The sequence below is a fragment of the Paenibacillus sp. HJGM_3 genome (assembly GCF_045062745.1).
Taxonomy (GTDB): Bacteria; Bacillota; Bacilli; order Paenibacillales; family NBRC-103111; genus Paenibacillus_AA.
Map to the genome: position 1 here is coordinate 1 of NZ_JBJGED010000024.1, position 57671 is coordinate 57671.

60 protein-coding genes (1 of these 60 running past the window's edge) are annotated in these 57671 nt (G+C 57.1%); all 60 read right to left on the minus strand.

Going from position 1 to position 57671, the window contains the following annotated elements; genetic code table 11:
* On the minus strand, positions 1-797 hold a 797-nt coding region (locus tag ACI5FR_RS23445; RefSeq protein WP_405458882.1), incomplete at its 3' end, for a translation initiation factor IF-2 N-terminal domain-containing protein.
* Complete coding sequence (locus tag ACI5FR_RS23450) at positions 790-1116, minus strand: L7Ae/L30e/S12e/Gadd45 family ribosomal protein (protein ID WP_405458883.1); 327 nt, start codon at positions 1114-1116, stop codon at positions 790-792. The genes ACI5FR_RS23445 and ACI5FR_RS23450, both read right to left, overlap by 8 nt.
* On the minus strand, positions 1106-1417 hold the full coding sequence (gene rnpM / locus ACI5FR_RS23455; protein ID WP_405458884.1) for an RNase P modulator RnpM: 312 nt from the start codon (positions 1415-1417) through the stop codon (positions 1106-1108). The genes ACI5FR_RS23450 and rnpM overlap by 11 nt, the downstream gene beginning before the upstream one ends.
* 45 nt (positions 1418-1462) lie before the next feature.
* Positions 1463-2560, minus strand: coding sequence for a transcription termination factor NusA (nusA, locus tag ACI5FR_RS23460; protein WP_405458886.1), 1098 nt, complete (start codon positions 2558-2560; stop codon positions 1463-1465).
* A 33-nt stretch (positions 2561-2593) separates the two neighbouring features.
* The gene (rimP, locus tag ACI5FR_RS23465) at positions 2594-3052 is read right to left on the minus strand and encodes a ribosome maturation factor RimP (RefSeq protein ID WP_405458888.1); all 459 of its coding nucleotides are present in this window, start codon (positions 3050-3052) and stop codon (positions 2594-2596) included.
* 510 nt (positions 3053-3562) lie between these two features.
* Positions 3563-7876: a PolC-type DNA polymerase III gene (locus ACI5FR_RS23470; protein ID WP_405458890.1), complete on the minus strand. Its 4314-nt coding sequence runs from the start codon at positions 7874-7876 to the stop codon at positions 3563-3565.
* 178 nt (positions 7877-8054) lie between these two features.
* Positions 8055-9506, minus strand: a complete 1452-nt coding sequence (proS, locus tag ACI5FR_RS23475) for a proline--tRNA ligase (protein ID WP_405458891.1) — start codon at positions 9504-9506, stop codon at positions 8055-8057.
* Positions 9507-9546: 40 nt separating this feature from the next.
* Entirely contained in the window at positions 9547-10809 is a 1263-nt protein-coding gene (gene rseP / locus ACI5FR_RS23480; protein ID WP_405458892.1) for an RIP metalloprotease RseP, read from the minus strand.
* Positions 10810-10942: 133 nt separating this feature from the next.
* Positions 10943-12088 (minus strand): 1-deoxy-D-xylulose-5-phosphate reductoisomerase, encoded by a 1146-nt coding sequence (locus tag ACI5FR_RS23485; RefSeq protein WP_405458894.1) that lies wholly within the window; start codon positions 12086-12088, stop codon positions 10943-10945.
* A gap of 32 nt (positions 12089-12120) precedes the next feature.
* Entirely contained in the window at positions 12121-12909 is a 789-nt protein-coding gene (locus tag ACI5FR_RS23490; RefSeq protein ID WP_405458895.1) for a phosphatidate cytidylyltransferase, read from the minus strand.
* Positions 12910-12934: 25 nt separating this feature from the next.
* A complete protein-coding gene (locus ACI5FR_RS23495; protein WP_405458897.1) occupies positions 12935-13702 on the minus strand; it encodes an undecaprenyl pyrophosphate synthase in 768 nt (255 codons plus the stop codon).
* A gap of 175 nt (positions 13703-13877) precedes the next feature.
* Positions 13878-14432, minus strand: coding sequence for a ribosome recycling factor (gene frr / locus ACI5FR_RS23500; RefSeq protein ID WP_405458900.1), 555 nt, complete (start codon positions 14430-14432; stop codon positions 13878-13880).
* Complete coding sequence (gene pyrH / locus ACI5FR_RS23505) at positions 14432-15160, minus strand: UMP kinase (RefSeq protein WP_405458902.1); 729 nt, start codon at positions 15158-15160, stop codon at positions 14432-14434. The genes frr and pyrH overlap by 1 nt, the downstream gene beginning before the upstream one ends.
* A gap of 152 nt (positions 15161-15312) precedes the next feature.
* Positions 15313-15963 (minus strand): translation elongation factor Ts, encoded by a 651-nt coding sequence (gene tsf / locus ACI5FR_RS23510; protein WP_405458904.1) that lies wholly within the window; start codon positions 15961-15963, stop codon positions 15313-15315.
* Between the two features lie 108 nt (positions 15964-16071).
* Entirely contained in the window at positions 16072-16770 is a 699-nt protein-coding gene (rpsB, locus tag ACI5FR_RS23515) for a 30S ribosomal protein S2 (RefSeq protein ID WP_405458906.1), read from the minus strand.
* A gap of 207 nt (positions 16771-16977) precedes the next feature.
* On the minus strand, positions 16978-17580 hold the full coding sequence (locus ACI5FR_RS23520; RefSeq protein ID WP_405458908.1) for a hypothetical protein: 603 nt from the start codon (positions 17578-17580) through the stop codon (positions 16978-16980).
* The gene (locus ACI5FR_RS23525) at positions 17573-18175 is read right to left on the minus strand and encodes a hypothetical protein (protein WP_405458910.1); all 603 of its coding nucleotides are present in this window, start codon (positions 18173-18175) and stop codon (positions 17573-17575) included. The genes ACI5FR_RS23520 and ACI5FR_RS23525 overlap by 8 nt, the downstream gene beginning before the upstream one ends.
* A gap of 43 nt (positions 18176-18218) precedes the next feature.
* Positions 18219-18545 carry a hypothetical protein gene (locus tag ACI5FR_RS23530; protein WP_405458912.1) on the minus strand — a complete coding sequence of 109 codons (327 nt, stop codon included), beginning with the start codon at positions 18543-18545 and terminating at the stop codon, positions 18219-18221.
* 63 nt (positions 18546-18608) lie between these two features.
* Positions 18609-20015: a flagellar assembly protein A gene (locus ACI5FR_RS23535; RefSeq protein ID WP_405458915.1), complete on the minus strand. Its 1407-nt coding sequence runs from the start codon at positions 20013-20015 to the stop codon at positions 18609-18611.
* A gap of 21 nt (positions 20016-20036) precedes the next feature.
* Entirely contained in the window at positions 20037-20822 is a 786-nt protein-coding gene (locus tag ACI5FR_RS23540) for a FliA/WhiG family RNA polymerase sigma factor (protein ID WP_405458917.1), read from the minus strand.
* Between the two features lie 15 nt (positions 20823-20837).
* Positions 20838-21254 (minus strand): hypothetical protein, encoded by a 417-nt coding sequence (locus tag ACI5FR_RS23545; RefSeq protein ID WP_405458920.1) that lies wholly within the window; start codon positions 21252-21254, stop codon positions 20838-20840.
* Positions 21254-21748: a chemotaxis protein CheD gene (locus ACI5FR_RS23550; protein WP_405458922.1), complete on the minus strand. Its 495-nt coding sequence runs from the start codon at positions 21746-21748 to the stop codon at positions 21254-21256. The genes ACI5FR_RS23545 and ACI5FR_RS23550 overlap by 1 nt, the downstream gene beginning before the upstream one ends.
* Positions 21745-22365 carry a chemotaxis protein CheC gene (locus tag ACI5FR_RS23555; RefSeq protein WP_405458924.1) on the minus strand — a complete coding sequence of 207 codons (621 nt, stop codon included), beginning with the start codon at positions 22363-22365 and terminating at the stop codon, positions 21745-21747. Before ACI5FR_RS23555 ends, ACI5FR_RS23550 begins: the two co-directional genes overlap by 4 nt.
* A complete protein-coding gene (locus tag ACI5FR_RS23560; protein ID WP_405458926.1) occupies positions 22366-22827 on the minus strand; it encodes a chemotaxis protein CheW in 462 nt (153 codons plus the stop codon). It lies immediately after the preceding gene.
* Between the two features lie 13 nt (positions 22828-22840).
* Positions 22841-24937, minus strand: coding sequence for a chemotaxis protein CheA (locus tag ACI5FR_RS23565; protein ID WP_405458927.1), 2097 nt, complete (start codon positions 24935-24937; stop codon positions 22841-22843).
* Between the two features lie 66 nt (positions 24938-25003).
* Positions 25004-26203 (minus strand): protein-glutamate methylesterase/protein-glutamine glutaminase, encoded by a 1200-nt coding sequence (locus tag ACI5FR_RS23570; protein ID WP_405458929.1) that lies wholly within the window; start codon positions 26201-26203, stop codon positions 25004-25006.
* Positions 26204-26248: 45 nt separating this feature from the next.
* On the minus strand, positions 26249-27124 hold the full coding sequence (locus ACI5FR_RS23575; RefSeq protein WP_405458931.1) for a MinD/ParA family protein: 876 nt from the start codon (positions 27122-27124) through the stop codon (positions 26249-26251).
* Positions 27121-28536 (minus strand): flagellar biosynthesis GTPase FlhF, encoded by a 1416-nt coding sequence (gene flhF, locus ACI5FR_RS23580; protein WP_405458932.1) that lies wholly within the window; start codon positions 28534-28536, stop codon positions 27121-27123. The genes ACI5FR_RS23575 and flhF overlap by 4 nt, the downstream gene beginning before the upstream one ends.
* Positions 28533-30566 (minus strand): flagellar biosynthesis protein FlhA, encoded by a 2034-nt coding sequence (gene flhA, locus ACI5FR_RS23585; RefSeq protein ID WP_405458935.1) that lies wholly within the window; start codon positions 30564-30566, stop codon positions 28533-28535. The genes flhF and flhA overlap by 4 nt, the downstream gene beginning before the upstream one ends.
* Before the next feature lie 53 nt (positions 30567-30619).
* The gene (flhB, locus tag ACI5FR_RS23590; RefSeq protein ID WP_405458938.1) at positions 30620-31711 is read right to left on the minus strand and encodes a flagellar biosynthesis protein FlhB; all 1092 of its coding nucleotides are present in this window, start codon (positions 31709-31711) and stop codon (positions 30620-30622) included.
* 25 nt (positions 31712-31736) lie between these two features.
* Complete coding sequence (gene fliR / locus ACI5FR_RS23595; RefSeq protein WP_405458940.1) at positions 31737-32537, minus strand: flagellar biosynthetic protein FliR; 801 nt, start codon at positions 32535-32537, stop codon at positions 31737-31739.
* Between the two features lie 10 nt (positions 32538-32547).
* Positions 32548-32817 carry a flagellar biosynthesis protein FliQ gene (gene fliQ, locus ACI5FR_RS23600; protein ID WP_405458942.1) on the minus strand — a complete coding sequence of 90 codons (270 nt, stop codon included), beginning with the start codon at positions 32815-32817 and terminating at the stop codon, positions 32548-32550.
* 49 nt (positions 32818-32866) lie between these two features.
* Positions 32867-33634: a flagellar type III secretion system pore protein FliP gene (fliP, locus tag ACI5FR_RS23605; RefSeq protein ID WP_405459135.1), complete on the minus strand. Its 768-nt coding sequence runs from the start codon at positions 33632-33634 to the stop codon at positions 32867-32869.
* A 2-nt stretch (positions 33635-33636) separates the two neighbouring features.
* Positions 33637-34275: a flagellar biosynthetic protein FliO gene (locus ACI5FR_RS23610; protein ID WP_405458944.1), complete on the minus strand. Its 639-nt coding sequence runs from the start codon at positions 34273-34275 to the stop codon at positions 33637-33639.
* Positions 34276-34345: 70 nt separating this feature from the next.
* On the minus strand, positions 34346-34708 hold the full coding sequence (locus tag ACI5FR_RS23615) for a response regulator (protein ID WP_405458946.1): 363 nt from the start codon (positions 34706-34708) through the stop codon (positions 34346-34348).
* A 20-nt stretch (positions 34709-34728) separates the two neighbouring features.
* Positions 34729-36042 carry a flagellar motor switch phosphatase FliY gene (gene fliY, locus ACI5FR_RS23620; RefSeq protein ID WP_405458949.1) on the minus strand — a complete coding sequence of 438 codons (1314 nt, stop codon included), beginning with the start codon at positions 36040-36042 and terminating at the stop codon, positions 34729-34731.
* A complete protein-coding gene (gene fliM, locus ACI5FR_RS23625) occupies positions 36032-37030 on the minus strand; it encodes a flagellar motor switch protein FliM (RefSeq protein WP_405458951.1) in 999 nt (332 codons plus the stop codon). The genes fliY and fliM overlap by 11 nt, the downstream gene beginning before the upstream one ends.
* Before the next feature lie 33 nt (positions 37031-37063).
* Positions 37064-37546 carry a flagellar basal body-associated FliL family protein gene (locus ACI5FR_RS23630; RefSeq protein ID WP_405458953.1) on the minus strand — a complete coding sequence of 161 codons (483 nt, stop codon included), beginning with the start codon at positions 37544-37546 and terminating at the stop codon, positions 37064-37066.
* A 2-nt stretch (positions 37547-37548) separates the two neighbouring features.
* Positions 37549-37773, minus strand: coding sequence for a flagellar FlbD family protein (locus ACI5FR_RS23635; RefSeq protein ID WP_405458955.1), 225 nt, complete (start codon positions 37771-37773; stop codon positions 37549-37551).
* A 119-nt stretch (positions 37774-37892) separates the two neighbouring features.
* Positions 37893-38711, minus strand: coding sequence for a flagellar hook-basal body complex protein (locus ACI5FR_RS23640; protein WP_405458957.1), 819 nt, complete (start codon positions 38709-38711; stop codon positions 37893-37895).
* Positions 38712-38804: 93 nt separating this feature from the next.
* A complete protein-coding gene (locus tag ACI5FR_RS23645; protein ID WP_405458959.1) occupies positions 38805-39191 on the minus strand; it encodes a TIGR02530 family flagellar biosynthesis protein in 387 nt (128 codons plus the stop codon).
* Between the two features lie 9 nt (positions 39192-39200).
* The gene (locus ACI5FR_RS23650) at positions 39201-39623 is read right to left on the minus strand and encodes a flagellar hook capping FlgD N-terminal domain-containing protein (protein WP_405458962.1); all 423 of its coding nucleotides are present in this window, start codon (positions 39621-39623) and stop codon (positions 39201-39203) included.
* A 32-nt stretch (positions 39624-39655) separates the two neighbouring features.
* On the minus strand, positions 39656-41134 hold the full coding sequence (locus ACI5FR_RS23655) for a flagellar hook-length control protein FliK (RefSeq protein WP_405458964.1): 1479 nt from the start codon (positions 41132-41134) through the stop codon (positions 39656-39658).
* A gap of 56 nt (positions 41135-41190) precedes the next feature.
* Positions 41191-42090: a MotE family protein gene (locus tag ACI5FR_RS23660; RefSeq protein ID WP_405458966.1), complete on the minus strand. Its 900-nt coding sequence runs from the start codon at positions 42088-42090 to the stop codon at positions 41191-41193.
* 24 nt (positions 42091-42114) lie between these two features.
* Positions 42115-42555 (minus strand): flagellar export protein FliJ, encoded by a 441-nt coding sequence (fliJ, locus tag ACI5FR_RS23665; protein WP_405458967.1) that lies wholly within the window; start codon positions 42553-42555, stop codon positions 42115-42117.
* A 4-nt stretch (positions 42556-42559) separates the two neighbouring features.
* Positions 42560-43882: a flagellar protein export ATPase FliI gene (fliI, locus tag ACI5FR_RS23670; protein WP_405458968.1), complete on the minus strand. Its 1323-nt coding sequence runs from the start codon at positions 43880-43882 to the stop codon at positions 42560-42562.
* A complete protein-coding gene (locus ACI5FR_RS23675) occupies positions 43875-44705 on the minus strand; it encodes a FliH/SctL family protein (protein WP_405458970.1) in 831 nt (276 codons plus the stop codon). The genes fliI and ACI5FR_RS23675 overlap by 8 nt, the downstream gene beginning before the upstream one ends.
* Entirely contained in the window at positions 44698-45720 is a 1023-nt protein-coding gene (gene fliG / locus ACI5FR_RS23680; protein WP_405458972.1) for a flagellar motor switch protein FliG, read from the minus strand. The genes ACI5FR_RS23675 and fliG overlap by 8 nt, the downstream gene beginning before the upstream one ends.
* Positions 45721-45731: 11 nt before the next feature.
* The gene (gene fliF / locus ACI5FR_RS23685) at positions 45732-47318 is read right to left on the minus strand and encodes a flagellar basal-body MS-ring/collar protein FliF (protein WP_405458975.1); all 1587 of its coding nucleotides are present in this window, start codon (positions 47316-47318) and stop codon (positions 45732-45734) included.
* A 46-nt stretch (positions 47319-47364) separates the two neighbouring features.
* Positions 47365-47676 (minus strand): flagellar hook-basal body complex protein FliE, encoded by a 312-nt coding sequence (gene fliE, locus ACI5FR_RS23690; protein WP_405458978.1) that lies wholly within the window; start codon positions 47674-47676, stop codon positions 47365-47367.
* Between the two features lie 15 nt (positions 47677-47691).
* On the minus strand, positions 47692-48141 hold the full coding sequence (flgC, locus tag ACI5FR_RS23695; RefSeq protein ID WP_405458979.1) for a flagellar basal body rod protein FlgC: 450 nt from the start codon (positions 48139-48141) through the stop codon (positions 47692-47694).
* A gap of 2 nt (positions 48142-48143) precedes the next feature.
* The gene (flgB, locus tag ACI5FR_RS23700) at positions 48144-48548 is read right to left on the minus strand and encodes a flagellar basal body rod protein FlgB (RefSeq protein ID WP_405458981.1); all 405 of its coding nucleotides are present in this window, start codon (positions 48546-48548) and stop codon (positions 48144-48146) included.
* A gap of 256 nt (positions 48549-48804) precedes the next feature.
* On the minus strand, positions 48805-49584 hold the full coding sequence (codY, locus tag ACI5FR_RS23705) for a GTP-sensing pleiotropic transcriptional regulator CodY (RefSeq protein WP_405458984.1): 780 nt from the start codon (positions 49582-49584) through the stop codon (positions 48805-48807).
* A 96-nt stretch (positions 49585-49680) separates the two neighbouring features.
* A complete protein-coding gene (hslU, locus tag ACI5FR_RS23710) occupies positions 49681-51090 on the minus strand; it encodes an ATP-dependent protease ATPase subunit HslU (protein WP_405458985.1) in 1410 nt (469 codons plus the stop codon).
* 18 nt (positions 51091-51108) lie between these two features.
* On the minus strand, positions 51109-51651 hold the full coding sequence (gene hslV / locus ACI5FR_RS23715) for an ATP-dependent protease subunit HslV (RefSeq protein WP_405458987.1): 543 nt from the start codon (positions 51649-51651) through the stop codon (positions 51109-51111).
* A 203-nt stretch (positions 51652-51854) separates the two neighbouring features.
* The gene (gene trmFO / locus ACI5FR_RS23720; RefSeq protein ID WP_405458988.1) at positions 51855-53168 is read right to left on the minus strand and encodes an FADH(2)-oxidizing methylenetetrahydrofolate--tRNA-(uracil(54)-C(5))-methyltransferase TrmFO; all 1314 of its coding nucleotides are present in this window, start codon (positions 53166-53168) and stop codon (positions 51855-51857) included.
* A gap of 119 nt (positions 53169-53287) precedes the next feature.
* The gene (gene topA, locus ACI5FR_RS23725) at positions 53288-55396 is read right to left on the minus strand and encodes a type I DNA topoisomerase (RefSeq protein ID WP_405458990.1); all 2109 of its coding nucleotides are present in this window, start codon (positions 55394-55396) and stop codon (positions 53288-53290) included.
* Positions 55397-55451: 55 nt separating this feature from the next.
* Positions 55452-56555 (minus strand): DNA-processing protein DprA, encoded by a 1104-nt coding sequence (dprA, locus tag ACI5FR_RS23730; protein WP_405458992.1) that lies wholly within the window; start codon positions 56553-56555, stop codon positions 55452-55454.
* Between the two features lie 128 nt (positions 56556-56683).
* The gene (gene sucD, locus ACI5FR_RS23735) at positions 56684-57616 is read right to left on the minus strand and encodes a succinate--CoA ligase subunit alpha (protein WP_405458994.1); all 933 of its coding nucleotides are present in this window, start codon (positions 57614-57616) and stop codon (positions 56684-56686) included.
* 22 nt (positions 57617-57638) lie between these two features.
* On the minus strand, positions 57639-57671 hold the final stretch of the coding sequence (gene sucC, locus ACI5FR_RS23740) for an ADP-forming succinate--CoA ligase subunit beta (RefSeq protein ID WP_405458996.1). The gene runs 1128 nt beyond the window's last position; only the last 33 of its 1161 coding nucleotides appear in the window; its start codon lies beyond the right edge, outside the window — the gene reads right to left on this strand; the stop codon is at positions 57639-57641.

Below are 57671 nucleotides of genomic sequence, written 5' to 3' on the forward strand. Positions count from 1 at the left end.
CCGCCTTGGCCTTGCGGACGCGAACCTTGGTAGCCGCCGCCTCCGCCTTGGCCTTGCGGACGCGAACCTTGGTAGCCGCCGCCTCCGCCTTGGCCTTGCGGACGCGAACCTTGGTAGCCACCGCCTCCGCCTTGGCCTTGCGGACGCGAACCTTGGTAGCCGCCTCCGCCTTGACCGCCCTGACCGTCGCGGCGCTGGCCTTGGTAACCGCCGCCTCCGCCTTGACCACCCTGGCCGTCGCGGCGCTGGCCTTGGTAACCGCCGCCTCCGCCTTGGCCGCCTTGACCGTCGCGGCGCTGGCCTTGGTAACCGCCGCCTCCGCCTTGACCACCCTGGCCGTCGCGGCGCTGGCCCTGGTAACCGCCGCCTCCGCCTTGACCGCCTTGGCCTTCACGGCGCCCGCCTTGGTAGCCGCCGCCTCCGCCTTGACCGCCCTGGCCGTCGCGGCGCTGGCCTTGGTAACCGCCTCCGCCTTGACCACCTTGGTTCCCTTGACCGCCCGCTTGGGCCGGCCGCTGGCCGCCGGAAGGCTTCGAGCCTTGATCCACGGCTACGCTTGAGCCGGCACTGGAGCCGCCGCCTTCGTTGCTTGCACGTCTCGCGGCCGCGTTCGCCTTCACATCGCGGAAAAACTGCTCCACTTTGTGCACGGAGTCGTTTTCCATGACGCTCATATGATTGTTAACCGGTACGTTCAACCGTTTCAGGATCGTTATGATTTCTTTACTGCTCATGTTGAGCGATTTTGCATATTCATAAACGCGCAGCTTGTCTTTGTCCTTGTCTTGATTACTCAATATGTTCCACCTCCACATGTACTCCGAGGCACGCGACCATCTGCCGCGCGAACCCGGGTTCCAGCACGGCGATCAACACCCGTTCCTCCTTGCCGATCGCCGCTCCTAACTCCACCCGACTCCCATGCTCGACGAGCCGGGTTTGATACGACTTGCATTTATCCCTGAACTTCTTCCGGGTATTCGGAGAAGCGTCTTCCGCCATCACTACAAGACGCGCTTCGCCGGAGCGTATCGCCTTCAGCACCAATTCGTCGCCAGTCGCGAGCTTCCCCGCCCGCATGGCAAGCCCCAAATATGAGCCGAATTTAGGATTCATGGCTACGTCCGCACGGATATGCCGCATATTTCGGTTGGATCGCGATGAATTGCTGCTCCAGCCGATCGTAATCCTCCGGACTCAAGGCAACCTTGAGCGCCCGTTCGATCGCTTTCGTTTTCTTCGCCTTGTTGAAGCCCTCGATCTGACCGCAGATGTAGGCGCCACGCCCGTTCTTTTTGCCCGTCAGGTCAATTTCGACAACGCCCTCGGGTGTTCGCACGAGCCGGACCATCTCTTTTTTGGTCAGCATGTTTTGGCAGACGATGCATTTGCGCTGCGGTATTTTTCTAGCCTTCACGACCCTCACCCGCCTTTATGATATGATCCGTCCGAATGGGGGGTACTAATCGATGCTGACCGAATCCTGGTGCATCTCCGCGGCGGACGCCTTCGGACGGCCCAATTCCTGCTCCGCCTGCGTCTCGCTCTTGATGTCGATTTTCCAGCCGGTCAGCTTCGCCGCGAGCCGCGCGTTCTGCCCTTTGATCCCGATTGCGAGCGAAAGCTGGTAGTCAGGCACAATCACCCGCGCCATCTTTTCGTTCTCGAAAACATTCACCTCGAGCACCTTGGACGGGCTGAGCGCATTTGCGACGTACTCTTCGACGTTTTCCGACCATCGGACGATGTCGATCTTCTCGCCCTTCAGCTCCGTTACAATCATCTGCACCCGTGTACCTTTCGGTCCTACGCAAGATCCGACCGGATCCACTTCCGGATTGCGCGAATGGACGGCAATTTTGGAGCGGAAGCCGGCCTCGCGCGCCACGGAGCGAATCTCGACGACACCGTCGTAGATTTCGGGCACTTCGAGCTCGAACAGCCGTCTCAGCAAGCCGGGATGGGACCGGGACAGCATGATTTGCGGCCCTTTGGTCGTGTTCTCCACCTTCGTGATGAACGCCTTCACGCGATCGCCATGCTTGAACTTGTCGTTCGGCATCAGCTCGTTCAGCGGCAATACGGCTTCCACCTTGCCGAGATCGAGGAAGATGCTGCGCAAATCTTGACGCTGCACGGTCCCGGTGACAATGTCCTCCTCGCGATCGATGAACGCATCATAGATCAGACCGCGCTCCGCTTCGCGAATGCGCTGGGTGACGACTTGCTTCGCCGTCTGGGCGGCGATGCGGCCGAAATCCCGCGGCGTCACTTCAATCTCGACGATGTCGTCGAGCTGGAAGTTCGCATTGATCTCGCGCGCAGCGTGCAGCGAAATTTCCAGCCGCGGGTCGAGCACTTCGTCGACGACGGTTTTACGGGCATATACTTTAATCAAGCCGGTCTGCCGATTGATGTCCACCCTCACGTTTTGCGCGGTATTGAAATTGCGTTTGTAGCTGGAGATCAAGGCCGCTTCGATCGCATCTACCAGTACGTCTTTGGCGATCCCTTTCTCTCTCTCGATTTCCGACAGGGCTTCAATAAAATCCATGTTCATTTGAAATGAGTTCCTCCTTTCAAGATTCCCTTGCTAGAATTCAATAGCCAATCGGGCGCTGGCTACTTTGGCATACGGGATCGTCGTTTTCTTGCGCGGGGTCTGCACGACGAGCGTCTCTCCGTCGAACGCGAGCAGCTTGCCTTCGAATTCCTTCTCGCCTTCTACCGGCTCGTATGTCGTGACGAACACTTGCTTCTGCACGGCACGCTCGTAGTCGCTCAGTTTCTTGAGCGGGCGTTCGGCTCCCGGGGAGGACACCTCCAAGAAGTAAGCTTCGGGAATCGGGTCCGTCTCGTCCAGCTTCTCGCTCAGCACTTCGCTGATGCGTCCGCAATCGTCGATGTCGATGCCGCCTTCCTTGTCCACGTAGACGCGCAAAAACTTGTTGCTGCCCTCTTTGACGAACTCGACATCGACCAATTCGAACCCTTCCGCATCCAGAAAAGGCTGAATCATCGCCGTCACCACATCTTTGATCGGTTGTGCCATCTATGGTTACCTCCTTAGCGCCGCAAAAATGAATCGTTGTCGTATGCTTGAATGTGTATACAAAACGTAGAGAGTGGGTTTCCCCACTCTCGCATCAACAACGATCTATGATCATCATTATTACCGAAATTGATTATACCATAACATGGATGACGCGACAAGAGTAGAAAAAAGTTGATGGGGATGGCGAAACAGTTGCGTCGGAACCGATCGGGGAAGCGGATTCGGTGGAGACTGGGCGTTGGAGCCGAGGAAACGAGCCGAGGCTCCGGCCGCTGTTGAAATCCGATTCCTTCTTTTACCTAATCTATAGTAGGGGGAATCGGATTTCAAAGGCGGACGCTATCGCTCCTCCACTCTCGGCTCGTTCCCTCTTTGTCCGTCATGCCTGCCATTAACGCAACTGCTTATTGGGGGAGGAACAAGTGCCTACAGCTCCTAAAAGTCGCTGCGGCAGCTTGGTTACTTTATTTACTCCGACACTTCTCCCTCTCTATGCCAACAACTATATTAGAACAACGACAACTGATTCGATTCCGGCAGACCTCGGAAGCAGCCCATCGAGGTGAGCAGCTCGACGATCGTTTTGGTCGCCTTCGACTTCGTCTGGAAGTCTTCGATCGAGAGGAAGTCACCTTCTTCGCGGGCGGCGGCGATGTTGCGGGCGGCGTTCTCGCCCACGCCCTGGATGGCGGCGAACGGCGGGATGAGTGCGTTGCCGTCGACCTTAAACCGGGTCGCGTCGGACCGGTACAGGTCAATGCCTTTGAAGCTGAAGCCCCGGGACGCCATCTCGAGCCCCATCTCGAGAATCGGGATCATCGCCTTCTCTTTGGGCGAAGCTTGGAACGACTTCGCTTCGATCTCGTCCATCTTCTTGGCCATGACGTCGTATCCTTGCGAGCACAGGTCCACATCGAAATCCTCCGCCCGCATCGAGAAGTAAGTCGCATAAAATTCAATCGGATAGTAGAGCTTGTAATAGGCCGTACGGACGCCGGCGATCACATAAGCGGCCGCGTGCGCTTTCGGGAACATGTACTCGATGCGCAGGCACGAGTCGATGTACCATTGCGGCACCTTGTGCTTTTTCATTTCCTCGATCCACTCGTCCGTGAGCCCTTTGCCCTTCCGGACGCTCTCGGTGATTTTGAACGACAGCGCAGCGTCCATGCCGGCTTTGTAGATCAAGTACAGCATAATCTCGTCGCGGCAGCCGATTACGGTCTTAATCGTACACGTGCCGTTTTTGATCAGCTCTTGGGCGTTGCCGAGCCATACGCCGGTCCCGTGAGACAGCCCGGAAATTTGCAGCAAGTCAGCGAACGTCGAAGGCTGCGTCTCCTGCAGCATCTGACGCACGAACTTCGTGCCCATTTCGGGGATGCCGTAGGTCGCCACCGGCGAACGGATTTGCTCTGGCGTAACGCCCAGCGCGTGAGTGGAGTTGAACAGGCTCATGACCTTCGGATCGTTCATCGGGATCGTCGTAGGATCGACCCCGGTGAGGTCCTGCAGCATCCGCATCATCGTCGGATTTTCATGTCCCAGAATATCGAGTTTGAGCAAGTTCTCCTCGAACGCATGATAGTCGAAGTGCGTCGTCTTCCACTCCGCCTTCGTATCGTCGGCCGGATATTGGACCGGCGTCACTTCCTCGACGTCGATGTCGTCCGGCACGACGACGATCCCGCCCGGATGCTGGCCGGTGCTGCGCTTCACGCCGGTGCAGCCGCTCGCAAGCCGGGTGATCTCCGCATTCCGCCATTTCTTGCCGTTCTCCTCCTCGTATTTCTTCACGTACCCGTACGCCGTCTTCTCGGCAACCGTGCCGATCGTTCCGGCCCGGAACACGCACTTCTCGCCGAACAGCTCTTTCGTATAATTATGGGCAATCGGCTGATACTCCCCGGAGAAGTTCAAGTCGATATCGGGCACCTTGTCCCCCTTGAACCCTAGGAACGTCTCGAACGGGATGTCATGGCCTTCCCCGATCATCTTATGCCCGCAATTCGGGCAATTTTTGTCCGGCAGGTCGAACCCGCTCGGCACGCTCCCGTCGAGGAACCACTCGCTATGCTTGCACGATTTGCACAAGTAGTGCGGCGGCATCGGATTCACTTCCGAGATCCCGAGGATATTCGCCACGATCGAGGAGCCGACCGAGCCCCGTGAGCCGACCAGATAGCCGTCCGCGTTCGATTTTTTCACCAGCTTTTCGGACATCAAGTAGTTGGCGGAGAATTTGTAACCGATAATCGGCTTGAGCTCCTTCTCCAGCCGGGCCACGATCACCTCGGGCAGCTCTTCGCCATAGACCGACCGGGCATACGCATAGCACTTCGTCCGGATCTCTTCCTCTGCGCCTTCGATGTTCGGACTGAACAGCTGCTTCGGGAACAGATCGAACGGCTCGAACCGCTCGACAAGCGCGTTCGTATTCGTCACGACGACCTCGAACGCCTTCTCTTCGCCCAAATGCTTGAACTCCTCGAGCATTTCGCGGGTCGTGCGGAAGTGGACGTCCGGCTTCTTCATGTCTTTCAGCGGACTGAACCCGGTGATGCCCAGGATCGTGATGTCCCGGCTAACTTTATCCCGGGGATGCAAGTAATGCACGTTGCCGGTCGCGATAACCGGCTTGCCCAGCTTCTCCCCGATCGCGCAGACGCGGCGGTTCGCTTCTTCGAGCTCGAGCCGGCTGCCGACGAGCCCTTTGTCCACGAGGTGCATGTTCACGCCGATCGGCTGAATTTCGAGCACATCGTAGAACTCCGCCACCTGTTCGGCTTCCTCGACCGTTTTGTTCAGCACCGCCTCGAAAAACTCGCCCTTCTCGCACCCCGACGCTATAAGCAGTCCTTCCCGATACTCGATGAGCTTGCTGCGCGGAATGCAGGCGACCCGGTTGAAATATTGCGTGTGGGAAATCGAAATCAATTTATATAAGTTCTTTTTGCCTACCGCGTTCAACGCATAGATGCAACAATGGAACGGACGTGCGTTCGAAATGCTCTTGCCTACATCGTCATTCAGACTGAGCAAGCTCGTCTTGCCCCGCTCCTCGGCGTCCTTGATCATATGGAACAGCACTTCGCCAAGCGCCGCGGCATCGTCTACCGCACGGTGGTGATTCTCGAGGCTGACCTTGAATTTATCCGACAGCGTGTTCAGCCGGTGGTTCTTCATCGTAGGGTAGAACAATCGCGCCATCTCGAGCGTATCGAGCACCGGATTCCGCAGCGTGGGGTGTCCCAGCCGCTTCAGGTTGGCCTGGATGAACCCCATATCGAATTGCGCGTTGTGGGCGACGAGTACGGCATCGCCCACGAATTCCACGAACTTCGGCAGCACATCCTCCAGCTCCGGCGCGCCCTTGACCATATCGTCCGTGATGTGCGTCAGTTGGGTAATGTGATACGGAATTTTCTCGTGGGGATCCACGAACGTCTCGAACTTATCGATCACCTTGCCGTCCTTCATCTTGACTCCGGCCAGCTCGATGATGCGATTGTTCAGAATCGACAAGCCGGTCGTCTCGATATCGAACACGATGTAAGTCGCCTCGCGCAGGGGATCATGTGTCCCGTTAAGCACCACGGGCACCGAATCGTTTACAACGTTGCCCTCGACCCCGTACAGGATTTGGATGCCATGCTTTTTGGCCGCTTTGTTCGCCTCCGGGAACGACTGTACTCCGCCGTGGTCGGTGATCGCGATCGCCTTGTGCCCCCACTTGGCCGCCGTCTTGATATACTCGTCAACCGACGTGATGCCGTCCATCGTGCTCATCGTTGTATGTAAGTGGAATTCGACGCGTTTGACTTCCGCATTATCGGTCCGCTCCGCCGGCGGCATCACCTCGACGAGATCGGACGGAATCATGACGAGCTCGGGCACCATCATGAACCGGTCGTACTCTACCTTGCCGCGGGCCCGAATCCATTTGCCGTTCGCGAGCAGGCTAAGAATCTTCAAGTCTTCTTTATTTTTGGCAAATGCTTTGAGCGTAAGCGAGTCGGAGAAATCCGTCAAATTAAACTCGAACAACGTGTTGCCATTGCGGAGCTCTTTCTTGTCGAGGTTGAAAATCATGCCTTGAATCGTAATCTTCTTCTCTTCGTCCTGGATGTTCTGGATTGGCACGGGGCCGTCCTTGATCTCATAGCCGATCATGAGCTTCGTCTCCGCGTCGGGCACTACGGCCTCGAGCGTAATGGTCTCCGGCGGCGGAGCCGAGATCAGCTCTTGGATGACCGACCGCTCCTCTTCGACGATCTGCTGGGCGAACTGCTCGTACACTTCCACACCCGCCTCATTGATGGCGAGCTTTACTTGATAGGTTCGGGCGAAAAAGTCGCGGAAAAAGCGCTGCACATATGTATCGACCGCTTTTTTCTTGGCCATCTCCAGGCCGAATGTATCCAGCAAATAGACGGTTACGAGCTTGCCTTCCGCCTCCACCTTGGCCTTCCCCAGCCAACCGTTGATCGAAGGGGCCTCTTTGTGGATCCAATCCATGAACAACGGCCAATAGGTGTCTACCAACAAGGAGTCTTCGACGTGGTCATCATAAGAAATAACTACTCGTACGGCGGCGATATGTCTGAACTTCTCGCTGACCAATTGATAGAAGCTGCGATAGACGTCATGCGGCATTACAGTGGCGAACGACAAATAAAACGTCCAATCCCGGTTGCTGCGGCTGCACTCTACCCGGTCGATGTAGGCGTCCGCCATGTAAGTCTCGGCAATGGAGGCCGGAACTCCCGAATGCTGCAGCAGCAGCTCGAAGCGGTTGCGCTGGTCTGCCCGAATGTTCATATCCTGTCTCCTTTCTTACCCCACAAAGTGATGTTGACCTTCGCAGCTTATTCCTGGTACTTTGCGTGGGCCCCGGATTTCCTTTTCCCTTAGAAATAGAAAGGGCAAAACGATGGACTTGGCGGTCCGTATTTTGCCCTTAGTCTCTCAATCTGCAAGTCTCCCAATCGGGAATCGGTTAATGCGCGCGGCCGAATACAATGGTATGCGCCGCTTCCGAGCCGCACACGAGGCAGGTCGACTTCCGCTCGCGGGGCTCGAACGGAATGTTCCGGCTCGTAGCGCCGGTCTCTTCCTTCACCTGATGCTCGCACGCCTCGGAGCCGCACCAGCCGGCGAGCACGAACCCGCGCTGCTGCTCCAGGAACGCCTTCATCTCGTCGAGCGTATCTACCGTGCGGAAGTTGCTCTCCAAAAACGCCTTGGCATTGGCGTACATCTGGTTGTGGATTTCGTCCAATAGAGCTTGGACTTCCTCGACCAGCCGGTCTTGCGCCACGACGCGCTTCTCGCCGGAGACGCGGGACACGAGCACAGCTTGTCCATTCTCGATATCGCGAGGGCCGAGCTCGATGCGAATCGGCACGCCGCGCATCTCATGCTCGTTGAACTTCCAGCCTGGCGACTGGTCGCGGTCGTCTACCTTAACCCGCAAACCCGCCCGTTTCAGCTGGCCGAACAGCTCGTCCGTCTTGGGTATAACCACGTCACGAGTCTTAGGAGGTCCGATCGGAACGAGGACGACCTGCACCGGCGCTACCTTAGGCGGCAGCACCAAGCCGCGGTCGTCGCCATGCACCATAATAAGGGCGCCGATCAAACGGGTGCTGACCCCCCAGGAGGTCGTATGCACGTACTGCTGCTGATTTTCCCGGTCCAGGTACTGAATCTCGAACGCCTTCGCGAAGTTTTGGCCCAAGTAATGCGACGTACCGGCTTGTACCGCCTTCCCGTCCTTCATCATCGCCTCGATCGAGTAGGTGTCGACCGCGCCGGCGAACTTCTCGGAAGGGGTTTTCTGGCCGGTGATGACCGGAATCGCCAGGAAATTCTCGACGAAATCGCGGTAAATCTCCAGCATCTGCATCGTTTCCTTGCGTGCGTCCGCTTCGTCTTCGTGAGCCGTATGGCCTTCCTGCCAAAGGAATTCGCTCGTTCTCAGGAACGGCAGCGTCCGCTTCTCCCAACGGACGACATTCGCCCATTGGTTGATGAGCAGCGGCAAGTCGCGGTACGACTGAATCCAGTTCGCATACATATGCCCGATCATCGTCTCGGATGTGGGACGGATCGCGAGCCGCTCCTCCAGCTTCTCCCCGGCCGCTTCCGTTACCCAAGGCAGCTCCGGATTAAAGCCCTCGACGTGCTCCTTCTCCTTCTGAAAGAAGCTCTCGGGAATGAACAGCGGAAAATAGGCGTTGCGGTGCCCGGTTTCCTTGAATCGCGCATCCAGCTCCCGCTGAATGTTCTCCCATAGTTCGTAGCCGTCCGGACGGAACACGATGCAACCGCGTACCGGCGAATAGCTCATCAGCTCCGCCTTGCTGATCGTATCGATGTACCAGCGGGAGAAGTCCTCGCTCTGCGGCGTAATCTCCCGGACGAACTGCTTGTCTTTCTCTTTGGACATGGAATGGTCACCTCAAAATGATAAGAATCCCTTAACGCTATTAACTTTCGCCGCGCACAAGACGAATAATGTCGTTGTACGTTACCGCAATCATGAGCAGCATAAGCGCCGCGAAGCCGATGAAATGGACGAGGCTCTCCCGGTTCGGATCGACCGGACGGCCGCGAACGGCTTCGAAGCCGAGGAACACGAGCCGGCTGCCGTCAAGCGCCGGGATCGGCAGCAGGTTGAAGATGCCGAGGTACAAGCTCAGCACGGCGGCCCAGAATGTGTATTGGGGCAGCCCTGCACTCGCATGCTCGCTAGTCACTTCCACCATACGCACCGGTCCGCCCAGATCGTCCATGGAGAATTGCCCCATGACGAGCATTTTGAACCCGAGCAAAATCTGAGTCGTCGCGAGCTTCATGTTCTCCCAGCCGCCGCTAAGCGCTTCGCCCACGCCGGTGCCGCGCTTGTCGGACGTAAGCCCGATACCGACCATAATGCGTCCTTCGGCGTTCTTGGCCGGCGTAACCTGGATTGGCGTTTCCTTCCCGCCGCGAATAACGGTCCAGTCCATCTTCTTATCCTGCGACCCGCCGATCAAGTCCGTCAGCTTCGAAGTCGAAGTCTGGATCTCTGTCCCATTGACCGTCTTAATGATATCGCCCGCTTGTATGCCCGCCTGGCTCGCCGGGGAATTCGGTTCGACCTTCTCAATCTTCACATTCGTCGGGACACCGGCCAGGAACATAACCGTCACGAACAGAACGAACGCCAAGATGAAGTTCATGAACGGCCCGGCGAAGATGGACAGCGCCCGCTGCCCGACGGTCTTGCTGCCGAACTGCCGATTCCACGGGGCGATCTGCGTCTCCTTGCCCTTGGTTACCATCATGGCTTGAGGATGAATGGAGAACGTCTCGGCTTCGCCGCCCGCCTCCAAGCGTACCTTCAACTCGTGTTCCAAGTCGATCTTCTCGACCGTGCCGATGACTACATCGGAACGTTGGTCGAGCTGATCGAGATAAATGTGAGTGACCTGATCGTCGCTCAGCCTGAGCGCAATCGTCTGCCCGGGCTGGATGTGGACGATCTCCGGGTCTTCGCCGGCCATGCGGACGAAGCCGCCAACGGGCAGCAGCCGCAGCGTATATCGAGTTTCGCCGCGCTTGAACGAGAACAGCTTCGGCCCGAAGCCGATCGCGAACTCCCGGACGAGAATGCCGGCGCGCTTGGCAAAATAATAATGGCCCCATTCATGAATCGTGACGAGCACGAAGAACAGCAGCACGATCTGAAATATGACTTGTAGTGACATACACACGATCCTTTCGGGCGGCGTTAACCGACTGCTTCCATGTTAACAACCCTGAGTCTGGCAAGCCTGTGTTCTAAGATTAACATTATTCCTTATATGAATACAAGCTTGCCCCGATCCGTAGAACCGCGACTTACAAAGTCATGCGCCGAGCCGCTTCGCGCGCCAGTCTATCGTGTTCGGCGATTTCCTCGAGCGACGGATCCCTGAGCGGCGTATGCCCGTCGAGCAGCCGTTCGACGATCGTCTCGATGTGCAGGAAGTCGATATCCCCTTGCAGGAACCGGGCTACCGCCACTTCGTTGGCCGCATTGTACACGGTCGGCGCCGTGCCTCCGAGCCGGCCGCATTCGAAGGCGATGCGCAGCATCGGGAACCGGTCGTAGTCCATCGCCCGGAAGTTCAAGCGGGAGATCGCCGTTAGATCGAGCGAGGCGGCCGGGCTGTCGAGCCGCTCCGGATAAGTAAGGGCGTATTGGATCGGCACGCGCATGTCCGGCATGCCCATCTGGGCGAGGATGCTCTTGTCCTTGAACTCCACGAAAGAGTGAATGATGCTCTCCGGATGAATGAGCACTTCAATCCGGTCGTAGTCCAGCCCGAAGAGCCAATGGGCCTCGATCACCTCGAGTCCTTTGTTCGCCATCGTCGCCGAGTCGATCGTAATCTTCGCCCCCATCGACCAATTCGGATGAGCCAGCGCTTCCTTCACGGTGACGCCCTCTAGCTGATCCCGCGTCTTGTCGCGGAATGAGCCGCCGGACGCGGTGAGGACGATCTTCCTGACATGCGAGGACGGCTCCCGGTGCAGGCACTGGAAGATCGCCGAATGCTCGCTGTCCACCGGCAGCAGCATGACGCCCGTACGCCGGGCAGCCGCAGTCACGAGATGGCCGGCGCTGACAAGCGTCTCCTTGTTGGCCAGCCCGATATGCTTGCCGGCTTCGATCGCCGCCAGAGTCGGCCCGAGTCCCTGACTGCCGACCATCGCCGTCACGACGAGCTCCGCATCGGTAGCGGCGGCAGCCTCGATGAGCCCCTCTTCGCCGTACACGACTCGCACGCCGGTACCGGCCGCCTGCTTGACCCGCTCCGCCCCGTCGCGGTCGGCCATGGAGACGAGCTTCGGCCGGAACCGACGGATTTGCTCCACCACTAGATCGACATTCGACCCGGCTGCCAACGCTTCCAATCGGAACTGCTCCGGATGATGTGCGATGACGTCCAGCGTTTGCGTCCCGATCGAGCCGGTCGAGCCTAGAACCGCAATTCGTTTCAAGTTGGATTCCACCTTTGAATTCGGCTGTATCCCTAAGGAAGCAGCCCTAGCAAATGAATAAACGGAAACACGATAAGCCAGCTGTCGAACCGATCCAATACGCCGCCGTGTCCGGGCAGGAGCGAGCCGGTATCCTTAATGCCGCGCACCCGCTTATAGGCGGATTGGATGAGGTCGCCCATCTGCCCGACAACCGCGATGACGAGACCTAACCGAACGGCTTGTCCCACCGACAACAGCTCAGGGGCATACAAGGTAAAGCAGCAGGCCGCGACAATCGAGACGACGATCCCGCCGATCGAGCCTTCGACCGTCTTGTTCGGACTGATGGACGGCCACAGCTTCGTACGTCCCATCAGCCTCCCGGTGAAGTAGGCGCCCGAATCCGTCAACGCGATGCAGACACAGATGAGCAAAGTCCAGAACAAGCCGTGCTCGGATAGACGGGTCAGCAGCATATACTGAAACCCGGCCCCTATGTATACCATCCCTGCGAACAGCAGGGCGACTTGGTCGAGTTGGACTTTGTTCTTGGAGAGTACCGTAATCGCGAACAGAGCGAACAGGGTCACCCAAGCGATCGCTTCCCAGTTCGGCGACCAGTTCGTCCACACGCTCCAAGGAAAGACAAGCAGAATCGTCCCGATCAGGGCGACGCCTGCGGACAGTCCGTTCGGATTCATCCGGTTCATCCGGTTGTACTCATACATGCCAATGACGGCGAGCAGCAGCAGCAGGCCCGCGAACGCGTAGCCGCCCCACACGAGAAGAGCCAGAAACCCGGCCCCGCCCAATACACCGGTGACCACTCTTTGTTTCACATGCGTTCCTCCGTTCCGCCGTCTATTAGATTCCGCCGTAGCGTCTAGCTCTGCGTTGGTACTCGCTAACAGCTTGCCGGAACATCGTCTCGTCGAAATCCGGCCAGTACACATCCGTGAACCAAAGCTCGGCGTAAGCCATCTGCCACAGCATGAAGTTGCTGATGCGGATTTCGCCGCTCGTCCGGATGATCATATCGGGATCCGGCAAATCCGCGCTCAGTAAACAAGCGGAGATATGCTCTTCCTGAATGTCTTGCGGCATCAGCTCTCCCCGGCGAACCGCTTCCGCGATCGTCTGAATGGCAGTCACGAGCTCCAGCCGGCTGCCATAATTGAAGGCGAAATTAAGAATAAGTCCGGTATTGTGCTTCGTCCTCTCGATCGCTTCTTCCACAGCGGCGAGCGTATGCGCCGGGACATTGTCTCTCCAGCCCATCATGCGAACCTGGACATTTTTGCGGATGAGCTCGTCGATCTCGAGCGCGAGGAATTCCTGAGGCAGCTTCATCAGGAATTCGACTTCGTCCACCGGCCGTTTCCAGTTCTCGGTCGAAAACGAGTACAGCGTCAACACCTTGACGCCCAGCTCGTCGGCGGCGATCGTGATCCGCTTGATCGCCTTCATACCGGCATGATGGCCGGCCACCCGCGGCAAGCCTCTGCGCTTGGCCCATCGGCCGTTGCCGTCCATAATAATCGCGATGTGCTCGGGAATGTTCTCGCGTCCTATTGCGATCGGAGCGTCAGCTTGCCCCGAACCGGACAACCATCGTTTGAGTTTGTTCCACATGCCTCTATCCCCCACATCCATCAGCGTTCGCGCGATTGGCGGCTGAGCCGTACCGGTCCGAATTCCTATACAAACAAAAATCCCCTTTCTGTTCCCCGCAAAGTACTCGCAATGATCCTCGGAGCTTCACGTCACTTTGTGGGGCTGAGCCAGCAGGGGACTCCGTCGCGCGAATCTACACTTCCATGATTTCTTTCTCTTTGGCCGCCAACACTTTGTCGACTTCCGCAATATACTTGTCGGTTTGCTTTTGGACATCGTCCTGATGTCTTCTGGACTCGTCTTCGGAAATCCCGTTTTTTTCCATTTTCTTAATCTCGTCATTGGCGTCGCGGCGAATGTTCCGGATCGCTACCTTCGCTTCCTCGCCGAACTTCTTCGTCATCTTCACCAGATCGCTGCGGCGCTCTTCCGTAAGCGGCGGCACCATCAACCGGATAGCCAGCCCGTCATTCGAAGGGGTCAGGCCGAGATCCGACTTCTGAATCGCCTTCTCGATCGCGGAGAGCGAAGACTTGTCCCATGGCTGAATGAGCAGTGTTCGGGAATCCGGGGTATTGATGTTGGCCAATTGGTTCACCGGCGTCATCGAGCCGTAATATTCCACCTGGACGCGATCCAACATTGCCGGCGTAGCGCGCCCCGCTCTCAAGGAAGCGAGCTCTTTTCTCAGCGACCCGATCGCTTTCTCCATGCGGTCTTCTGCGTTTTTCTTAATCGTTTGCGGCATTAGTCGATACTCCCTTTCACAATCGTTCCGATTTTCTCGCCAAGCACGACGCGCTTGATGTTGCCTTCCTCCGAGATGGAGAAGACGACCAGCGGAATGTTGTTGTCCATGCACAAAGAAGAAGCCGTGGAATCCATAACGCCCAAGTTTTTGCTCAGTACTTCCATATAAGTCAAGGTTTCGAATTTCTCCGCCGTTGCGTCTTTGAACGGATCGGCACTGTACACCCCGTCGACCTTGTTCTTGGCCATCAGGATGACCTCGGCTTCGATCTCCGCCGCACGCAGCGCGGCCGTCGTATCGGTCGAGAAGTACGGATTGCCGGTACCGGCGGCGAAAATCACCACACGGCCCTTCTCCAAATGCCGAATCGCGCGACGCCGGATGTAAGGCTCCGCTACTTGCTGCATCGTGATCGACGTCTGCACGCGGGTCGGTACCCCGATCTGCTCCAGCGCATCCTGCAGCGCCAGCGAATTCATCACCGTCGCGAGCATCCCCATGTAGTCAGCCGTTGCCCGGTCGATTCCCTTCGCACTGCCTGCGATACCGCGCCATATGTTGCCTCCGCCGACGACAATCGCCACTTCGACTTGCAGCTCGTGCACATCCTTCACTTGCTGGGCGATCGAAGCGATCATCTCGCTGTCAATGCCGTATCCTTGCTGCCCAGCCAGCGCTTCTCCGCTTAACTTAAGCACTACTCGTTTGTACTCGGGTCGCTCCACCTTGATATCCTCCTAACTGATCCCGCACAGGCGACGGCGCCTTACTTAGAATGCCCCATCGCCCGGCAGGGTTACCAAAGAACGCTTTCTTTTAAAAAAGAAGGAACACAATGTGTTCCTTGGGGTAATCTCCATTTGGAAAGGGCATTTTATTACAGACGAGCTTGAGACATTACTTCTTCTACGAAGTTGTCGACTTTCTTCTCCAGCCCTTCGCCCAATTCATAGCGCACGAAACGACGAATCGTGATGTTCTCGCCGATGGTGGCTACTTTTTCTTGCAGCAAGGTGGCTACCGTTTTGTCCGGATCCTTGATGAAGGCTTGTTCCATCAAGCAAAACTCTTCATAGTATTTGCCCAGACGGCCTTCGACCATCTTCTCGACGATTTTCTCCGGCTTGCCTTCGTTGAGCGCTTGAGCTTTCAGGATTTCGCGCTCCTTGTCCAGCTCTTCTTGGGAAACTTCTTCCCGGCGCACGAACTTAGGGTTCGTAGCGGCGATCTGCATTGCGATATCGCGCACGAATTGACGGAATGCATCCGTCTTCGCTACGAAGTCGGTCTCGCAGTTCACTTCCACGAGCACGCCTACACGGCCGCCCGCATGGATGTAGGATTCCACGAGGCCTTCGGTCGCGACGCGGCCCGCTTTGTTCGCCGCAGCGGCCAAGCCCTTCTCGCGAAGAATTTCACTCGCCCGGGACATGTCGCCGTCCGCTTGCTCCAACGCTTTTTTGCAATCGAGCATTCCGGCTCCGGTTTTTTCACGCAATTCTTTTACTTGAGCTGCTGTTACTGCCATAATGGAAGTTCCTCCTTAGGGGATCGGTCAGATCTATTCGTTCAAAAAAAGGGCGGCGAGAGGTTAAGTAACCTTCCAACCACCCTGATCTTTCGTGTTCGGATGCAATTAAGCGGTCGTAGTCTCGCCTTGGTGCGCTTCGACGATCGCATCGGCCATCTTCGCGGTCAACAGCTTGACAGCGCGGATCGCGTCGTCGTTGCCCGGGATGACGTAGTCGATTTCGTCCGGATCGCAGTTCGTATCGACGATGCCGACGATCGGGATGCCCAGCTTGCGGGCTTCGGCAACCGCGATGCGCTCTTTGCGAGGATCGATGATGAACAAGGCGCTAGGCAGCTTCTTCATGTTCTTGATCCCGCCAAGGAACTTCTCGAGGCGCTCTTTCTCCTTGCGGAGAATGATGACTTCTTTTTTCGGCAGCACTTCGAACGTGCCGTCCTCTTCCCACTTCGCCAGCTCATGCAGACGGCTCACGCGCTTCTGAATGGTGGAGAAGTTGGTCAACGTACCGCCCAACCAACGTTGGTTGATGTAGTACATGCCGCAGCGTTCCGCTTCTTCGGCGACCGAATCTTGCGCTTGCTTCTTCGTGCCGACGAACAGCATGGTGCCGCCCTCTTCTGCAAGCTGCTTGACGAAGTTATAAGCTTCTTCGACTTTTTTCACAGTCTTTTGCAGGTCGATAATGTAAATTCCGTTTCTTTCGGTGAAGATGTAACGATCCATTTTCGGGTTCCAACGACGGGTTTGATGTCCGAAGTGTACCCCAGCTTCCAACAGCTGTTTCATGGAGATTACTGCCATCCTCACGCACCTCCTCTGGTTGGTTTTGAGTTTTCCTCCGCCATCCGCATCTTCCGACAAGACTATGTCCGCCTATAAAGGCTTCTCTAGCACCCTCGCAGGAATTAAATGGCGTGTGGTTTTTAACACCGTCAATAACTATACCATAACTGCCGCACGCCTTGCAACAGCATTCGAACCTTTGCACGCGAGGTGAAAGGTTCGGGGTTAGGGCAGCGTAATAATCCTGACAACGTCGGCGACATCCGCATTGTTCGCGAATTCATGATAGCCAAAGCGGATTCGGCCGCTCAGCTTTTGCTCCTCCAGTAGTGCGATGAATTTCGTCGGTTCGGTGAGGATCTGGCTTTGGACCAGCAGGTTGGCGACCGACGTGGCGTCCGTCTTATCAGGGATAAACACGGAGCGGATCGTCGGCGTCGGACTAGGGGCAGGCGTCGCGGCCGCGGTGTTCGCAGCGGGCGGAGTCGGCGTATTCGCAGGCGCCGGAGTGGCTGGCGCTGACGGTGTAGCGGCTGCTCCGGCCGCTCCAGTGGCTCCAGCAGCTGTTCCGGTTGGTGTTCCGGCTGTCTTTGCCAACCGCGCTTTCTCGTCCTCCGCCGCTTTCGCCTTCAGCTCTTCCACCTGCTGCTGCGTGTACACCTTCAAATTCAGCCGCTCCGCCTCGCTCCTGACTTGCTCCGCCGTCAGGGAGCCTAGGTTCACGGACTTATTCTCCAATTGATCGACTTTCCACATGAGCTGCAGCAGCACCGCGCCGAGGATCAATCCGCTGCCGAGCCCGACGAGATACGTTTTGTTCTTAAGCACGGGCCCCATCCTCCTGCTTCGCCAGCTGCAAGATGAGCATCACTTCGCCCTTGTTCATGCCCAGCTTCTTCGCGATGTGGTCAATCGACTTGCCTTGCTTCTCCAGCCGGAACAGATCGGCATAGCGACTGCGGATGTTCATCCCGCCCGCGGGCTCGGCGTCCGTATCCGGCTGCGCCGGTACGGGCTGCCCGGCCGGTATGCCGGAACCCCCGGTCGCGGCGGCGGACAGCTTGTCCGCAATCGGCGCTGCAGACGTCGCCGTCTGTTGAACGGCGGCCTCTTGCACCCTAGCCTGCGTTTCTGCCTGCAGCAGCCGGTCGAGCTGCTTCGTGATGTCGAGATTTTGCCGTTCGAGCGCCTCGAGCCGGCCCTGAAGCTTCGCGGTATGCTTCTCATGGTCATGCTTCATCTCGCTTACCAGTTCCAGCAGCTGGCGGTTCTCCTCTTCCAGCTCGGCCGTGAACTGATCCATCGTCGCTTCGATTTCTTTCATTGTCGTGCCAGGTACCGCTTCCGTGCGCTTACCGGGTTTGAGCGTGGCGAAGACGAGCACCACGGCGCCCAACAGCACGATATAAAGCCAAGGTTCCACCGTTTTCACCTTTTCGCTTTTAAATAGTAGGTATCAGCAGCTGCTACAACGACAAATCAATATGACGCCCTTTGAAAGGGTGGCCATTCGGCTCATCGGCCGGCCTGGAGCCTGATTTCTTGACGCCTGCTCCCGCCTTTGCCGATGATGGAGGCTTCTCGCGACGCTCGCCCGAACCGTCCTTGATCCGCTTCGGCACGGACTCTTCCACCTTGCTCGCTTTGCGGCGCTGTTGCTCCGTTTGCTGCATCGCACCTGCCGCGAGTGCAGCTTGATCAACCATCGGTTTGTGGTACAGCTGATTTTGAACAACCCCGGCTTCCTTCGTTCGAGGAATCGCCAATTGCATTTCAACCGATTTCAAGCTCATACGATCACCTCATTCGGTTCGGTATGGCGGACGGCTTAGCTTATGGGTAAGGGACAGTTCGATTTATGAGTTCGGCAGCATGGCGATATCGCCGTCCAAATATTTGAAATAAACCCGAGGCGCAGATTCCTTGACGAACCGGGTATACCGCCCGATGACGATCTTCGTGCCGCCGTAGACGATCGAGATGATCTCGACGCGGGCTCGGTCCGTATCCTCGAGCGTTTTCTCTATCTCCAATATACGCTCTCTCGATGCGGCTTGTTCCTCCAACGCTTGCTTCTTCGTATGCGTCAGCTTGATGCGCATCGCGATTTTATCTTGACTGAGCTGTCCGGCCGCGGCCATCTGATCGAGCAGCACGAGCGCCTTCTCCGTCTTGTCCAGGCTGTCCGCCAGCTGCCGCAGCTGAGTGCGCAGCGTACTGAGCTCGTTCCGCAGCTCGGGGAGGACGCCCACTTCGATCGCAGTTGGCGTAGACATCGTGTTGCCTACGACGCGCGCGACGACTTTCTCCCCTGCCTGCACGGTGCCTCCGATGATCAATCCTTTGGCGCCTTTGCAGATCACGTTGCGGCCGGCCCGAATCTGCGAATGCATGATGCTTTGCGTCACTAGAATGTCTTGGCCGGCTTCCACCTGCGCATCCTGGATGAAGGCGCTTTTCACATTCACCCCCGCGCGGATCATGCCCTTGTTATGCCCGAGAATGCCGGCGCTGATCTCGATCGAACCGACCGCTTCGAGTTCGGCGCTCTCGACGCCGCCCGTTACGCGGATATCCCCGGCCGCCTTCACCTTGAACCCGGGCAGCACGTTGCCGCGAATGACGACCGAGCCGAAAAAATCGATATTGCCGATCCGGTAGTCGACATCCCCGTTCACCTCGTAGATCGGAAACACATTGATCTTGCCCCGGTCGGTTAACGTCATCATCCCGTCCATGGCGGAGTAGAGCGCGAGCTGGTCGCCGTCGGAGACGACATTTTTACCGATCTTGAACTTGGCTTCCTTGCCTCTCCGACCTTCCAGCACTTCCCCGGACACCGATTTGCCCGGCGTGCCTTCTTCCGCCACGATCCGTTCCGCGATCAGCTGCCCTTTGCGCACGTTCCAGATCCGGGAGATTTCTTTGAAATCCACCGTGCCGTCGTCGTTCTCCTGCGGTCTCTTGTTCGCCTGTTCCGTATCGTACAACATGCGAATCTCGCCGTCCCTCCCAGCCTTCGGAGGTTCTCCTTCCGCGATCAGCGTCATCTTGCCGGCGAATCTCCTCGGGTTCTCCGCGATCTGCTGCAGGATGCCCTGTTTCACACCATATCGGACCCGGTAGCGGCTGAGCAAATCCTCCAAGTCTTTGAGTGTGCAAGTGATCGGCTCGGCCATCGGTTGGATGGCGAGATAAGCGTACACTCGATCATCCGACAGCTCCACGGTCATCCATTGTTCAACAGCATATTCACTGGACAATCCAATTTCCTCCTTCCCGCTTCAGTCTTGAAGCAGTTGGTTTTTCCACCTGGCAAGCGAGCCTCTGAGCCGCAAAATAGCCTTCGAATGCAACTGCGAGATCCGGGAGGGCGATAACGACATCACTTCGGCGATTTCACTAAGCGACAGCTCCTCATAGTAGAACAGTGACACGACCGTTCGTTCCTTCTCGGTCAGCTTTTCGATCGCCTTGGCGAGCGACTCCTTCAAGTAATACTCGTTAACCTTATATTCCGGGTTTTTCGCCTTTTCGTCAATGAGCAGCGACAACCGCGTTTCCGCGTCCTCATCCTTGATCGGATCGTCGAACGAACTGACCGTCGTGATGGAGATTTCCTGAAGCATTTGTTGAAACTCTTTTTCCGTGATCTGCAAATAGGCGCTGATCTCCCGATCCGTCACGGACCGGAGGTATTCCTGCTCGAGCTTTTGATACGCATCCTCCAGCCGCTTGGCTTTCTCGCGGACGGACCGCGGCACCCAATCGCCCTGCCGCAGCCCGTCGATCGTCGCCCCCCGGATGCGCCAGGAAGCGTACGTCTCGAATTGGAGCCCCCGTTCATAATCGAATTTTTCCACCGCGTCGATCAAGCCGAGCATCCCGTAGCTGCACAGATCGTCCCGGGATACATTGCGGGGCAGACCGATGAGCAGGCGATTCACGACGTAGTCGACCAAGGGCAAATATTGCTCGATCAACATTTGTTTCGCCGAGAGCAAGCCGTCCACTTTCCACTGCTTCCATAGGTCCATCTTGGATATAGGGGATTGCTTTTGTTGCATCATGTTTCACCGCACTCCTTACTCTTCCGTGAGGCGCCGCAACGCTTGGGCCAGCTCATCCGGCTCGGCGGGCAATGTCGTGAGCCTCTTCGGCTTGAGCAACTGAAACTCCTCCTTCGCCGGATCGGTGTCGGACCGCTCTTCCCGGAGCAGCCGGTCCAGTTCATCCTGATCGACCGGAGTAACCGCATCGACCGACTGGCCCTTGCCATCCTCCGGACTCGCCGCTTGCGCCGCCGTCTCTTGAAACTCTTTCAGCCCCGCCAAGGTGCCGAGCCCGAAGCGTATTGCGAAGCCTACCCCAAACATGATGAGAAATCCGTAAACGCTCTGCCAAAGAGTAGTAATGAAAAAGTTATCGCCAACCGAGAGCAGGAACGTAAATCCGAACCCGACGGCCCCCAACACCAAATTCCAACGAAAGGTCCCTATCATCAAATTTCCTTGACTCCTTGTTGAACGGTTCGCAGTACCAGAGTACCTGTAGCGTTATGAAACTCGATCGTCCGCCCGAAGGTGCCGCCGGTATCCTCCGCCCGGATCGGGATCGAGGCCGCACCCAGGATCGCCTTGCAAGACTCCACGTTCCGCGGGCCAATGCGCATCGTATCCTGAGTACCGACGAAAGCGAACATTTGGGCACCGCCCGCGAGCTTCGCTTCCAGCCGGCGCACGGACGCACCCGCCCGCTTCAGCCGGTCGATCAATTCCGGGATCGCAGTGTCGGCGTACTTGGCGACGTTCAGCGTCCCTTCCTTCGCAATGTCCGATGAAGGCAGCATAACATGCGCCATACCGGCGATTCTCGTAACGGGATCATACAGGGTCACGCCCACGCACGAGCCCAATCCCGTCGTCTTCAAGATTCCGATCGTCTCGAGGATATTCAAATCCGCCATTCCGACTTTTACGATCGTATCCGGGGTCATTCTAACGGTACTCCGAGCGAATGGAACAGCTTGTCGAACGCTTCCGGATCGGGAATGAAGAAGAAATGCCCTTTCACTTGATCCGACCCTTCGAGGAACTGGGTATCGATAAACAGGGCGTGGTCCCCCATTTCACCATATTGCAACAAACCGTAACTTATGATGGCTCCTACCATATCAATCGTTAAAGCGGGCACCGTTGGAATCATATTCAGCTTTGTGAAGTCGGACAAGGAGCTCAAGTAGGAGCCGGCCAAAATGTTTCCGATCTCGTTCAGCGCCGACAGCTCCATCTCCGAGTAAGAGCCGGGCTGCTCGACGTCGATGCCTGCGAAATTATGAAGCAGCCGCTTGGCGGAATCTTCGGTGAAGAAGAAAAACATGTTGCCCGGCACTTCCCCCACGACCCGGAGGAAAACGGCCAGCACGACCTGTTCGGCCCCGCCAAGGCTGTTCACGATGTCCTCGAACGGCAGCAGGTTGACCTTCGGGACTTGCATGTCGATCGGCTTGTCGAGCAGCCGGGACAAAGCCGTCGCGGCATTGCCCGCCCCGATGTTGCCGACCTCTTTCAACACATCCAACTGAAATTCGGCGAAATCATAGAAGTTCGCCATCTACGCCTCAAGCTGTTCCAGCTGCACGATCTCGCTCTTGTTCAGCACTTCCTCGAGGTTCAGCAGCACGAGCAGGCTGCCGGACGGGAGCTTCGCCACGCCGCGCAAATATTTGGCGCGAATGCCGCCCACGATCTCCGGAGGAGCCTCGATCGAGTCGGAATCGACATCGAGCACGTCGTTCGCGGAGTCGACGATCAAGCCGACTTCCATATCCTTGACCGCGACGATGATAATCCGCGAATTGTCGGTGTAGTCGGATTCGGCCAGCTGGAAGCGGCCGCGCAGGTCGATGACCGGCACGACGACGCCGCGCAGGTTGATGACGCCCTTGACGAATGCCGGCGTCTTCGGCACGCGGGTGAGCGGCTGCATCCGCTCGATCGTCCGGACGCTGTCCACTTCAACGCCGTATTGCTCGTGCGCCAGTGTAAATACGATCACTTTCAGTTCTTCTCCCATAGTCCTAACCCCCTTATTTGATCAAAGCGTTCGTATCGATAATTAAAGCGACTTGCCCGTCTCCCAGAATCGTAGCGCCGGAGACGGCGAACAAGTTCGTCAAATATAGGCCGAGCGACTTGAGGACGATCTCCTGCTGCCCGATGAATTCGTCGACCATCAGCGCAGCCATCTTGTCGCCTTTGCGGATGACTACGATCTCCGTCTCCGCTTCGTTCGCTTCCGAGTAGCTCGGAATGTCGAACAGGCTGCTGAGCGAGACGAGCGGCACGATATGGTCGCGGAACTGAATCACCTTCGCACCGTGCACGAGGCGGATCTGGTCCCGCTGCACGATCGACGTCTCCAGAATGGAGGACAGCGGGATCGCGTATTTCTCGTCGCCCATGCGGATGAGCATGGCCGAGATGATGGACAGCGTGAGCGGGAGCTGGACCGTAAACGTAGTCCCCTGGCCTAGCTTGGACGCCACCGTCACATTGCCGCCGAGCGACTCGATCTTCGTCTTCACTACGTCTAGCCCCACGCCGCGACCGGAAATATCGGAGATTTTGTCCGCCGTGCTGAAGCCGGACGCGAACAGCAGCTGGTACACCTCTTCGTCCTTCAAGCTCTTCGCCTGCTCGGCGGACAGTACGCCCTTCTCAATCGCGGACTTCACCACTTTATCGCGGTTGATGCCCTTGCCGTCTTCCTGAATGTCGATGAACACGTGATTGCCGCTATGGTAAGCGCGCAGCTGGACGGTTCCCGTCTCCGGCTTGCCGGCCGCAATACGCTCCGCGACTGTCTCGATGCCGTGATCGACGGCATTGCGGAGCAAGTGCACGAGCGGATCGCCGATCTCGTCGATGACGGTGCGGTCGAGCTCGGTTTCGGCGCCGGTAATGACCAGGTCAACCTTCTTGTCCAGCGACTTGGCCAGATCGCGAATCATACGCGGGAACCGGTTGAACACGTTGTCGACCGGCACCATGCGCAGCTTCAAGACGATGTTCTGCAGATCGGTGCTGACGCGGGCCATATGCTCGACCGTTTCCGTCAGGTCGTTCACGCGAATCTCGCTCGCCAATTGCTCGAGCCGGACCCGGTCGATCAGCAGCTCGCTGAACAAGTTCATCAGTACGTCGAGCCGTTCGATGTCGACGCGGATCGTTCGGCCGCCTACCGGAGCGGCCGACGGTGCTTGCGCCGGTGCGGAGGCCGGGGAGCCCGCCGCAGCCGGTTTGTCCAGCACCGCGCTGGCGGCCGACATTTGCTGCAGCGCGGACGTCTGCGCCTTCGCCTCGGCGGGAGCCGCGGACGTCGAGGCCCCAGCGGCATCGCGTCCTCCGGCTGCCTTCAGCTTGAAGAGCGCATCGGCATCGAGGGGGGCGACTTCTACGCGCTCGATCTCGCTGATGTTGGCGACCGCCTTGTCGAGGACAGCCGCCTCCACGTGCGAGACGACGAACACGGTGAACCCGCGATCGAATTTCTCTTTCTCGATGTCTTCGACAGACGGGAACGACTTCACAACTTCCCCGTTCTGCTCCAATGTATCGAATACCATATAGGCCCGGGCCGCTTTTAGGATGCATGTAGCCTGCAACGCTACCTCGATCCGGTACACCTGCATGCCCGCCTCAAGCGATTGCAGCAGGACGGAGTATTGGAATTCGTCGAGCCGGTCCGCGAACGGGGCCGATTCGCCCGCCGCGCTACCTGAGGCGGCACCGCCACTGGCATAGTCGCCGGAGACGATCGACTTCAGCGCTTGGACGATCTCGGTAACATCGGCTTTCCCGGTTCCGCCGGCCGTAATGTCGTGCACCATGCTCTCGAGCGAGTCCACGCTGCGGAAGATCGTGTCGAAGATGAACGGATTCATCTGCAGCTTGTGATTGCGCACCAGGTCGAGCACATTCTCCATCTCGTGCGTGAGCGATGCCAGGTCCTCGAACCCCATCGTCGCCGACATGCCCTTCAGCGTATGGGCCGACCGGAAGATGACCTGGACGATGCTGATGTCCTCCGGGGTCGCTTCCAGCTTCAACAGGTTTTCGTTGATCGCTTGCAAATGTTCTTTCGATTCATCGATAAACATACTTAGGTATTGGTTTAATTCCATTAATCTGACACCTCCCTGAAGTGACTGACGCTTACGTCGGACGGTCTGCCGAACCCGGTCATGCTCTTACATAGATACGGCCCGGATCAGCTGTGGAGCTATATCGTAAAGCGGAAGCTCGAGCATGGCGCCGCCAAGCTCCGACGCGGCTCTAGGCATTCCGTGTACTACACACGTCTCGCCGGATTCGGCGATCGTCATCGCCGCGCCCGCCTGTCGCAGCCGGAGCATGCCCTGCGCGCCGTCGCTGCCCATGCCGGTCAGCAGCACGACGTGGCGCTTCAGCTCCTGCAGCGGGACGATCGTCTCGAACAGCGTATCCACGCACGGGCGGTGGCCGCCTCGCGGCTCTTCCTGGCTAAGCTTGACCCGATACCCGCCGGTCTCGCTTCGCTCTACGCCCATATGCCAACCGCCGGGGGCGATATAGGCGGTCCCGTTCTCCAGCGCCATGCCGTGCGCCGCTTCCACGACGCGAATGTGCGAGTTCGCATCCAGCCGCTGTGCAAGCGAACGGGTGAAGTTGGGCGGCATGTGCTGTACGATGACGATCGCCGCCGGGAACTGCTCGGGCAAGGGCGTCAGCACTTGGTACAGGGCCCTGGGGCCCCCGGTGGACGTCCCGATAGCTACGAGCTGCTCCACGCGGGTCGGCGATTTGGGTCGGCTCTCCGGCAGCTTCGGGGGCCCCGTCAAGCTCGCCGAATCGGGCTTCGGAGCCGGTTCCGGGAAGTCTGGAATCGCCGGCTTCTTCGGTCGTTCGAGCGGCGGTGACGGTTGAATCGGCTTGAGCTCGGGACCCGGTGTCAATGGCGGTTTTGGCCGCGTAACTCCCCTTATCTTGCCAAGCTGAACAGGAGGGACGCGGGACGTAGCGGCGACCAACAGCTTCTCCATCAGCATCTCCTGCACCTTGAACAAGTCCAAGGAGATCGAGCCGGACGGCTTGCGCACGAAGTCGATCGCGCCCAGCTCGAGGGCGGCGATCGTTTCCTTCGCGCCTTCTTCGGTCAAGCTGCTGAGCATGATGACCGGGGTCGGCGATTCCTCCATAATGATCTTCAGCGCCTCGAGCCCGTTCATCTCCGGCATCTCAATGTCGAGCGTGATCACATCCGGCGCGTGCTGCTTCGTCTTCGCGACCGCTTCTCGGCCGTTTCTCGCCGTATCGATCACTTGGAATCGGTCGTCCTCGCCGATCATATCGGAGATGATTTTGCGCATGAACACCGAATCGTCCACGACCAGAACGTTGTACTTGGCCAACCGGCTCACCCTTTCCTTGCTGTCGTATCCGCTCTGATCCAGGGATTATTTCAAGAGCTTCATCATTTTGCTTAAAAACCCTTTGACGCCCGCCGCGCCCGGCGATGGCTCCGGCGTCGTCTCGCCCGCAAGAAACCGCTCCACGAGATGGTGAATGCTGCGGCTCGCACTGCTGTTCGGGTAGGCGATCGTGAACGGCACTTGCCGCTTGACCGCCTTCGAGACGGAGCTGTCGTCTTCCACGAAGCCCAAGGTCGGGATGTCCAGGTTCAGGAATTTGTGGGCGACCATGCTGATCTTGTCGGCGGTGATCTTCCCCTCCCGCGCCTCGGTGACCCGATTTACGACCAGCTTGAATTTCACGTCGAGCCCCATCGAATGCACCATTTTAATAATGGCGTACGCATCCGTGATCGAGGTCGGCTCAGGCGTCGTAACCACGATCGTCTCATTCGCGGATACGATGAACTTCAGCGTCTCCTTGGACAATCCGGCGCCGGTGTCGAAGATGATGTAGTCGACATACCCGTTCAACTGGTTCACCTGATCGGCGAAGTAATCGACCTCTTCCTCCGACAAGCGAATCAAGTCGTTGAACCCGGAACCGCCGGCGATAAACTCCAGGTCGTTGTACCCTTTGTGAATGATCTCCCAGATCGTCTTCTCGCGCTTCAGCAAATGGTAGAGGCTGTACTTCGACGAGACGCCCATCAGCACATCGATATTGGCGAGTCCGATGTCCGCGTCGAAAACAAGCACCTTGTACCCCTGCGCTTGCAGCGTCAGCGCGAAATTCAATGTAAAATTCGACTTGCCTACGCCCCCCTTGCCGCTCGTGACGGTAATGATCCGGGTATTGGACGTACGGCTCTCCTGCTGATGGGCGATTAAATTTCGCAAGCTCTGGGCTTGATCATTCATGGGCTCGCTTCCTCCAAGATGCGATTAATCAACTGTTCTTCGTTCGCTTCCATAATATCGTCCGGCACATTCTGACCGTTGGTGATATAGGACAGCTGTATCGGAAAATCGTACAGCAGGTTGAGTATGGACCCGTACGAACGCGTTTCGTCCATCTTGGTAAACAGCACTTTATCCAAACGGAATTTGGCAAAGTTGTCGGTGATCGCCTTCATGTCCTTGTACTTGGACGTCAGGCTCAAGACGAGGAACGTCTCGCTCTTGCCCCGCGCCTGCAGCAGCGAATTGAGCTCGGACACATACATCGGATTGCGGAAATTGCGGCCGGCCGTATCCATGAAAATCAATTCGCAGTCCTGCAGCTGCTGGAACGCCTTCACCAGCTCCTGCGGGGAGAACACGACCTCGAGCGGCACGTTCAGAATCGTCGCATAAGTCTTGAGCTGCTCGACGGCGGCGATCCGGTATGTATCGGACGTAATGAAGCCAACCTTACGGTTGTACTTCAACACCTGCTCCGCCGCCAGCTTGGCGATCGTCGTCGTCTTCCCGACCCCGGTCGGCCCGACGAAATGCGCGATGCGCGTGTCCGGGGCGATCGCCTTCGGGGCGGAGGCCGTCAGCAGATCCTTCAGCTGCGCGCGCACCGTCTCCTCGGCATATACATCGGTACCCGGCGACTCAGGTGCCGTGAACTGCTCCGCCGCCAGTCGCAGGATACGATCGACGAGATCCTCCTCGATCTCCTGATCGAGCAGTCGCGTGCGGAATCGGCCGATCGCCTCGGGGTAGCGCGGCTCGTCGCCGATCTTGCCCGACAGCCGCGCCATCATTTCTTTCATCTGTTTGATCTCTTCGAGCAGCTGATCTTCCTTCGGCCTGGCCCGGGTCGAGCCGACTCCCGACAGTCCGGCCGCTTGCGAGGACGGCTGCGGCTGGGCCGGGGCCTGCTCCGGCCGATGGACCGCAGGCAGCTGAACGGCCACCGGCGGAGCCGCGTTCACGACCGGAATCGGCGGCAGCGCCTCCTCCTCCGCCACGGCAAGCGCCGCGGCGACCGGAGCGCTGCCGCCGACGAACACCGGATGCGTGTCGGAGCGGCCATACGCATTCGCGGCGGTCGAGAGCGGCACGCCTACTGGCGCCGGCGCGGGTGCCGGTGCGGCTGCGCCGCCGAACGCCGCGGCCATGACCGAGGCCGCGCTCGGCTTGGCCGGAGCCCCGGGCGCGACGGCCGGGGCGTTCGAATCGGTGGCGGCGATCACTTCGATCTTCTTCTTGCCGAACAGCCCGAGGAACCCGCCGGAGCGGATCTCCTTCGTATTCAGAATAACGGCGTCCTTCCCCAAGTCCGTTCGAATGCGCCCAAGCGCCTCAGGCATCGAGTCCACCACGTAGCGTTTCACTCTCATAAATTAACCACCCCTACGCTTTGAATTTCGGCACTCGGTTCCAGCTCGCTATAGGACAGTACCGTGATGTCCTGCATCGTGCGTTCCAGCAGCTGCCGCAAATACATGCGGATCGTCGGCGAAGCCAGAATGATCGGCTGCTGGCCGTGCTGGATCATCCGGGTCACTTGCTCCGACACTTTCTGGTAGATCGACTGGGAGGCGTTGGGATCGAGCGCCAAGTAGGAGCCGTGCTCCGTCTGCTGCACGCTTTCGGCGATTTTTTTCTCAAGCGACGGACCGATCGTGATCACTTTCAAGGAATCGGCGTTCGACGCATACTGCAAGGTAATTTGACGCGAGAGCGCCTGGCGCACGTATTCGGTCAGAATGTCCGGGTCCTTCGTGTACGTGCCGTAGTCGGCCATGGCTTCGAAGATCGTAACCAGATCGCGGATCGAGATTTTTTCCTTCAATAGTTTCGAGAGCACCTTCTGGACGTCGCCGATGGACAAGACGCTCGGGATGAGCTCCTCGACCAGCGCCGGGTACGTTTCCTTTACGTTGTCGACCAGCTGTTTCGTCTCTTGGCGGCCGATCAGTTCGTGCGCATGCCGCTTGATGATCTCCGTCAGATGTGTGGCTACGACGGACGGCGGATCCACGACGGTGTAGCCGGACAGCTCGGCCCGCTCCTTGGTCGCTTCGTCGATCCAAAGCGCCGGCAGGCCGAAAGCCGGCTCCAGCGTCTCGATGCCGACGACGCTATCGTCATCGTACCCAGGACTCATAGCCAAATAATGGTTAAGTAGTAATTCACCGCGCGCGACTGTATTTCCTTTAATTTTGATGACATATTCGTTCGGTTTTAGTTGAATATTGTCGCGAATTCGGATCACCGGGACCACAAGACCTAGTTCCAACGCAATTTGCCGTCGAATCATGATGACGCGGTCGAGCAGATCGCCACCCTGCTGGGTGTCCGCGAGCGGGATGAGCCCGTACCCGAACTCGAATTCGATCGGATCGATCTGCAGCAAGCTGATGACGCTCTCCGGGCTGCGCACTTCCTCGATTTGCTGCTCTTCGACGAGCTGTTCGGTCTCGGCCTGCTTTTGGTTCAAGTTCCGCTGCATTCTCAGGGCGGCCAGAATGAGCACGCCCGCGATCGGGAACGTCGTGATGACATGGATGGGCGTGAAGATGCCGAGGAACAACACCGTTCCGGCGACGACATAGAGCAGCTTCGGGTAGCTGAACAGCTGTGCCGTCAAGTCGCTTGCCAGGTTGCCGTCGGAGGCGGCGCGCGTGACGACGATACCGGCGGCGGTCGAGATGAGCAGCGCCGGAATTTGGCTCACGAGCCCGTCGCCGATTGTCAGAACCGAGAACGTCGTAAGCGACTCCGTGAGCGACATTCCGTGGAAGGTGGCGCCGATGATCAGACCGCCGAGTAGGTTGATGACGAGGATGACGATGCCTGCGATCGCGTCCCCCTTCACGAACTTGCTCGCGCCGTCCATCGCTCCGTAGAAGTCCGCTTCCCGCTCGATCTTGCGGCGGCGTTCCTTCGCCTGCTGCTCGTTGATCAGGCCGGAGTTCAAGTCGGCGTCGATGCTCATCTGCTTGCCGGGCATCGCGTCGAGGGTGAACCGCGCTCCTACTTCCGCTACCCGCTCCGAGCCTTTCGTAATGACGATGAACTGCACGATGACGAGGATGAGGAACACGACGAAGCCGACGACGAGATTGTCCCCGGCGACGAATGAGCCGAACGTCTCCACGACGTTGCCCGCTTCCGCATCCCGCAAAATGTTCCGCGTCGTCGACACGTTGAGCGCCAGCCGGAACAGCGTCGTGATCAAGAGCAGCGTCGGGAAAATCGAGAAATCGAGCGCGTCTTGCGTATTCATCGCGATCAGGATGATCACCAGGGCGACCGAAATATTAATGATAAGTAGGAAGTCAAGCAAAAGCAGAGGGATCGGGATCACCATCATCATGATAATGCCGATAATGCCGGTTAGAATAATCAAGTCTCTCGTTTTCATGGACGGCCTCCCTTCTGCGTATGTGATGCGATTGCGCTGCGGTCAGACTGCATTTATTTCACTTTGCCCTTCAGCTTGTATACATAGGCCAGCACTTCGGCGACGGCTTGGAACAGGTCGGCGGGAATCGTTTGCCCGATCTCCACCTGCTCGTACAGCGCCCGGGCCAGCGGCTTGTTTTCCATCGTAACGACGCCGTTCTCCTTGGCTACTTGGCGAATGCGCAGGGCGATGTAATCCATCCCCTTCGCCAGTACGACCGGTGCATCCGACTTCTGCGGATCGTACTTCATCGCGACTGCGAAGTGCGTCGGGTTCGTGATGACGACGTCGGCCTTCGGCACGTCCTGCATCATGCGCATCATCGCCATCCGCTTTTGCTTCTCGCGAATTTTGCCTTTGATCAGAGGATCGCCTTCGGTATTTTTGTATTCCTGACGAATATCGTCTTTCGACATGCGCAAGCTTTTTTCGAATTCGTACTTTTGATAAAAATAATCGAACAATGCCAGGATGAGCAGGATGACGGCGATTTGCAGCCCCAAAATCAGAATCAGGTGTCCCGTAAAGGCGAACGTCTGACCGAGCGGCCACTCCGCCATTTGAATCAAGTTTTGCTTCTCTTTCCAAATCGTGTAAAAAACGACACCGCCGATGATCGACATTTTCAGAATCGATTTGATCAGCTCGATCACCGACCGCAGCTTGAACAAATTCGCCACGCCCTTGAGCGGATCCAGCTTGTCGAACTTTGGTATTAGCGGATCCCCCGTAACCATAAGGCCGACCTGAAAGTACAGCGCCAAAAAGGCGACGACAACGACGATCAAAAACAAAGGAGCGAGCAGGATCAGCCCTTCCGACATCAGCTGCGCGAAGATGAGGGTGATGTTGCTGAATGTGAGCTCCATGTGCATATAGTCGGTAAACGTCACGGTGAACAGCTTCTCGATGCGCTCGCGCATGACCGACCCGTAGAGAAACAGGATGAGCAGCACCGACAGCAGCACGAGCGACGCCGGTACCTCCATGCTTTTCGCGACCTGCCCCTTTTTGCGGGCGTCCTGCCGTTTGCGGGGGGTGGCTTGCTCGGTTTTCTCCCCGGCGAACAGCTGCAGCTCCATGCGCAACCGGTATGGCCGCATTCGTAATTTCCCTCCCGTCCGTTTGTTAGGATGACTTCGGCACCGTCCCGAGCAGCTTCGACATTTGCTCCATCGATTCGAACATGGACCGGAATAAATCCTGGAACAAATACAGCATCCCGGGGATGACGACGATGAGGAGCAGGAAGCCAACGATAATCTTGATCGGCACACCGACGACGAAGATGTTGAACTGGGGGGCCGTCTTGGACAAAATGCCGAGCCCGACGTCGGTCAGGAACAAGCTCACAACGAGCGGCGCCGCCATCTGCAAGGCGAGGCCGAACATACTGACGAACGCCTGGATCAGAAAATCGCTCGGTTCGCCGGTCGCGATACGAGTGAACACGTTGTTGTCCAGCGGAACCCATTCGTAGCTGCGCACGATGGCGTCGATCAAGAAGTGGTGGCCGTTCATAGCCAAAAACAGCAGCACCGCGATGAAAAATTTGAAGTTGCCCATTATCGGGCTCTGAATGCCGCTCATCGGATCGATAACGTTGGCGATACCGAGCCCCATCTGGATGTCGATAAACGAGCCGGCGATCTGGACCGCATTGAAAAAGATGTAAGCCATAAACCCTAGCAAGAGTCCTACCAGGATCTCTTTCAGGATCGCTATTATGAAAGCCGCGTCGATCACGACCGCTTGTTCTTTGACGCCTCCGGCGGCCATCAGAATCAGGAACGTCAGAAACAAGGACAGGCCGATCTTGAACGTAGGCGGCACGCCTCGCGTAGAGAAGACGGGCGCAACTACGAAAAACGCGGTAATTCGACAAAAGATCAACAGAAAATTAGGAAGATAAGGAATTAGCGTCTGCATCCGAATCCACCTAACCGATATATTTGTCCAAATTGTTCAGCATGCCGTACGTGTAGTCGATCAGCGTCTGCAAGATCCACGGACCGAAGACGAGGATGGACAGCAGGACGATGACGATTTTGGGCACGAACGCCAGCGTCTGCTCCTGGATCTGTGTGGCGGCCTGGAACACGCTGATGATCAACCCCACGACAAGCGCCAGGACGAGCATAGGTGCGCTGGCCTTCAGGACGGTATAGACCGCTTCGCCGGCCAGCTGAATAATAAACTCGGTACTCATATCCGCGCTTCCCTCCTTGCTCTACTTGCTCTAGGCGGTATGGATGGCGTCACGTTAAAGGAGCATGGAAGCTGATCAGCAGCGATTTCACAACGAGATACCACCCGTCTACCAAGACGAATAATAAAATCTTGAACGGCAGCGAAATCATAATCGGCGGCAGCATCATCATCCCCATGGACATCAGCGTGCTCGCTACGATCATGTCGATGACCAGGAATGGGATGAAAATCATAAAGCCCATCTGAAACGCCGACTTCAGCTCGCTGATCGCAAATGCCGGGATGAGTGCCGTAAGCGGCGTATCCGTGACCGTCGCCGGTTTCTCGGCTTTGGCGTAGTTCATGAACAGCAGCAAGTCTTTCTCCCTCGTCTGAGCTAGCATGAATTTCTTGAGCGGGACCGCCGCTTTCTGAAGCGCCTGCGTCTGCGTCAATTCGCCCTTCATGTACGGCTGCAGCGCGGTTTGATTAATCTCGCCGATCGTCGGGGACATGATGAACAGCGTCAGGAACAAGGCAATGCCGATTAACACTTGGTTGGGCGGCATTTGCTGCGTGCCGAGCGCCGTTCGGACGAATCCGAGCACGATTACGATCCGGGTGAAGCTCGTCATCAAGATCAAGATGGATGGAGCGATGCTGAGAATCGTGATCAAGAGCACCAGCGAGATCGTACTGCTGGCCCCTTCCGCACCGTCTGAGTTGCCGATGTCCACCGAGATGCCGGGAATCGGGTCTGCGGCTAGAGCCGATGTCGGCGCTAGGACGCAGAACAGGACAAACAGACCGCATAAAAGTAAAGACGATTTCTTTATGTTCATTCTTCCGACGACCGATCTGTTTTTTTGGATTCGTGGAGCAGTTGTTCTACCATTTGCCTGCGGCTCGCCATACTGCTCATCTTGCTGTGAAACACTTCCTGGAAGGACTGCGCGAGCTCCGTCTCGGCGGAGTAGGTCTCGACGGGACCTTCCGGCTGACGACGGAACCGGGTGAGCCACGCGGACAATTGTTTCATGCCTGCCTGGGCTTCGGATTGGGCCGTGATCGTCGCGATCAAGTAGGCCGCTTCCTCCGGGTCGTCAATCTTATGTACCAGCTGTACGTTGTCTCCAACTCCCAGGATGTAAATCGAACGGCCGATCTCGACGATCTGCAGCGACTTGTTTTGTCCGAGCGGCACGCCTCCGAGCGTATTGATTGCCCGGCCCGACATGCGTTTGCGATTTTTTTGGGCCAATATCTTCATTATGAAGAAGAAGAAACCGATAATAAGAATAAGGTAAAGTAGGACTTGCCCCATCATGCCGAGAAGGCTTGGAGGGTCGCTCTGCGTCAGTGCCGATGCAGGATCGACTCCAAGTTTATTCGGGTCCGGGCTTGCTCCCCCCTCCGCCAGACTGACCGCGCTCCCCGTAAGGAAGAGCAGCGCGCCGATGCATGCCGCGCCGAGCACTCGGCTCCCTCTCCGGATTCGACCAGCCTGTCCTACCGTTAAGACTCGGTTCGATGAATCTATCATCCTATTAGCCCAATGTTTTCTTAATAGCTTCAACAACGCGATCGGCCTGGAACGGCTTTACGATGAAATCTTTGGCTCCGGCTTGAATCGCATCGATGACCATCGCTTGCTGCCCCATTGCCGAACACATGATGACTTTCGCCGTACCGTCGGCTTTCTTGATCTCCTTCAGCGCGGCAATGCCGTCCATCTCAGGCATCGTGATGTCCATGGTGACTAAATCCGGCTTCAGCTCTTTGTATTTCTCGATGGCCTGCGCCCCGTCCGAAGCTTCCCCGACTACTTCATAACCGTTTTTGGACAGGATGTCTTTGATCATCATTCTCATAAAAGCTGCGTCGTCTACGATTAATATTCTGTTCGCCATGGGCGTTCAGTCCCCCTCGGTTATTGTAGTTTTTGAATGCGGTCCATCTGACTGACGATGTCGGTCACGCGCACCCCGAAATTTTCGTCGATTACGACGACTTCCCCTTTGGCTATCAGCTTGTTGTTCACAAGGATGTCCACCGGTTCCCCCGCCAATTTATCCAATTCGATAATGGACCCTTGCGAGAATTCCAGTATCTCCTTGATTAATTTTTTCGTCCGGCCCAGCTCCACCGTCACCTTCAGCGGAATGTCGAGCAACAAATTCAGGTTCGTCTCGTCAGCCTGGACGTGCGGTCCGCTCAGACTGCCGAATTGCGCGGGCTGCACACCCACATTGCGCTGCGGGAAATGCCCATAATTATTCGGCGTGTGCGGCTGTTGCGGCATCGGCGGCGGATAGTTCGGCTGCTCGAACTGCGGCTGGTACATATACGGCTGCTGCCCGTATGGCTGTTGCGCGGGCGGCTGCTGGTACATCGGCTCTTGCGCGTACGACGGTTGCTGGTAAGCCGGTTGTGTGAACGGATCCTGCTGTACCTGCGGTGCAGGAGGCGGAGTGTAGGCAGGCTCCGGCGTACTCGGCTTGGTGGTGGGCTTCGGACTCGGCTCGAGCTCGAATTCCGAGACGTCCAGGTTGGCGCCGCCCATCAGAATCGAGACCATGTCCTTCGCGAAGGACACGGGCAACAGCTGCATAATCGTCGAGTCGATCAGATCCCCGATGATGAGCCGGAACGAGATTTTCACGAATACGTCTTCGTGCGGCAGCGAATTCCGGCTGTCCCCATTGGCCATATCGAGGATGTTAATCCCAGGCGGGGAGATGTTCACGAACCGGTTGAAGATCGTCGACATCGAAGTCGCGGACGAGCCCATCATCTGGTTCATCGCTTCCTGGACGGCACTGATGTGGATCTCGGACAGCTCGTCGCCCTCCACCACGTTGCCGGTCCCGCCCATCATGAGATCGGCGATGACTTGCGCATCCCGCGTCTTGATCACGAGCAGGTTAATGCCGTCGAACCCGTCGACGTAATTGACCGACACGGCTACATGCGGGACGGGGAACTCTCGCTCCAACTCAATGCGGGGAATGACCGACACCTTAGGTGTTGTAATATCGACTTTCTTCCCGAGCAACGTCGACAACGCGGTGGCCGCACTGCCGAACGTGATGTTGCCGATTTCCCCGAGCGCATCTTGTTCGATGGGGGTCAAGTAATCGTCTACGCTCGCGGATCCGCCGAAATCGAGGGAATCCTCTTCTACGGTTTGCCTCAATAAGGCGTCTATTTCTTCTTGTGACAAATAATCTTTGTTATTCGTCATATTCATCATCCCCCTCGCTGACTATCTCCGTTATTTGAACGGCCAGCCGGTCTTTAATCGTGCCGGGACTACCGATAAATTTCAGTTTTTCGCCTACCTTAATATCCAGCCCTTGATCGACTTCCTTGTTCAGCGTAATGACGTCGCCCACATTCAAGTTCAGGAACTCCCGGACGTTGATCACAGAAGTCCCCAGCTCCGCGATGATCGGAAGTCTGGCTTTGTTCACGCGTGCTTTTAAGGTCTCCTCTTCCTCGGGAGCCCGACTCTTGCGCTGGGATAAAAATTGATGATGAACCGACAGCCGAGGCATAATCGGCTCGATGACGACATGCGGGATACAGAGATTGATCATCCCGGTCGTGTCTCCGATTTTCGTCGTTAGTGAGATCAGCGCGATCGTCTCGTTCGGGGATACGATCTGCATGAACTGCGGATTCGTCTCCAACGTTTCGAGACGTGGCGATATGTCAATCACGGTTTTCCAGGCTTCCTGCAAACTGTCGAACGCCCGGCTGAAGATGCGCTCCATCACGATCGTCTCGATCTCGGTGAGCGAGTTGATTTTGGCTGGCGAATTGCCGGGTCCCCCCAGCATCCGGTCCAGCATGGCGAACGCCACGTTGGGATGTACTTCTAGCACCATCCGGCCTTCCAGCGGCTCGGCCTCGAAAATGTTCAGAATCGTCATCTTCGGAATGGAGCGGATGAACTCGTCATAAGGCAGCTGCTCGACTTGAACGACGTTAATCTGGACGAACGTACGAAGCTGAGCGGAAAAGTAAGTGGTCAAGTAGCGGGCGAAATTCTCATGAATCCGCGTCAAGCTGCGAATGTGATCCTTGGAGAAACGGGTGGCGCGCTTGAAATCGTAGGCTTTCACCCTTTTCTGGGTTTCTTCCTTTTTCAATTCCTCCGCGTCCATCTCTCCGGAGGAGAGCGCCGCCAGCAAAGCGTCGATCTCATTCTGGGATAGTACGTCTACCAATTTCGATTCACCCCCTTACAAGCCGTCCGTTCCTTAGTTCAATACGATGTTGATGTTGGTGATGTCCACTTGACGCAGCTTGCCCGCGGTCAAGATCGGATTGATCTTGTTGATCAGCGAGGTGCTGATGAGATCGTAGCCTTTGCTCCCGCGGATCTGATCGGCGCTCATGTCGGCCAGCGTCTGAATGATGATCGCTTTGACCCGGGTCGATAATTTCTCGAACTCTTCCTTCGATTTTTTGCTGTCCAGCTCGAAGGCGAAGCTGATCTTCACGAAGTCCTTGCCGGTCAAGTTCGTCGTAATATCCGTCATCTCTACGGTTTGGGCGACGATCTGATCGGCCGTCAGTCGCTTCGGCTTCACCCCGTCCACGGAAGTCGCCGCCTGCAGCGCGGGATCGTCTCCTTGGGCTTGCTTATCGAGGTAATTCCACAGCACGAAACCAGCCAGGGCAATCAGGGTGATCGAGATGAGGATCATAATGAGCCATTGCAACATTCTACTTTTGAACACGTCTACGATTCCTCCTGCACACTGGTATTCTTGAAGGCCACCCTGATTGGCCCGATCTGCTGCATGTAATTTTTTACTAAGCTTACCACATGGGAGACATCTTCGAGAACGATAAATTTCTTGCCGGTTGTCAGCGTTATAAGCGTATCCGGCGTCTCTTCGATCATCTCGATCAACAGGGCGTTGAGCGTGAGCTTGCTCCCGTTCAGCCGCGTAACTTGGATCACAACTTTCCCTCCCGAAACGGTACCGAATCCCCCCAGTACATGGCTGGGGTCCGGCTTTATTAGCCGATCGCTCAGGGGACGGCAGGTACCGCCCCCCGAGCCGGATCAGCGGGTCAAGCTTAACGCTTCAGGTTCAAGATCTCCTGCAGCACTTCGTCCGAAGTCGTGATGATTCTTGAGTTCGCCTGGAAGCCGCGCTGGGCGACGATCATCTCGGTCAACTCGTTCGTCAGCTCGACGTTCGACATCTCCAGCTGGCCGGAAATGATGGCGCCCGTGCCAGTTGCTTGATCGTTGGCTTGCAGCAATTCGAAGTCAGGCTCGGTGGTGGCGTTCGGCGTTGTGCGATACAAGTTGCTTCCGACCTTCTCGAGACCCGCCGGGTTCGTCATCTTCACCACACCTACAAAAATATCGGTAGTTTCAGCAGTGCCATCCTCGTTGATGCCGATAATTTCCCCATTCTGCGAGATAGAGAACGCTACAATCGTATCATCGAGTACGATGGGGGTACCGTCAGTAGAAAGGACATGCATCCCGTCAGGGTTGACGAGGTTGCGAGCCGCGTCGATCGTGAAATTGCCTGCCCGAGTCAAGAATCTAGTGGTCCCGTCATCCGGTGTGACCGCGAAAAACCCGTCGCCGTCAATCCGCAAGTCCGTCACTTGATTCGTCGTCATCGCGCTGCCAGGCGCATGGATCGTATCGATCGCCGCCACAGTCACCCCAAGGCCGATCTGCTTGGCATTGACCCCGCCGAGACCTCCGTCGACCGGAGCGGTGACGCCGGCCACGGTCTGGCTAAGAATATCTTTGAACATGACCCGGCTGCCTTTGAACCCTACGGTATTCACATTCGCAATGTTGTTGCCGATGACATCCAACTTCGTCTGAAACCCTCTCATACCGGACACGCCGGAATACAGGGATCTTAACATTCCTCTTCCTCCTCAACCGTTCATCCTGCCAATTGTAGTTCGCGTCAGTCGTTCGGCGAACCTCGGGCTTCCTGAGAAAGGGCCGGCCCGTTATTAAATGATGATGGCGCTGTCGATTTGCGTAAACACGTTATCTTTCATTGATGTGCCATCCATGGCGGTGACGATCGTCCGGTTCTTCACATTCACGATCAGGGCGATATTGTCCATCAGCACGAGCGATTCTTTCGAGCCTTTGGCGGCGGCCTTGTCGATCGCCGATTGAATTCTTGACAGCTGCTCCGGCTTCAACTGGATTCCGCGCTGCTGCAAACGAGTCTCGGCGTGCTGACTCAGCCGGACAACATTGTCCTGCAAGACCTCCTGGAACGATCGGGCTCCTGCTCCCGGATACGCGGCGGATGGAGTAACGGGCTTACGGGGTGCGACCGGCGGCGCCATGTTCGGATACAGCTGTCCGACTGATATGCGATCGGCCACTACAACCACCTACTCCTCCCAGATTTTACTGATTTGCTCGAGCGGTACATCCTGGTCCCCAACATGCACGTACTGTTGGCCATCCTTGATGTTGATCGCCGTCACTTGGCCGGATTTGACCACTTCCTGCTGCGATTCGGGATCGATAAGCGTCCAATTGATCGACTTGCCGATCAGCGAGGACGACCATCCGATCGATTGGCGCAGCATTCTCATCTCAGTCGCCATGTTCGACAATTGCTCCACGGACGTGAACTGGGCCATTTGCGCGATAAACTCTTTATCCTGCAAGGGCTGCGTCGGGTCCTGGTGGGAGATCTGCGTGACGAGAATCTTCAGGAACTCGTCCCGGCCCAGGTTGCTCGAGCCGGTCTTGCGCGATGTATTGTTGTAATAGTACGTTCCGTTCGAAACGCCTACCGGAGACGCCATGGGCTCTCCTCCTCCACAGAGTTGAATTGCGGTTAAGCGGAAACGTCGAACGAGCTGCCGGCGAGTGCGGCTCGGCGAGCGGCCAACTGGGCGAGCTCGGCGTCGAAGTCGATGGCGAGATCTTCGCCGTCACCCTTCGGGCCTTGCTGCTTGCGGTTGAACTGCTGCGACGATTGCTGCTGGCGCTGCTCCTGGAAGCTGGCGAATGCCGCCGCTTGCCCTTGTGCAACCTCCAACCGGTCGACTTGCAGCCCTTGGCTTTGCAGCACGGCTCTCAGCTGAGGCAGTTGGCTCTCCAGCATATCCTTGCCGTGTACCGTGTCGGCTACGAACTGGGCGACGAGGTGACCGTTTTGCATCGACATCTTCACGTCGACTTGGCCGAGATGCTCCGGCATCAGCGTAATCTTGATGGCTGAGTGTCCGCCGGTTGCTTGCATGTTCATCGATTTCATCAGCTGACTCATTTCTTGCGCAAAGCGATGGGCGGATACAGGCGCGTCTGCCTTCACGACGGCATCCGTCGCCGTCGGCATCCGGAAGACGGCTGTCCCTTGCGTCGACTCCTCGCTGTCCGTAGAGCGGATGGCGTCAACAGGCACGCTCGCTTCAGCTGGCGATGCCGTTACAGCTCCGGATTCCGGAACCGGCGATACCGGTGCCTGCAGGTTCGCTCTCGCGGCCAGCATCGACAATCCGGTGTAGCTGCGGCCGTCGGCCACAAGCTGGACGAGCGGTTGGGACGCTGCGGCTGGAGCGTTCGATGACTTGTAAATCGGCTTGCGGGCAGTGATCAAGAGCGATTCGCGGCCGGCTGCAGCTTCATTCGGTTGGGCAGCGTTCGTCACTGCGACTGCAGCTTGTGCCGTCCCGCTTGCGGCTTCACGTGCTGCGGCGGCTTGGATTTCCGCCAGAACCGGCTTCAAGAGTTCCTTGAACGATTCCACGGACGGTTGTCCGGCTCCCGCTTGGTTCGATTGCTGCTCGAGCATGGCGGTCAACAGCAGCAGCAGTTGGCGGGACGCTTGACCCGGCTCGTCTGTATGTACCGAAGAGACCGAAAGACCGGCATTCGCTTCACCCCCTGCGGTCGGATTCGAGTGTGCCGAGGAGAGCCATTGCAGCAGCAGAAGCTGCAGCTGGGCCAGGGCGTTCCCCGTGTCCATGGAGCCGTCGGCATACGCAGTGGCATCGCTGTCTGCTTGCTCGCTCGTGCCGTTCAGCAGCTGATTCAACAGTTGGAGCAGCGCTTGTGCCGGAGATACCTCCTGACCTTGCCCCTCCGAGCTCGTACTACCTAGCAAGCCTGGAAGCAGCAAGCCGACTAAGGCGCCGGGTGTCCCGGTTTCGGAAGTCGAGCTTTCATTCATCACCTGCGCTAACGCCTGGACGAAGGAACTGTTGCCCGCCGTACCGGTGCTGCTGTTGCCGCCCGCCGCGGAAGTGCCGGTCGCGCCTGCGCTGGCCGAGTTGCCGGCGGGAGCGGTCATGTTTGCTTGAATGGGATTCATAATTTGATTTCACCTCCTTTCCATGCTGTTCGTTGTGCCTTCACCGGATCGCGACTTTACTGCGTCAGCTTCGATGACAGCGTCGCGGCGATCGCTTTGTTCGTCTTCGAGATCTCGGCCAATACCCGGGAACGCGCCGCGCTGTCCATCGTGCTCAGGATCGACATAACCTTCGCCTGGTTGAGCGTGTTCATCTCGAGCAGAATGGTCGCCGCACTTTTCGCATCCATCGCAGAGAACGTCGCGCCGAGATCCTCCTTGCTGATCTGCTGCGGCGTCGCCGCCTGAGCCTGGTTGACCTCCAGCCGCTCTTGCAGGGCGGCCATCTGCCGGTCCTTCGAAGGGACGATATCCTTCAGTTGAATCGAGGCGTCCGCCGCCTTCTTCGGGTCCATCTTCTCCAGCACTTTCCCGCGATCGTCCGGCTTCATTTCGCTCAGGACGAGCACCGCTTCCTTCAGCGTCATATTTTCCAGAATCGGAGCGGATTTGCTCGGCAGCATTTTCGCATACATATTCGCCAATTGCTGCACTTGCGCCCGGTATTCCTCGTCAGTCTGCGACTTTGTCTTCATCTGCTCTTCAAGCGCCGCCACCTTGGCGTTCAAATCCTTGATCGTCTGATCTTTCTTCTGGTTGTTCGAGTCGGTCGCGTTCAGGTCCGCTTCGAGCTGCTTGATCGTATTCTTCAGCTCTTCCACCTGTGCATCCGGCGTCGTTTCCGTTCCGCCCGTCTTCGCCGGAGTGGTCCGGTCTGCAGGCTTCGCCGGGTCCGGGATAATCTGATTCAGCACGGGAATCCGGTTCGCCGTCCGCAGCATGCCATTCAACAGACTTTGATCGAACATCGCGAAGAGGACGCCTAGCAAGACGACGGTGAAAATAATCGGCGTAGCGAAAAACAAAAATCGCTCAAACGCTCCGTATGATGATTTTTCGACGTCGGTTCTTGCCATGCCGCCACCCCCTTTCCGTTGTCTTTACACCGTCTGTACGCGGCGGGTCAATGCAATCTCGTCCAGCTCGGCCTGCTCTTTCTTTTGCATCATCGAGATGAACTGGGCGTACGCTTTCTCCTTCGCCTTCTCCCATACTTTCTCTTCCTTCATCTTCTCGCTAAGCTCTTGCTGCCGTTGTTCTACGAGCCGTTCGGCGGTCACGACCGCCTTCATCTTGCGGGAGATTTCCTTGTTCTGATACTCGACATAGTCCTGGAGCAGCATCAGTTGGGACGCGGTCGTCCGGTTGGCGGAGGCGTTCCCCAGCTGATGCTGCACTTCATCCTTGTGCGCTTCCAGGGCGGCCAGCTCGTTTCGCTCGCTATGGAGCAGCCCGATCGCCTCCGAGAGCCCCCATTCGGCCTGTATTTTCTCGTTAGACTTCAGATCGACGAGTTTTTGCAACGGATATCGGAAATGCATCTACTCAACCTCCGTGAAAATGTTGAATGAGGGTGTCGCACGCTTCCTGGTAATCCACCTTCTCCGACGTTTTCTGCCGCAGGTAGCCCCAGATCTCCGGAATATAATGAAGCGCGGTGTCGATATCTTGGTTCGATCCGCTTTGGTACGCCCCGATATTGATCAAGTCTTCCGAATCTTTATAAATAGCGAGCATTCGTTTCAATTGATCGGCGGCTTCGTTTTGCCGCTCCGGCACGATCTCCTTCATACAGCGGCTGATGCTCGCCAGCACGTTGATTGCCGGATAATGTCCCTTGTTCGCCAAATTCCGGTCCAGTACGATGTGACCGTCCAATATTCCGCGTACCGTATCGGCGATCGGCTCGTTCATATCGTCGCCATCCACCAGTACGGTGTAGAACGCGGTAATCGATCCTTTGGGTCCCGTCCCGGCACGCTCCAGCAGCTTTGGCAAGCTCGCGAACACGGACGGCGTATACCCCCGTGTCGCCGGCGGCTCGCCGACCGCAAGCCCCACTTCCCGCAGTGCCGTCGCATAGCGGGTGACGGAATCCATCATGAGCATGACGTTCATCCCGCGGTCCCGGAAATACTCCGCTATCGAGGTGGCGATTAACGCCCCCTTGATTCGAATCAGAGCCGGCTGATCGGAGGTCGCCACGATGACGACCGAGCGGGCCAACCCTTCCGGACCCAAGTCCCGCTCGATGAAGTCGAGCACCTCGCGGCCTCGCTCCCCGATCAGCGCGATCACGTTCACGTCGGCGGAGGTGTTGCGAGCGATCATGCCCATGAGCGTACTCTTCCCGACGCCGGACCCGGCGAAGATGCCGACGCGCTGGCCTTTGCCGATCGTGAGCAGCCCGTCGATGCAGCGTACGCCGACGCTGATCGGCTCCAGTACGCGCTGACGCTTCAGCGGGTTGCTGGGCAAGTTCGTCGTCAGCACCTGAGCCATGCGCGATGGGAGCAGACTGCCGTCCATCGGCTGACCTAGTCCGTCGAGCACTTTGCCGAGCAGCTCGTGGCCGACCGATACGGTCAGCGGCTTGCCCGTCGCGACGACGTCACAGCCCGGTCCGATCGAATGCAGCTCCCCGAGCGGCATCAGGATAACCTTGTTGTTGCGGAATCCGACGACCTCCGCCTTGAGCGGCTGCGAAGACTTGAACGGATAGATGTGGCACACGTCGCCGACGCTGGCATCCGGGCCTTCCGATTCCACTGTCAACCCGATGACCTGGGTCACCTTGCCGTTAACCCGGATCGGATCCAGATGCTTCAGCTGCTCGATATACTTGTGTGCCTGCAGGCTGCTAGCCATCTTGGGACGTCGCCTCGCTTCGTCGGAATAGTTGCAACAGGGCATCCTTGATCTCTTCCAGCTGCGTATCGATCCGTGCGTCTATGCTGCCGAAGGACGACCGGACCACACAGCCGAATTCGTCCACGCTGGGATCCGGCAGCACCTGCAGCTCCGCTTGCGAATCGATCGCGAGGAGCAGCTCCTCCCGCGCGTCCTGGATGAACGCGAATTGGCTGGGCGAGACGCAGAGCGAGATGATGCCTTGCTCCCGCTTGCGCTGCAGCACCTTCCGGATGGATTCGATCAGCCAGGGCGGCTCGAGCGTGAGCTGACGGCCGATGATTTTCTCGGCGATCGCCGTGCTGAGTTCGATCAGGAACGGCTCGGCCTCGAGAATCATCTGCTGCTTAATGAACGTCGCCTGCTCGATAATCGAATGGGCCGTCTCGATCAAGCCCGCGTACTGTGCTTGAACCGCCGCCTCCGCCTGGACGGTCCCTTCCTGATGGCCGGTCTCATACCCTTGCGCGCGGGCGCGCTCGGTCTCCTGCACATCGGCTTCCCGTCGCTCGCGCCACCACGCTTCGATCTGTTCCTGAGCCTCCGCCTTGAGCTGTTCCGCCGCGGCGGCCGCTTCGGCCAAGATCGCCTCAGCGGACGATTCCGCGTCCGAGACGATGCGTTCCTTTATGGATTCGGCTTCGATGATCGATGGATCCGGGGCCTCTTCGGCCAACTGTCCATAATGGGCGGGCTCGAAGCCCAAGTCGAGCTTCACGGGTTGGATGAACACGGTATCTTCCAAGCTGATGACTCTAGATGCCTTAATGACCTTAGACAACGATATCATCTCCTCCACCGCGGGCTATGATCACTTCCCCGGCTTCTTCCAGACGACGAATCGTAGCTACGATGCGGGTTTGCGCTTCCTCGACATCACGCAGCCGCACCGGCCCCATGTACTCCATCTCTTCGCGGAACGTCTCCGCCATGCGGCGGGACATGTTGCGGAAGATGATTTCACGCACCTCTTCGCTCGCGACCTTGAGCGCGAGCTGCAGGTCGGAGTTCTCGATATCGCGGATAATCCGCTGGATGGAGCGATTGTCGATGTTGACGATATCCTCGAAGACGAACATCCGCTTCTTGATCTCTTCCGCGAGCTCCGGATCCTGAATCTCGAGGGAATCGAGAATCGTCCGCTCCGTCCCGCGGTCGACCCCGTTCAGGATTTGGACGATCGCCTCAATCCCGCCTGCCGATGTGTAGTCCTGAGTAACGGTGGATGACAGCTTTTGCTCAAGGACCCGTTCCACCTGGGTAATGACTTCCGGCGACGTGCTATCCATGAGGGCGATCCGCTTCGCGACTTCGGCCTGCTTCTCCTGTGGCAGCGAGGATAAGATGATGGAAGCTTGCTCGGATTGCAGGTACGAAAGAATGAGCGCGATCGTCTGCGAGTTCTCATTCTGGATGAAGTTCAAGATTTGACCGGGATCCGCTTTGCGGGCAAAGTCAAACGGCCGAACCTGCAACGTCGCAGTCAACCGATTGATGATGTCCATCGCTTTGCCAGATCCGAGGGCCTTCTCCAAAATCTCTTTGGCGTACGAAATCCCGCCTTGCGAAATATATTCTTGAGCCAGACAGATCTGGTGAAACTCGGCTAAAATTTTCTCCTTCTCTGCGGCATCGACTTTTCGGACGTTGGCGATTTCCAAGGTTAGCTGCTCGATCTCTTCTTCCCGCAAATGTTTGAAGATTTGCGCGGATACTTCAGGACCAAGGCTGATCAGCAAAATTGCCGCTTTTTGGCGCCCTGTCAAGCTGTTCGGCAGTTGTGCCCCTTTGGCCATGGAAGTCCCCCCTATTCATCTACTAGCCAGGTGCGGAGCAGGTTGACGAAGTCTTCCGGCTTTTTCTTCGCGAGCGATTCCAGCTGCTTGCGCATCTGGTTCTCCGGCGACACATTCTCCATGTCGATCGTAGGCAATTCGACTACGACCGGAGCTGGAATTTCTTCTTCAATTATTTCATTCTGCTTCCTTCTGCGCATCAAGTAACCGCCTAGTCCCGCGAGAATCAATGCGGCCGCGCCGATGCCGCCCCACATCAAATAATTGCTTCTGGCGGAGCTTGCCGCGATATCGTTCCCGGAGAACGGCTGGATGAACATGTTGACGCGGCGAGCGAGCGCGTCGTCCGTGAACGTCTGACCGCTGTCTGCGAGCGACGTGCTGACGATGCTGACTAACGCTTGCCGGATGGCGTCCCGAGTCTCCTGCGGGAGCGAATTCGGATCATTCTTCACTGGCGGTTCTACGCCCACGCTAATAGACAGATCCTTCACGACGAAAGGACTGGCAATAATATCGTTCGTGATTCGGTTCACTTCATAATTAATGATCTTGTTCGTCTCTTCGGAGGTGGATTTGCCTCCGGCGCTATTGCCGCCTGGGTATGTAGGAACGTCGGTCGTACCTGTACCGGGTACGCCGCCGTTGGACGCCCCTTCCGAGGTCGAAGATTTGCTCGAATCCTGCACGCTGATTGGAATGCCCAGCGTGTCGTTTGGATTGACCGGGGTCACAAGATTGGACTTGGTCGTTTTTTGGTCGAAATTCAGTGTAGACACTACGCTGACGACGACTTTATTCGGACCGAGTATGGTGCTGAGCAGACTCATTACGTTTTTTTGCAGGTCCTGCTGGAATTGATTCTTGACCTGGAATTGCTGTGCAATGAGGCTCGATGCTCCCGCGATCGCCCCCGTCGTCTTGGAGTTGGGCATGAGCTCGCCGTTCTGATTGGAAATTGTAATATTCTCCGGCTTCAGGTTCGGCACCGTCTTGGCGACGAGATTGTACATGGTGTCAATTTGAGCTTGATCGAATTTATAGCCCTGTTGAAGATTGAGGACGACGGACGCCGTGGAGTCCGGCTTCGTCGATGTGATGAAGCTGTTGTCTTTGGGTACGGTAATCAGCACTTTCGAGCTGTTCACCCCATTGATCTGGTTGAACATTTGCTGAATCTCGCCCTGCATGGCGCTGATCAGCTTCACGTTGAACTCATTGTCGGACATGCCGAACGTTTTGCTGCCGCCGAACGTCCCGCTGTAGCCGAGCGATCCGCTTTTGTTCAGCCCCTGGGACTCGACGTCGAGCTTAATGGAGGCCGCTTGATTCGCGGGTACGCTGATGCTTTTGCCGTCGGCGCTCAGCTTGTAAGGGATTTTGGCCCCGTCCAAGTAACCCTTGATCGATGCCGCGTCGTTCGGCTGCAAGTTCGTAAACGCCGTCGCATATTCCGTCTTCGATAGATTGATAGAAGTCAATATCAAGACCGCAATCAAAATGACGACTGTGGCCAGGATCATGTATTTTTGGACTTTGCTTGCTTGTTTCCAATATTGAGTCAAACGCTCTTTATATTGGAGAATCGATTCGTTCACCTCGTCACCCCGCCAAAGAACTTCTGCTGCCACTGCCTAGCTACGTCTAAATCTGCGTTCTCATGATCTCCTGGTACGCCTCGATTGCCTTATTGCGGATTTGGACGGTTAGCTCCAGCCCTAGCGATGCTTTCTCGGCGGCGATTGTCAGCTGATGAACGTCCGACAAGTCACCGGTGATAAATTTTTCGTTCAAAACGTCGGTCACCTCTTGCTGCGCCTGCACTTGACCGAGCGCCTGGCTCAAAAATGAACCGAAGCTTTTGGACACGTCAACGGCTCCCGGCGATTCAACCGCCTTAGGGGCCGAGACCGCAGCCGTGACGGGCTTGGTCAACATGCCAATTTTGTCTATCATCTAAACTTTCCCCCGTTATTTCCCGATTTCTAGTGCCTTGGTAATCATCGATTTGGTTGCGTTCAGGGCGGTCACGTTTGCCTCGTAGGATCGCGTCGCCGACATCATATCTACCATTTCTTTCAAAACATCCACATTCGGCAGCTGAATATAGCCGTTCTCGTCCGCGTCCGGATGCGTTGGGTTGTATTCCTGCTTGAAGGGTGCCGTATCCTCGAAAATGCGCGATACCCGTACACCCTCGCCGGTCCCTTCGCGCATGGCGCCGCGCAGCTGGTCGGCGAACGATACAGGCTGCTTCGTCTCCATCGTTACGACCTTGCGCTGATAAGGCACCCACTTGCCGCCTACGAGCTTACTCCGGGTCGTATCGGCGTTCGCGAGGTTGGAGGAGATTACGTCCATCCGGAATCGCTGAGCGGTTAAGGCCGAGGAGCTAATGTCGAATCCGTTCGTCAGCTTCATGATTAACGTCCTCCATTCATCGCGGTACGATACAATTTCAGATCATGATTCACTTGCTGGACCATGACGTTGTAACGAAGCTGATTTTTCGCCAAGAGCGACATCTCGTAGTCGATATCGACATTGTTGAAGTTGTTGTTCATCAACGATTTCTCGTCCGTTACGACACGGGGCTCAATCGAGGAGGTCTTTCGCCCTATAGGTATATGCCGATAGTCGGTTCTATAGCCCTCGATCGTCTGGGTCTTTAGTTCTTGCTGCAGCAGGTCTTCGAACACCACTTCGGACCTTTTGAAATAGGGCGTGTCGACGTTCGCGACATTGTTGGAAATAACCTTTTGTCGAAAAGTAGAGGCGTCAATCGTGCGCTCCATCATTTGCAGACTCGGTTTATTCCATAGCACCATTGGGAATGACCTACTTTCAATAGAAGAATAATATTAATGTATTCCACACAGCAACTATATTTCCTTCTTTTTGACTACCCGAACTTGAAAAAATTACATAGAAATATGTCTGAATTTGTAATTTAACAAACAGTAATAGTTTCTACAAATTTTGCAAATCCCGCAATAAGGAAAAAGCCCTATCTTTCCGATGGGCTTCACATGTTATAGGACTTCCGATATTAAATTATTGTGGACGCTTCCCTCTTAAGTCGGGCTAAACTTTCGCTTTCGTCAAGCTTTGAATCAATTGGTCGTTCAAAATTTTAATATATGTGCCTTTCATCCCAAGCGAACGCGTCTCGATCACACCGGCGCTCTCCAGCTTGCGCAGCGCATTGACGATCACCGACCGGGTAATGCCGACGCGGTCCGCGATTTTGCTTGCGACGAGGAGGCCTTCCTTGTCCTTCAGCTCTTCGAGAATATGGTCGACCGCTTCCATCTCGCTGTAGGACAGCGAGCTGACCGCCACTTGCACGACGGCTTTGCTGCGGGCCTCGAGCTCGACTTCTTCCGCCCGCTCCCGCAAGATCTCCATTCCTACGACCGTTGCCCCATACTCGGACATGATCAGGTCATCGTCGATGAAAGGCTCCTCGGCCCGGGTCAGCACAAGCGTACCCAGCCGGTCCCCGCCGCCGATGATCGGGATGATCGTGACGACCTTTTGCTCGAAGAAAGAGAGCACGGTGTCGGTGAAGCGCTGGTAAGGGCTGTCCTCATCCAGGTTCGAAGACGTCTCTTCGATTTTTTTGAGAATGTTGTTGTAGTCCTCCGGCAGTCTCCGCTCGGTTGTAATCATCTCGCGAAGCTTCTCGGAGCCGAACTCGTCCGTAATTGCATATCCGAGAATTTTGCCCTTGCGGCTGACGACGAAGATGTTCGCACCGATCAAATCGCGGAGCACCTCGGACATTTCCATGAAACTCAAGGCGTTGCCGGCCGCTTTTTGCAGCAGCCGGTTGAGCCTTCTCATCTTGGTCAATAAACTCATGACAGCCTCCCGTATGGATTTCCCCACAAAGTGAAGCGAATGCTGACGATGCCGATTCCTAGTACTTTGCGGGGGGCCCCGTGAAATAATCTTTGTTCAAAGGATATATTGGCTTAGGTCGCGGTTTTGGGCGATATCCGATATTTTGTCCTGGACGTATTCAGGCGTGATGATGATTTGCTCCAGGTTAATGTCGGGCGCCTCGAACGACAAGTCCTCCAACAGCTTCTCGAGAATCGTATGCAACCGCCGGGCCCCGATATTGTCGGTGTTCTGGTTCACTTCGGCCGCGATGCGCGCGATCTCCTCGATCGCCTCGTCCGAGAACTCCACCCGAATGCCCTCCGTCTCGAGCAGCGCCGTATACTGCTTCGTGAGCGCGTTCTTCGGCTCTTTGAGAATAAGGACGAAATCCTCTTTGGTCAAGTTCGATAGCTCCACCCGAATCGGGAAGCGGCCTTGCAGCTCGGGGATTAGATCCGACGGCTTTGACGTGTGGAATGCGCCGGCCGCGACGAATAGCACATAGTCGGTTTTGACCGGCCCGTACTTCGTCATAATCGTGGAGCCTTCTACGATCGGCAAGATGTCCCGCTGAACGCCTTCCCGGGACACGTCCGGGCCGGAGCCTCTGCCGGAGCTGGCGATCTTATCGATCTCGTCGATGAAAATGATGCCCGATTGCTCGGCGCGCCGGATCGACTCTTGCGTAACCTCGTCCATATCGAGAAGCTTCTGGGCTTCCTCCTGGGTGAGCACCTGGCGGGCTTCCTTAACGGTCAGCTTGCGCTTCTTCAGCCGCTTCGGCAGCAGGTTGCCGAACATCTCCTGCATGTTCATCCCCATCTGCTCGTTGCCTTGCCCGGCGAACATATCGAGCATGGACGGCGCGTTGTCCTCCACCTCGATCTCGATCTGGTCGTTCTCCAGTTCGCCGCGGCTAAGCTTTTGCTTGATTTCGGCCCGGCGCTGGGCAATATTGGGATCCGGCTCCGAGTCCTCCGCCTGATTGGCGTTGGCACCGCCGAACAGCATCTCCAGCGGATTGCGGGAGGACTTGCTGCTCTTAGGAGAGGGAACTAGCAGCGTCACGAGCCGCTCGTTCGCCAGCTGCTCCGCCTTATCCTTCACCTTCTCGGTCTTCTCCGCCTTCACCATCCGGATCGACGTCTCCACGAGATCCCGCACCATCGACTCCACATCCCGGCCGACATAGCCGACTTCCGTGAATTTGGTCGCTTCGACCTTAATGAACGGGGCGTTCACCAGCTTGGCCATCCGGCGGGCGATCTCGGTTTTCCCGACCCCGGTCGGACCGATCATGAGAATATTCTTAGGTATGATCTCGTCTCGCAGCGCATCGTCCAGCTTACTGCGGCGGTATCGGTTACGCAAGGCAACGGCGACCGACTTCTTCGCTTTCTTCTGTCCGACAATGTATTTGTCCAGCTCCGCAACGATTTGTCTAGGCGTCCATTCCGCTTTGTTCGTGGCTAAAGTCGTCAATGATGGGCCCCCTCACGGTTAAGAAATCTCTTCCACAATAATGTTATGATTCGTGAATACACATATGTCCGCCGCCGTCTCGAGCGCCGCGCGGGCCATCTCAACCGCCTCGAGATGCCCTGCGTAGCGCTTCAGCGCACGTCCTGCAGCCAAGGCGAACGATCCGCCAGACCCGATGGCGAGAATGCCGTCGTCCGGCTCGATGATCTCCCCGTTGCCGGAGATGAGCAGCAAATATTGCGCGTCCATGACGATCATCATCGCTTCCAAGCGGCGCAGCACGCGGTCGGACCGCCATTCCTTCGCCAGCTCGACCGCCGCCCGCTGCAGGTTGCCCTGGTGCTCCTCCAGCTTGCCCTCGAATTTCTCGAACAGCGTAATCGCATCGGCCACGGAACCGGCGAAGCCGGCCGCCACCTTGCCCCGATACAGCCTCCGGACCTTCTTGGCCTGCTGCTTCATCACCATGCTGTTGCCGAAAGTCACTTGACCGTCTCCGGCTATGGCGCCCTTCCCGTTATGGCGGACGGCGAAAATCGTTGTCGCGTGAAAAGTGTCCATCGGTATGCCCCCTGCTCATCAAATAATACAAGTCTGATTTACAATATGCGCACAAACAAGAAACAGCACCAAACGCGTGGATCGGCTGGCTGCTGTTTCGGAGATTCGTTCAATTGTGAATAGGGCTGCGAATAAGGAACAGAAGCCGCGACGCTACTATAGGTCCTTCCCATCGTATCACAAGGGACAGACCGGACACAAGCTCAATTGTGTACAGTTGCTGAAAAATTCTGAATAGTTTCTAGAGCGCGCTCGGCCAGCTTCTCATTTTTGAGCTTCTTGTTGCGGATTCGTTCGCCGGACGGCGGCAGCAGCCCGAAATTCGCATTCATCGGCTGGAAATGATCAGGGTCGGCCGTCGTGATGTAGTGCGCCATGCTGCCGATCGTCGTCTCCGGCGGGAACGTCAGGCATTCGAGTCCGCACGCCACCCGCCCGGCGTTCAACCCGGCGATGAGCCCGGATGCCGCCGACTCGACGTAGCCCTCGACGCCCGTCATTTGCCCGGCGAAGAACAAGTCGTCCCGCTTCACGAATTGGTATGTCGGCCGCAGCAGCTTCGGCGAGTTGATGAACGTGTTCCGGTGCATGACGCCGTAGCGGACGAACTCGGCGTTCTCCAGCCCGGGGATCATGGAGAACACCCGCTTCTGCTCGCCCCACTTCAAGTGGGTCTGGAAGCCGACGAGGTTGTACAGCGTGCCCGCCGCGTTGTCCTGCCGGAGCTGGACGACCGCATACGGCAGCTTGCCGGTATGCGGATTAACAAGGCCGACGGGCTTCATCGGCCCGAATAGCGCGGTCTGCTTGCCCCGGCGCGACATCACTTCGATCGGCATGCAGCCTTCGAAGTAGATTTCTTTCTCGAACTCCTTCACCGGCGCCGTCTCGGCGGAGATAAGCGCGTCGTAGAACGCGTCGAACTCCTCTTCCGTCATCGGACAGTTCAAGTAAGCCGCCTCGCCCTTGTCATAGCGGGAAGCCAAGTACACCTTGCTCATATCGATCGAATCCTTCTCGACGATCGGCGCGGCCGCGTCATAGAAGTACAAGTATTCCTCGCCCATGAGCTGCTTCAGTTCTTCCGAGAGCGAGGGCGACGTAAGCGGTCCCGTCGCGACCACGGTAAGCCCTTCCGGCAGCGTGGGCAACTCCTCGTTGCGCACCTCGATGAGCGGATGGTTGCGCAGCATCGCGGTTACCTCGCCGGAGAAGCCGTCGCGGTCGACCGCGAGCGCTCCGCCCGCCGGCACCGCATGCTTGTCGGCACACCGCAGGATGAGCGAGTCGAGCCGGCGCATCTCTTCCTTGAGCACGCCGACAGCGTTGGTCAAGCCGTTCGCGCGCAGCGAATTGCTGCACACGAGCTCGGCGAATTGATCCGTGATATGCGCCGGCGTTTTGCGAACGGGGCGCATTTCGTACAAGACGACCGGAACTCCTTGCCGCGCGATTTGCCATGCCGCCTCGCTGCCGGCTAAGCCCGCCCCGATCACCGTTACCTTCCTATCAGTCATAGCTCATTCCTCCATACAACGGATCGCTCGGACGCATCCCGCCCCCGGACGGATCGGGCGGGGTGCCGCGATCCGCCCAGGGGCGGGACGAAAGTTCCTCAAGCGATTCACTCGCAAGCTTAGTAGTCGATATCTCCGCCGTCGTCGTCTTCTTGTACGATTTCTTCCTTATGGTTGCAAACCGTACAGATGTAATGCGAACCGGATTTATTCGTCTTCTCGATCATCAGGCCGCCGCAGTCCGGGCAAGGCTTGCTCGCCGGTTTGTCCCACGAGACGAAGTCGCACGCCGGGTACCGGTCGCAGCCGTAGAAAATGCGGCCTTTCTTGCTGCGCCGCTCGATGACGTGACCTTCTTTGCACTTGGGACACGTCACGCCGATTTCTTTGACGATCGGCTTCGCATTGCGACAGTCCGGGAACCCGGTGCAGGCGAGGAATTTGCCGAACCGCCCCATCTTGATCGCCATCGGCCGCCCGCATTTATCGCACGGAATATCGGTAATCTCGTCTTGAATTTCGACTTCCTTCATTTCTTCCTCGGCGAACTCCAGCCGTTTCTCGAACGTCTCGTAGAACTCGTCCAGCACCTTGACCCAATCCGCAGTGCCTTCCTCCACGTGGTCGAGCCCTTCCTCCATCTTGGCGGTGAACTCCACGTCGAGAATCTCCGGGAAAAACTCCGCCATGAGCTGAATGATGAGGGTACCTAGCTCCGTCGGGATGAATTTCTTCTCCTCGAGCGCCACGTACCCGCGCTTCTGGATCGTCTCCAGCGTCGGCGCATACGTACTCGGGCGTCCGATCCCCATCTCTTCCAGGGCGCGTACGAGCCGGGCTTCCGTATAGCGCGGAGGCGGCTGGGTGAAGTGCTGCTTCGGCTCCAGCTGCCTGTTCTCCAGCTTGTCCTTCTCTTTCAGCGGCGGCAGCAGCTTGTCGTCTTCGACTACCGCATCGTCAGTCCCCTCTACGTACACCTTCATGAAGCCCGGAAACTTCACCTTCGACCCAACGGCGCGGAACAGGGCATCGCCGGCGGCGATCTCCACCGTCATCGTATCGAGGACGGCCGACGCCATCTGGCTCGCGAGGAAACGCTCCCAGACCAGCTTATACAATCGGAATTGATCCCGGCTGAGATAGCCTTTCACTTCCTCCGGCGTCTTCAGCACAGACGTTGGCCGGATCGCTTCATGCGCATCCTGGGCGTTCGCGTTCTTCTTCAAGTACACCCGGGGCGTCTCCGGGTAATAAGCGTCGCCGTAAGTGTCGACGATAAACGCCTTGGCCTCTTCCTGGGCGACAGGAGAAATCCGGGTCGAGTCGGTCCGCATATATGTAATGAGACCGACCGTGCCTTCCTTGCCCAGCTCGACACCCTCGTACAGCTGCTGTGCGATCTGCATCGTCTTGGCCGCGCGGAAATTCAGCTTGCGTGCCGCCTCCTGCTGCAGGGAGCTAGTAATGAAGGGCGGCGACGGATTGCGCAGCCGTTCCTTCTCCTTGACGTCCGTCACGGTGAACGTATGCTTCCCGATCGCTTGGAGGACTTCCTGAACTTCCGCTTCCCGGGTAAGCTCCCGCTTCTCGCCGTTCATCCCGTAAAACTTCGCTTCGAATTCCGCGTTGCCCGTAGCGAGCTTGGCCGTAATCGACCAGTACTCTTCCGGCACGAACTCTTCGATCTCATTCTCCCGGTCGATGATCAGCTTCACGGCGACAGACTGTACGCGTCCGGCGGACAACCCCTTCTTCACTTTCTTCCAGAGCAGCGGACTGATCTTGTAGCCCACCAGCCGGTCCAGAATGCGGCGAGCCTGCTGCGCGTTGACCAGATCCATATCGATCGGACGCGGCGACTTGAACGCATCCTTGACCGCCTGCTTCGTAATCTCATTGAATACGACACGGCATGCATCGGTCTCCCGCAGCTCCAGGTAGTGGGCGAGATGCCAGGCGATCGCTTCGCCTTCGCGATCCGGGTCCGCCGCGAGATAGATGCGCTTCACCTTCTTACTCGCGTCTTTCAATTCTTTCAAGACGGAGCCTTTGCCGCGAATCGTAATGTACTTCGGCTCGAATTTATTCTCGACTTCCACTCCGATCTGACTCTTAGGAAGATCTCGGATGTGTCCCATGGATGCTTTTACAATATATTTGCTTCCTAAATATTTGCCGATCGTTTTCGCTTTTGCCGGTGATTCCACAATGACGAGCGAATCTGCCATAGGTTCGTCCTTCCCCCTTATTGGTCCTTTCCTCCAGCAGAACAGGCTATCTATTCTATATGCGAACGAAGGTGGATCCGGGTAGTTGTTGAATCAGTTTTTTCATTGATAAAGATAACAGAACTGTGTGCATTTGTCCAAACGCAAATCCCGACAAGACTAGCAGCCGGTCGATCGTAGACGGCTCCCAGGTAAGATGGCGCAGCAATTCGGTCTCGTCTTCGGTCAGCTCTGCCTCCGGAGATGGGTCGGTCCGCCTAGGCTTTGCACCCCTCCGGCCTAAATAATGCTCATATTCTTCAAGAACGTCGTCGGCGAATGTGACCGTCTTCGCCTTGCCTTCCTTAATCAGTTTCAGGGTGCCCGCACTCTTGGGAGACGTAATCGGTCCCGGGATGGCGAAGCAGTCGCGGGACTCGTCCAGCGCTTGATCCGCCGTGATCAAGGAGCCGCTGCGCAGCGCAGCTTCTACGACTAGCGTGCCCAAACTGAGGCCTGCTATAATCCGGTTGCGCAGCGGGAACAAGCCTGGATGTACCGGAGTGCCTAGCGGATATTCCGATAGAAGCAGTCCATGCTCCTCCACTTGCGCATACAGCCCTTTGTTCTCAGGCGGATACACGGTATCCAGAGCGCAGCCGAGAACGCCGATCGTACTGCCGGCTCCCGGTCGGGTAAGAGCCCCTCGATGCACCTCGCTGTCAATCCCTCGCGCAAGTCCGCTAACGATGGTCAGGCCCGCTTCGGCCAACTCTTGCGCCAGCTGGAACGCCACCTTCTTGCCGTAAGCGGTCGGTGTCCGGGTCCCAACCATCGCCAGACAAGGGCGATGCAGAAGTGAGCGGTTGCCTCTAGCGTATAGCACCCAAGGCGGCTGGGCGGTATGAGCCAGCCACCCGGGGTAGTCGGCATCCATTCGACAGATGATTTCTATACCTGCCTCTCGATAGGCCTCAAGCCGCTCGGCGGCAAACTCGGCAGTCAATCCGGCTATAATCGCGTCGGCCTTGTTCCGGTCGAGCTCCAGCGTGAGCAGCTTCTCTCTCGACATGCTAGGCAACTGCTCCAAGGCCGCGAGGAATGTGCATAAGCGATGAATCGTTTTCCATCCGATGCCCGGCAGCTCATGCAGAGCGAATAAGATCGTACGGTTATCCATTAGTATATAACCTCCTTTAATGAAAAAACAACTCTCGTGGAATTTCGAAGGGAATCGACCGAGAAAAAAAAAGCAACCTTCCATGTCCTTTGCAGGATACGGAAGGTTGCTTACCTTCGCTACAAACCTTATTTACGGGTGATGCACTTCTCGAGCAGACCCTTTTCCTCCAGCACGCTTACGAGCGTGGAGCCCATGTCCGAAGGAGTCGGAGCGACCTTGATGCCGCAGCGTTCCATTGTAGCGACTTTCTCCGCCGCGGTGCCTTTGCCACCGGAGATGATGGCGCCCGCATGGCCCATGCGCTTCCCTGGAGGCGCGGTTTGGCCGCCGATGAAGCCGACGACCGGCTTCTTCATGTTGGCTTTGATCCACTCGGCCGCTTCTTCTTCCGCCGTACCGCCGATCTCGCCGATCATGATAACCGCGTAAGTGTCGGGATCATCATTGAACAGCTTCAAGATGTCGATGAACTCGGAGCCCTTGACCGGGTCTCCGCCGATCCCTACCGCGGAAGATTGGCCGATGCCGCGAGTCGACAGCTGATGAACCGCTTCGTACGTCAGCGTACCGCTGCGGGAGACGACGCCCACATGGCCTTTCTGATGAATGTAGCCCGGCATAATGCCGATTTTGCACTCGTCCGGAGTGATGACGCCCGGGCAGTTCGGCCCGATCAGACGCGTTTTCTTGCCTTCCATGTACCGGCTCACATTGACCATATCCAGAACCGGGATGCCTTCCGTAATACAGATCGCGAGCTCCATCTCGGCGTCTACGGCTTCCATGATCGCGTCAGCCGCGAATGCAGGCGGTACGTAGATAACGGATGCAGTAGCGCCTGTAGCAGCCTTCGCTTCCGCTACCGTGTTGAATACCGGCAATTGAACGGTTGTCCCGTTCTCGAGCGTGATGTCTACCTTCGTGCCGCCCTTGCCTGGAGTAACGCCGCCAACCATTTGCGTGCCGTAGTCGAGCGCACCCTTCGTATGGAACATCCCTACGGAACCGGTGATGCCTTGCGTGATCACTTTTGTATTTTTATTAACCAGAATGCTCATTACCGTTCATCTCCTCTCAAAATTACTTCACGAGCGATACGATTTTTTGCGCGCC

Excerpts from the sequence above, each read along its gene's own strand:
- ACI5FR_RS23450 (WP_405458883.1), bottom strand. The coding sequence starts at position 1,116 with ATGAATCCTAAATTCGGCTCATATTTGGGGCTTGCCATGCGGGCGGGG.
- nusA (WP_405458886.1), bottom strand. The coding sequence starts at position 2,560 with ATGAACATGGATTTTATTGAAGCCCTGTCGGAAATCGAGAGAGAGAAA.
- rimP (WP_405458888.1), bottom strand. The coding sequence starts at position 3,052 with ATGGCACAACCGATCAAAGATGTGGTGACGGCGATGATTCAGCCTTTT.
- ACI5FR_RS23470 (WP_405458890.1), bottom strand. The coding sequence starts at position 7,876 with ATGAACATTCGGGCAGACCAGCGCAACCGCTTCGAGCTGCTGCTGCAG.
- proS (WP_405458891.1), bottom strand. The coding sequence starts at position 9,506 with ATGTCCAAAGAGAAAGACAAGCAGTTCGTCCGGGAGATTACGCCGCAG.
- rseP (WP_405458892.1), bottom strand. The coding sequence starts at position 10,809 with ATGTCACTACAAGTCATATTTCAGATCGTGCTGCTGTTCTTCGTGCTC.
- ACI5FR_RS23495 (WP_405458897.1), bottom strand. The coding sequence starts at position 13,702 with ATGTGGAACAAACTCAAACGATGGTTGTCCGGTTCGGGGCAAGCTGAC.
- frr (WP_405458900.1), bottom strand. The coding sequence starts at position 14,432 with ATGCCGCAAACGATTAAGAAAAACGCAGAAGACCGCATGGAGAAAGCG.
- tsf (WP_405458904.1), bottom strand. The coding sequence starts at position 15,963 with ATGGCAGTAACAGCAGCTCAAGTAAAAGAATTGCGTGAAAAAACCGGA.
- rpsB (WP_405458906.1), bottom strand. The coding sequence starts at position 16,770 with ATGGCAGTAATCTCCATGAAACAGCTGTTGGAAGCTGGGGTACACTTC.
- ACI5FR_RS23530 (WP_405458912.1), bottom strand. The coding sequence starts at position 18,545 with ATGAGCTTGAAATCGGTTGAAATGCAATTGGCGATTCCTCGAACGAAG.
- ACI5FR_RS23540 (WP_405458917.1), bottom strand. The coding sequence starts at position 20,822 with ATGATGCAACAAAAGCAATCCCCTATATCCAAGATGGACCTATGGAAG.
- ACI5FR_RS23545 (WP_405458920.1), bottom strand. The coding sequence starts at position 21,254 with ATGATAGGGACCTTTCGTTGGAATTTGGTGTTGGGGGCCGTCGGGTTC.
- ACI5FR_RS23550 (WP_405458922.1), bottom strand. The coding sequence starts at position 21,748 with ATGACCCCGGATACGATCGTAAAAGTCGGAATGGCGGATTTGAATATC.
- ACI5FR_RS23555 (WP_405458924.1), bottom strand. The coding sequence starts at position 22,365 with ATGGCGAACTTCTATGATTTCGCCGAATTTCAGTTGGATGTGTTGAAA.
- ACI5FR_RS23560 (WP_405458926.1), bottom strand. The coding sequence starts at position 22,827 with ATGGGAGAAGAACTGAAAGTGATCGTATTTACACTGGCGCACGAGCAA.
- ACI5FR_RS23565 (WP_405458927.1), bottom strand. The coding sequence starts at position 24,937 with ATGGAATTAAACCAATACCTAAGTATGTTTATCGATGAATCGAAAGAA.
- ACI5FR_RS23575 (WP_405458931.1), bottom strand. The coding sequence starts at position 27,124 with ATGAATGATCAAGCCCAGAGCTTGCGAAATTTAATCGCCCATCAGCAG.
- flhF (WP_405458932.1), bottom strand. The coding sequence starts at position 28,536 with ATGAGAGTGAAACGCTACGTGGTGGACTCGATGCCTGAGGCGCTTGGG.
- flhA (WP_405458935.1), bottom strand. The coding sequence starts at position 30,566 with ATGAAAACGAGAGACTTGATTATTCTAACCGGCATTATCGGCATTATC.
- flhB (WP_405458938.1), bottom strand. The coding sequence starts at position 31,711 with ATGCGGCCATACCGGTTGCGCATGGAGCTGCAGCTGTTCGCCGGGGAG.
- fliR (WP_405458940.1), bottom strand. The coding sequence starts at position 32,537 with ATGCAGACGCTAATTCCTTATCTTCCTAATTTTCTGTTGATCTTTTGT.
- fliQ (WP_405458942.1), bottom strand. The coding sequence starts at position 32,817 with ATGAGTACCGAGTTTATTATTCAGCTGGCCGGCGAAGCGGTCTATACC.
- ACI5FR_RS23615 (WP_405458946.1), bottom strand. The coding sequence starts at position 34,708 with ATGGCGAACAGAATATTAATCGTAGACGACGCAGCTTTTATGAGAATG.
- fliY (WP_405458949.1), bottom strand. The coding sequence starts at position 36,042 with ATGACGAATAACAAAGATTATTTGTCACAAGAAGAAATAGACGCCTTA.
- ACI5FR_RS23640 (WP_405458957.1), bottom strand. The coding sequence starts at position 38,711 with ATGTTAAGATCCCTGTATTCCGGCGTGTCCGGTATGAGAGGGTTTCAG.
- ACI5FR_RS23650 (WP_405458962.1), bottom strand. The coding sequence starts at position 39,623 with ATGGCGTCTCCGGTAGGCGTTTCGAACGGAACGTACTATTACAACAAT.
- ACI5FR_RS23655 (WP_405458964.1), bottom strand. The coding sequence starts at position 41,134 with ATGAATCCCATTCAAGCAAACATGACCGCTCCCGCCGGCAACTCGGCC.
- ACI5FR_RS23660 (WP_405458966.1), bottom strand. The coding sequence starts at position 42,090 with ATGGCAAGAACCGACGTCGAAAAATCATCATACGGAGCGTTTGAGCGA.
- fliJ (WP_405458967.1), bottom strand. The coding sequence starts at position 42,555 with ATGCATTTCCGATATCCGTTGCAAAAACTCGTCGATCTGAAGTCTAAC.
- fliI (WP_405458968.1), bottom strand. The coding sequence starts at position 43,882 with ATGGCTAGCAGCCTGCAGGCACACAAGTATATCGAGCAGCTGAAGCAT.
- fliG (WP_405458972.1), bottom strand. The coding sequence starts at position 45,720 with ATGGCCAAAGGGGCACAACTGCCGAACAGCTTGACAGGGCGCCAAAAA.
- fliE (WP_405458978.1), bottom strand. The coding sequence starts at position 47,676 with ATGATAGACAAAATTGGCATGTTGACCAAGCCCGTCACGGCTGCGGTC.
- flgC (WP_405458979.1), bottom strand. The coding sequence starts at position 48,141 with ATGAAGCTGACGAACGGATTCGACATTAGCTCCTCGGCCTTAACCGCT.
- flgB (WP_405458981.1), bottom strand. The coding sequence starts at position 48,548 with ATGGTGCTATGGAATAAACCGAGTCTGCAAATGATGGAGCGCACGATT.
- codY (WP_405458984.1), bottom strand. The coding sequence starts at position 49,584 with ATGAGTTTATTGACCAAGATGAGAAGGCTCAACCGGCTGCTGCAAAAA.
- hslV (WP_405458987.1), bottom strand. The coding sequence starts at position 51,651 with ATGGACACTTTTCACGCGACAACGATTTTCGCCGTCCGCCATAACGGG.
- trmFO (WP_405458988.1), bottom strand. The coding sequence starts at position 53,168 with ATGACTGATAGGAAGGTAACGGTGATCGGGGCGGGCTTAGCCGGCAGC.
- topA (WP_405458990.1), bottom strand. The coding sequence starts at position 55,396 with ATGGCAGATTCGCTCGTCATTGTGGAATCACCGGCAAAAGCGAAAACG.
- dprA (WP_405458992.1), bottom strand. The coding sequence starts at position 56,555 with ATGGATAACCGTACGATCTTATTCGCTCTGCATGAGCTGCCGGGCATC.
- sucD (WP_405458994.1), bottom strand. The coding sequence starts at position 57,616 with ATGAGCATTCTGGTTAATAAAAATACAAAAGTGATCACGCAAGGCATC.